The 54919-nt window shown below is 71.7% G+C and carries 56 protein-coding genes, 1 tRNA gene and 1 pseudogene (1 of these 58 only partly in view); 33 read left to right on the top strand and 25 right to left on the bottom strand.

Translation table 11 applies throughout. From position 1 onward, the window contains the following. Window positions 1–24 precede the first annotated feature (24 nt). Window positions 25–543, top strand: coding sequence for a MarR family winged helix-turn-helix transcriptional regulator (locus tag GSY65_RS14025; RefSeq protein ID WP_159767982.1), 519 nt, complete (start codon window positions 25–27; stop codon window positions 541–543). Window positions 544–618: 75 nt separating this feature from the next. Beyond that, complete coding sequence (locus tag GSY65_RS14020; RefSeq protein WP_159767979.1) at window positions 619–1419, top strand: S16 family serine protease; 801 nt, start codon at window positions 619–621, stop codon at window positions 1417–1419. Window positions 1420–1475: 56 nt separating this feature from the next. Here GSY65_RS14020 and GSY65_RS14015 read toward each other — a convergent pair whose 3' ends face one another. After that, the gene (locus tag GSY65_RS14015; RefSeq protein WP_159767976.1) at window positions 1476–1676 is read right to left on the bottom strand and encodes a hypothetical protein; all 201 of its coding nucleotides are present in this window, start codon (window positions 1674–1676) and stop codon (window positions 1476–1478) included. Between the two features lies 1 nt (window position 1677). On the opposite strand from GSY65_RS14015, the gene GSY65_RS14010 reads away from it, so the two are divergent. Then, the gene (locus GSY65_RS14010) at window positions 1678–1821 is read left to right on the top strand and encodes a hypothetical protein (RefSeq protein WP_159767973.1); all 144 of its coding nucleotides are present in this window, start codon (window positions 1678–1680) and stop codon (window positions 1819–1821) included. Here GSY65_RS14010 and GSY65_RS14005 read toward each other — a convergent pair. The 5 genes from GSY65_RS14005 to GSY65_RS13985 all read right to left on the bottom strand — a co-directional run bounded on the left by GSY65_RS14005 (window position 1751) and on the right by GSY65_RS13985 (window position 6071). Then, window positions 1751–2695 carry a glycine betaine ABC transporter substrate-binding protein gene (locus tag GSY65_RS14005; protein WP_159775930.1) on the bottom strand — a complete coding sequence of 315 codons (945 nt, stop codon included), beginning with the start codon at window positions 2693–2695 and terminating at the stop codon, window positions 1751–1753. The two genes, GSY65_RS14010 and GSY65_RS14005, sit on opposite strands and share 71 nt — an antisense overlap. Window positions 2696–2781: 86 nt before the next feature. Beyond that, window positions 2782–3678, bottom strand: coding sequence for an ABC transporter permease (locus GSY65_RS14000; protein WP_159767970.1), 897 nt, complete (start codon window positions 3676–3678; stop codon window positions 2782–2784). Next, window positions 3675–4928, bottom strand: coding sequence for an ABC transporter ATP-binding protein (locus tag GSY65_RS13995; protein ID WP_159767967.1), 1254 nt, complete (start codon window positions 4926–4928; stop codon window positions 3675–3677). Before GSY65_RS13995 ends, GSY65_RS14000 begins: the two co-directional genes overlap by 4 nt. After that, window positions 4921–5568, bottom strand: coding sequence for an ABC transporter permease (locus GSY65_RS13990; protein WP_159767964.1), 648 nt, complete (start codon window positions 5566–5568; stop codon window positions 4921–4923). Before GSY65_RS13990 ends, GSY65_RS13995 begins: the two co-directional genes overlap by 8 nt. Window positions 5569–5588: 20 nt before the next feature. Then, entirely contained in the window at window positions 5589–6071 is a 483-nt protein-coding gene (locus GSY65_RS13985) for an Lrp/AsnC family transcriptional regulator (RefSeq protein ID WP_201452534.1), read from the bottom strand. A 123-nt stretch (window positions 6072–6194) separates the two neighbouring features. Between GSY65_RS13985 and hppD the strand changes: the two genes are divergently transcribed. After that, window positions 6195–7349 carry a 4-hydroxyphenylpyruvate dioxygenase gene (gene hppD / locus GSY65_RS13980; protein WP_159767961.1) on the top strand — a complete coding sequence of 385 codons (1155 nt, stop codon included), beginning with the start codon at window positions 6195–6197 and terminating at the stop codon, window positions 7347–7349. Window positions 7350–7635: 286 nt separating this feature from the next. Here hppD and GSY65_RS13975 read toward each other — a convergent pair whose 3' ends face one another. Continuing rightward, the gene (locus GSY65_RS13975; RefSeq protein WP_159767958.1) at window positions 7636–9204 is read right to left on the bottom strand and encodes a tetratricopeptide repeat protein; all 1569 of its coding nucleotides are present in this window, start codon (window positions 9202–9204) and stop codon (window positions 7636–7638) included. Between the two features lie 91 nt (window positions 9205–9295). Here GSY65_RS13975 and GSY65_RS13970 point away from each other — a divergent pair, with 91 nt between their 5' ends. Then, window positions 9296–10702: an FAD-binding oxidoreductase gene (locus GSY65_RS13970; RefSeq protein WP_159767955.1), complete on the top strand. Its 1407-nt coding sequence runs from the start codon at window positions 9296–9298 to the stop codon at window positions 10700–10702. 10 nt (window positions 10703–10712) lie between these two features. On the opposite strand, the gene GSY65_RS13965 is transcribed toward GSY65_RS13970, so the two are convergent. Next, the gene (locus tag GSY65_RS13965; RefSeq protein ID WP_159767952.1) at window positions 10713–11126 is read right to left on the bottom strand and encodes an SsgA family sporulation/cell division regulator; all 414 of its coding nucleotides are present in this window, start codon (window positions 11124–11126) and stop codon (window positions 10713–10715) included. A 290-nt stretch (window positions 11127–11416) separates the two neighbouring features. Here GSY65_RS13965 and GSY65_RS13960 point away from each other — a divergent pair, with 290 nt between their 5' ends. Next, the gene (locus GSY65_RS13960; RefSeq protein ID WP_159767949.1) at window positions 11417–13090 is read left to right on the top strand and encodes an RDD family protein; all 1674 of its coding nucleotides are present in this window, start codon (window positions 11417–11419) and stop codon (window positions 13088–13090) included. Between the two features lie 61 nt (window positions 13091–13151). After that, window positions 13152–13835, top strand: coding sequence for an RDD family protein (locus tag GSY65_RS13955; protein ID WP_159767946.1), 684 nt, complete (start codon window positions 13152–13154; stop codon window positions 13833–13835). Between the two features lie 109 nt (window positions 13836–13944). Here the strand turns inward: GSY65_RS13955 and GSY65_RS13950 are convergent, their stop codons facing one another. Then, window positions 13945–14244 carry a hypothetical protein gene (locus GSY65_RS13950; RefSeq protein WP_159767943.1) on the bottom strand — a complete coding sequence of 100 codons (300 nt, stop codon included), beginning with the start codon at window positions 14242–14244 and terminating at the stop codon, window positions 13945–13947. A 454-nt stretch (window positions 14245–14698) separates the two neighbouring features. Here GSY65_RS13950 and GSY65_RS13945 point away from each other — a divergent pair, with 454 nt between their 5' ends. Together GSY65_RS13945 and GSY65_RS13940 are read left to right on the top strand one after the other, a co-directional pair. After that, entirely contained in the window at window positions 14699–17053 is a 2355-nt protein-coding gene (locus GSY65_RS13945; RefSeq protein WP_159767940.1) for an immune inhibitor A domain-containing protein, read from the top strand. A 123-nt stretch (window positions 17054–17176) separates the two neighbouring features. Then, entirely contained in the window at window positions 17177–17602 is a 426-nt protein-coding gene (locus tag GSY65_RS13940; RefSeq protein ID WP_159767937.1) for a hypothetical protein, read from the top strand. 105 nt (window positions 17603–17707) lie between these two features. Here the strand turns inward: GSY65_RS13940 and GSY65_RS13935 are convergent, their stop codons facing one another. Together GSY65_RS13935 and GSY65_RS13930 are read right to left on the bottom strand one after the other, a co-directional pair. Beyond that, window positions 17708–18295, bottom strand: coding sequence for an isochorismatase family protein (locus GSY65_RS13935; protein WP_159767934.1), 588 nt, complete (start codon window positions 18293–18295; stop codon window positions 17708–17710). A gap of 304 nt (window positions 18296–18599) precedes the next feature. Continuing rightward, window positions 18600–19928: a nicotinate phosphoribosyltransferase gene (locus tag GSY65_RS13930; RefSeq protein ID WP_159767931.1), complete on the bottom strand. Its 1329-nt coding sequence runs from the start codon at window positions 19926–19928 to the stop codon at window positions 18600–18602. Window positions 19929–20039: 111 nt separating this feature from the next. Here GSY65_RS13930 and clpS point away from each other — a divergent pair, with 111 nt between their 5' ends. The 8 genes from clpS to GSY65_RS13890 all read left to right on the top strand — a co-directional run bounded on the left by clpS (window position 20040) and on the right by GSY65_RS13890 (window position 26135). Continuing rightward, on the top strand, window positions 20040–20357 hold the full coding sequence (gene clpS, locus GSY65_RS13925) for an ATP-dependent Clp protease adapter ClpS (RefSeq protein ID WP_159767928.1): 318 nt from the start codon (window positions 20040–20042) through the stop codon (window positions 20355–20357). A 69-nt stretch (window positions 20358–20426) separates the two neighbouring features. Further along, window positions 20427–21029 (top strand): DUF2017 domain-containing protein, encoded by a 603-nt coding sequence (locus tag GSY65_RS13920; protein ID WP_159767925.1) that lies wholly within the window; start codon window positions 20427–20429, stop codon window positions 21027–21029. A 389-nt stretch (window positions 21030–21418) separates the two neighbouring features. Further along, on the top strand, window positions 21419–22864 hold the full coding sequence (locus GSY65_RS13915) for an amino acid permease (RefSeq protein WP_159767922.1): 1446 nt from the start codon (window positions 21419–21421) through the stop codon (window positions 22862–22864). Between the two features lie 98 nt (window positions 22865–22962). Continuing rightward, window positions 22963–23385 (top strand): Mov34/MPN/PAD-1 family protein, encoded by a 423-nt coding sequence (locus tag GSY65_RS13910; RefSeq protein WP_159767919.1) that lies wholly within the window; start codon window positions 22963–22965, stop codon window positions 23383–23385. A 77-nt stretch (window positions 23386–23462) separates the two neighbouring features. Then, window positions 23463–24533 (top strand): LacI family DNA-binding transcriptional regulator, encoded by a 1071-nt coding sequence (locus GSY65_RS13905; protein ID WP_201452792.1) that lies wholly within the window; start codon window positions 23463–23465, stop codon window positions 24531–24533. 144 nt (window positions 24534–24677) lie between these two features. Continuing rightward, window positions 24678–24773, top strand: coding sequence for a putative leader peptide (locus tag GSY65_RS34500; RefSeq protein ID WP_309474684.1), 96 nt, complete (start codon window positions 24678–24680; stop codon window positions 24771–24773). A gap of 116 nt (window positions 24774–24889) precedes the next feature. Then, window positions 24890–25168, top strand: coding sequence for a MoaD/ThiS family protein (locus tag GSY65_RS13895; protein ID WP_159767916.1), 279 nt, complete (start codon window positions 24890–24892; stop codon window positions 25166–25168). Window positions 25169–25184: 16 nt separating this feature from the next. Beyond that, window positions 25185–26135 carry a PLP-dependent cysteine synthase family protein gene (locus tag GSY65_RS13890; RefSeq protein WP_159767913.1) on the top strand — a complete coding sequence of 317 codons (951 nt, stop codon included), beginning with the start codon at window positions 25185–25187 and terminating at the stop codon, window positions 26133–26135. Window positions 26136–26296: 161 nt separating this feature from the next. Here the strand turns inward: GSY65_RS13890 and GSY65_RS13885 are convergent, their stop codons facing one another. After that, entirely contained in the window at window positions 26297–26782 is a 486-nt protein-coding gene (locus tag GSY65_RS13885) for a type II toxin-antitoxin system PemK/MazF family toxin (protein WP_159767910.1), read from the bottom strand. A 349-nt stretch (window positions 26783–27131) separates the two neighbouring features. Between GSY65_RS13885 and GSY65_RS13880 the strand changes: the two genes are divergently transcribed. Further along, a complete protein-coding gene (locus tag GSY65_RS13880; RefSeq protein ID WP_159767907.1) occupies window positions 27132–27884 on the top strand; it encodes an MBL fold metallo-hydrolase in 753 nt (250 codons plus the stop codon). Between the two features lie 138 nt (window positions 27885–28022). Here GSY65_RS13880 and GSY65_RS13875 read toward each other — a convergent pair whose 3' ends face one another. The 4 genes from GSY65_RS13875 to GSY65_RS13860 all read right to left on the bottom strand — a co-directional run bounded on the left by GSY65_RS13875 (window position 28023) and on the right by GSY65_RS13860 (window position 33644). Next, a complete protein-coding gene (locus tag GSY65_RS13875) occupies window positions 28023–29300 on the bottom strand; it encodes a PTS transporter subunit EIIC (RefSeq protein WP_159767904.1) in 1278 nt (425 codons plus the stop codon). Between the two features lie 140 nt (window positions 29301–29440). Next, window positions 29441–30943, bottom strand: a complete 1503-nt coding sequence (locus GSY65_RS13870) for a leucyl aminopeptidase family protein (protein WP_159767901.1) — start codon at window positions 30941–30943, stop codon at window positions 29441–29443. 3 nt (window positions 30944–30946) lie between these two features. Continuing rightward, complete coding sequence (locus GSY65_RS13865) at window positions 30947–31558, bottom strand: DUF2087 domain-containing protein (protein ID WP_159775924.1); 612 nt, start codon at window positions 31556–31558, stop codon at window positions 30947–30949. A gap of 127 nt (window positions 31559–31685) precedes the next feature. Then, entirely contained in the window at window positions 31686–33644 is a 1959-nt protein-coding gene (locus GSY65_RS13860; protein ID WP_159767898.1) for a RiPP maturation radical SAM C-methyltransferase, read from the bottom strand. A 378-nt stretch (window positions 33645–34022) separates the two neighbouring features. Here GSY65_RS13860 and GSY65_RS13855 point away from each other — a divergent pair, with 378 nt between their 5' ends. The 6 genes from GSY65_RS13855 to rdgB all read left to right on the top strand — a co-directional run bounded on the left by GSY65_RS13855 (window position 34023) and on the right by rdgB (window position 38837). Next, window positions 34023–34865, top strand: a complete 843-nt coding sequence (locus GSY65_RS13855) for a class I SAM-dependent methyltransferase (RefSeq protein ID WP_159767895.1) — start codon at window positions 34023–34025, stop codon at window positions 34863–34865. Window positions 34866–34946: 81 nt separating this feature from the next. Continuing rightward, window positions 34947–36263, top strand: coding sequence for an MFS transporter (locus tag GSY65_RS13850; RefSeq protein WP_159767892.1), 1317 nt, complete (start codon window positions 34947–34949; stop codon window positions 36261–36263). Then, window positions 36260–36697 carry a PTS glucose/sucrose transporter subunit IIB gene (locus tag GSY65_RS34315; protein WP_268978253.1) on the top strand — a complete coding sequence of 146 codons (438 nt, stop codon included), beginning with the start codon at window positions 36260–36262 and terminating at the stop codon, window positions 36695–36697. Before GSY65_RS13850 ends, GSY65_RS34315 begins: the two co-directional genes overlap by 4 nt. 111 nt (window positions 36698–36808) lie before the next feature. Beyond that, on the top strand, window positions 36809–37546 hold the full coding sequence (rph, locus tag GSY65_RS13840) for a ribonuclease PH (protein WP_159767889.1): 738 nt from the start codon (window positions 36809–36811) through the stop codon (window positions 37544–37546). 169 nt (window positions 37547–37715) lie between these two features. Continuing rightward, window positions 37716–38114: a hypothetical protein gene (locus GSY65_RS13835; RefSeq protein WP_159767886.1), complete on the top strand. Its 399-nt coding sequence runs from the start codon at window positions 37716–37718 to the stop codon at window positions 38112–38114. Window positions 38115–38234: 120 nt separating this feature from the next. Then, window positions 38235–38837 carry an RdgB/HAM1 family non-canonical purine NTP pyrophosphatase gene (rdgB, locus tag GSY65_RS13830; RefSeq protein ID WP_159767883.1) on the top strand — a complete coding sequence of 201 codons (603 nt, stop codon included), beginning with the start codon at window positions 38235–38237 and terminating at the stop codon, window positions 38835–38837. 56 nt (window positions 38838–38893) lie between these two features. On the opposite strand, the gene GSY65_RS13825 is transcribed toward rdgB, so the two are convergent. The 4 genes from GSY65_RS13825 to bcp form a co-directional block, all read right to left on the bottom strand. Then, window positions 38894–38968 (bottom strand) — tRNA-Leu (locus GSY65_RS13825). 17 nt (window positions 38969–38985) lie between these two features. After that, the gene (locus GSY65_RS13820) at window positions 38986–39645 is read right to left on the bottom strand and encodes an HNH endonuclease signature motif containing protein (RefSeq protein ID WP_159767880.1); all 660 of its coding nucleotides are present in this window, start codon (window positions 39643–39645) and stop codon (window positions 38986–38988) included. Continuing rightward, window positions 39642–40304 (bottom strand): HNH endonuclease signature motif containing protein, encoded by a 663-nt coding sequence (locus GSY65_RS13815; protein ID WP_159767877.1) that lies wholly within the window; start codon window positions 40302–40304, stop codon window positions 39642–39644. Before GSY65_RS13815 ends, GSY65_RS13820 begins: the two co-directional genes overlap by 4 nt. Before the next feature lie 136 nt (window positions 40305–40440). Next, entirely contained in the window at window positions 40441–40908 is a 468-nt protein-coding gene (bcp, locus tag GSY65_RS13810; protein WP_159767874.1) for a thioredoxin-dependent thiol peroxidase, read from the bottom strand. Window positions 40909–41268: 360 nt separating this feature from the next. Here bcp and GSY65_RS13805 point away from each other — a divergent pair, with 360 nt between their 5' ends. Both GSY65_RS13805 and GSY65_RS13800 read left to right on the top strand, forming a co-directional pair. Continuing rightward, window positions 41269–41598 carry a DUF3618 domain-containing protein gene (locus GSY65_RS13805; RefSeq protein WP_159767871.1) on the top strand — a complete coding sequence of 110 codons (330 nt, stop codon included), beginning with the start codon at window positions 41269–41271 and terminating at the stop codon, window positions 41596–41598. A 62-nt stretch (window positions 41599–41660) separates the two neighbouring features. Then, a complete protein-coding gene (locus GSY65_RS13800; protein WP_055513294.1) occupies window positions 41661–41963 on the top strand; it encodes a GroES family chaperonin in 303 nt (100 codons plus the stop codon). A gap of 94 nt (window positions 41964–42057) precedes the next feature. Here the strand turns inward: GSY65_RS13800 and GSY65_RS13795 are convergent, their stop codons facing one another. Beyond that, window positions 42058–44589: a transglycosylase domain-containing protein gene (locus GSY65_RS13795; RefSeq protein ID WP_443043291.1), complete on the bottom strand. Its 2532-nt coding sequence runs from the start codon at window positions 44587–44589 to the stop codon at window positions 42058–42060. A gap of 1129 nt (window positions 44590–45718) precedes the next feature. On the opposite strand from GSY65_RS13795, the gene GSY65_RS13790 reads away from it, so the two are divergent. The 4 genes from GSY65_RS13790 to GSY65_RS13775 are packed head-to-tail and all read left to right on the top strand — an operon-like array spanning window position 45719 to window position 49145. Then, window positions 45719–46519: an ABC transporter permease gene (locus GSY65_RS13790; RefSeq protein ID WP_159767867.1), complete on the top strand. Its 801-nt coding sequence runs from the start codon at window positions 45719–45721 to the stop codon at window positions 46517–46519. Further along, entirely contained in the window at window positions 46512–47393 is an 882-nt protein-coding gene (locus GSY65_RS13785) for an ABC transporter permease (protein WP_159767865.1), read from the top strand. The genes GSY65_RS13790 and GSY65_RS13785 overlap by 8 nt, the downstream gene beginning before the upstream one ends. Window positions 47394–47399: 6 nt before the next feature. Then, a complete protein-coding gene (locus GSY65_RS13780) occupies window positions 47400–48392 on the top strand; it encodes an ABC transporter ATP-binding protein (protein ID WP_159767863.1) in 993 nt (330 codons plus the stop codon). A 33-nt stretch (window positions 48393–48425) separates the two neighbouring features. Continuing rightward, complete coding sequence (locus GSY65_RS13775) at window positions 48426–49145, top strand: DUF1707 SHOCT-like domain-containing protein (RefSeq protein WP_159767861.1); 720 nt, start codon at window positions 48426–48428, stop codon at window positions 49143–49145. Between the two features lie 187 nt (window positions 49146–49332). Here GSY65_RS13775 and GSY65_RS13770 read toward each other — a convergent pair whose 3' ends face one another. After that, window positions 49333–50688, bottom strand: coding sequence for an SGNH/GDSL hydrolase family protein (locus GSY65_RS13770; protein WP_159767859.1), 1356 nt, complete (start codon window positions 50686–50688; stop codon window positions 49333–49335). A gap of 230 nt (window positions 50689–50918) precedes the next feature. On the opposite strand from GSY65_RS13770, the gene GSY65_RS13765 reads away from it, so the two are divergent. Both GSY65_RS13765 and GSY65_RS13760 read left to right on the top strand, forming a co-directional pair. Next, on the top strand, window positions 50919–52334 hold the full coding sequence (locus tag GSY65_RS13765; protein WP_443043219.1) for a DUF445 domain-containing protein: 1416 nt from the start codon (window positions 50919–50921) through the stop codon (window positions 52332–52334). 150 nt (window positions 52335–52484) lie between these two features. Beyond that, window positions 52485–52799 (top strand): annotated as a pseudogene (locus GSY65_RS13760) (MFS transporter); the annotation flags it as partial. A gap of 5 nt (window positions 52800–52804) precedes the next feature. Here GSY65_RS13760 and GSY65_RS13755 read toward each other — a convergent pair. Beyond that, complete coding sequence (locus GSY65_RS13755; RefSeq protein ID WP_159767855.1) at window positions 52805–53305, bottom strand: levansucrase; 501 nt, start codon at window positions 53303–53305, stop codon at window positions 52805–52807. Window positions 53306–53693: 388 nt separating this feature from the next. Next, window positions 53694–53996 (bottom strand): hypothetical protein, encoded by a 303-nt coding sequence (locus tag GSY65_RS13750; RefSeq protein WP_159767853.1) that lies wholly within the window; start codon window positions 53994–53996, stop codon window positions 53694–53696. Window positions 53997–54180: 184 nt separating this feature from the next. Here GSY65_RS13750 and GSY65_RS13745 point away from each other — a divergent pair, with 184 nt between their 5' ends. Continuing rightward, a complete protein-coding gene (locus GSY65_RS13745; RefSeq protein ID WP_159767851.1) occupies window positions 54181–54603 on the top strand; it encodes an Hsp20/alpha crystallin family protein in 423 nt (140 codons plus the stop codon). Between the two features lie 275 nt (window positions 54604–54878). Here the strand turns inward: GSY65_RS13745 and GSY65_RS13740 are convergent, their stop codons facing one another. Further along, window positions 54879–54919, bottom strand: partial view of a VOC family protein gene (locus GSY65_RS13740; RefSeq protein ID WP_159767849.1) — the final stretch only. 352 nt of this gene lie beyond the right edge of the window; only the last 41 of its 393 coding nucleotides appear in the window; its start codon lies beyond the right edge, outside the window; it ends in the stop codon at window positions 54879–54881.

Genomic DNA, 54919 nt, shown 5'->3' with positions numbered 1-54919 from the left:
CAACCCAGGTGTCATCCTGGGCGGGTGACACAGAACGAGAGCGACAACGAGACCGGTACGGCCGCCCGCACCACCGACCAGGACCGGCCGCTTCCGCCGGAGGTCCTCGCCGGGCGGCTGTACGAGGTGTTCGCCGTCCTCGGCCCCCTGTACCGCCGGGTCACCAAGGCCGTGGAGCTGAAGGCGCCGACCGTGGGGCTCTCCATCGGCGTACGGGCCGTACTGGAGCTGCTGCGGGCCAGGGGACCCCTGACCGTGCCGCAGATGGGGCGGACCCTGGCGGTGAGCCGGCAGTTCGTGCAGCGGATGGTCAACGAGGCGGCGGACGGCGACCTCGTCGAGGCCGTCCCCAACCCGGCCCACCAGCGGTCGTCCCTGATCCGGCTGACGGACGCCGGACGCACCGCCATCGACGACCTCATCGCCCGGGAGAGCCGACTGATGGCGCGGGTCGGGGGCGACATCACCGGCGCGGACATCGACACCTGTGTGCATGTGCTCACCCAGATGCTCGCGGTCTTCGAGGACGCCGAAGGGAAGTGAGTTCCGGCACCCCGGCCGGGCCCGCCCCCCCCACCACCCCCCGGCCGGAACCACGCGTCGCGTTAGATTGACCCCGTGCTCTCTCGCCTCTCCCGTCTTTCGCGTCCCGCCGCCGTGGCCGTCTGTGCCGTGCCCGTCGTGGGGCTGCTCGCGACGGTCGCGTTCGCGCCGTTGCCGTTCACCATCGCGCAGCCCGGCATGACGGCGAACGTCCTCGGCGAGAACAAGGGCGAGCCGGTGATCACCGTCTCCGGCGCCCCGACCCGGCGGACCACCGGCGAACTGCGCATGACGACCATCGTGGCCACCGGCCCCGACGCCGACGTCGGCCTCGGCGACGTGCTCGACAACTGGTTCCGCGCCGACCGGGCCGTCATGCCGCGCGACGCGGTCTACCCGAGCGGCGAGTCCGTGAAGGAGATCGAGGAGTACAACGCGGCCGAGATGAAGAAGTCCCAGGACACGGCCACCGAGGCGGCCCTCGCCTACCTCGGTGAGGACGCCGACGACGTCAAGGTCACCCTGCGGCTCGCCGACGTCGGCGGCCCCAGCGCCGGTCTGCTGTTCTCCCTCGGCATCGTCGACAAGCTCGACGGCGACGGCACCGGCGGCGACCTCACCGGCGGCCGGGTCATCGCCGGTACGGGGACCATCGACAGCTCCGGCAAGGTCGGCGCCGTCGGCGGCGTGCCCCTCAAGACCCAGGCCGCCCGCCGTGACGGCGCCACGGTCTTCCTGGTGCCCAGGGCCGAGTGCGCCGACGCGAAGGCCGAGCTGCCGAAGGGGCTCAGGCTCATCCCGGTGACCACGCTGAAGAACGCGGTCAGCTCCCTGGTGGCCCTGGAGACGGGCAAGGGGTCCGTCCCGAGCTGCTGACCCGGACCGGCCGCCGTTCAGGAGGCGGGGCCGCGCACCCGGAACTGCATGAGGCGTTAGGGCCAGCCCGCCTCGGTGTTCCACTGGCTCAACGACAGGTTGAGGTCGTCGAGCGTCGACCCGGGAATGACATGGCCGCCGTACAGCTGCGCCACATGGCTGTCGTCCTCGCTGCCCCAGGCGGTGCCCCGCAGCAGGGTGCGGGGGTGGGCGGTGACCAGGCCCTCGATGCGGCCGCCACCAGCAGCATTCCTCACGGTGACCGCCCACTACAGCGTGCAGATCTGGTACACCGACCTCGACCGGGCGCTCGCCGACGCCCACGGCACCATCAGCCGCACCCAGTGGGCCCGCCGCTTCCCCCGCCTCGACTACGAGCCGCCCTGCCCGCGCCGCACGTGACGAACCCCTCCGCCACCATCCACTCCAACGCCACCTCGTGCGGATCCTCCCCCTCCACGTCGACCCTGGCGTTCAGCTTCCGGGCCACGTCGTTGTCCAGCCTCGCCGTGACGGGCGCCAGGACGCCGGCGATCCCCGGCCACTTCCGCAGGGTCGCGGAGTTGATCTCGGGCGCCGCGTTGTAGTGCGGGAAGAACCGCCGGTCGTCCTCCATCACGGCGAGCCGCATCGACGCGATGCGCCCGTCGGTGGTGTACACCTCCCCGTACACGCAACTGCCCTTCGCCGCCTGCGTGTAGATGATGCCGGTGTCCATCTGGGCGATGTTCCCGGCGGGCAGGCTCATGCCGTACGCCTTCTGCAGGCCCGGCAGTCCGTCCGCGCGGTTGGCGAACTCGCCCTCCACGCACAGGGTGACGGCGCCCGGGTCCCGCGCCGCGAGGGCGGCCACCTCGGAGAGGTTCCTCGTGCCGTACCGGTCGGCGTTGGCGCGGTTCAGGGCGAGCGCGTACGTGTTGTCCAGGGCCGACGGCGGCAGCCAGGTCACCCCGTTCCGCAGGTCCGCCGCGCGCACCGCCTCCCACTGCCGGCGCGGATCGGCGATGGGGGCGCTGTTGCCCTGGTACGTGATCCAGGCGGTGCCCGTGTACTCGTACATGGCGTCCGCCTCCCCGCTGCGCACCGCCTCCCGGGCGCCGAAGGACCCCTGGATGCCGGTCCGGTCGACCACCTCCGCGCCGGCCGCCTGGAAGGCGATGCCCATGACCGCCCCGAGGATCAGGTTCTCCGTGAAGTCCTTCGACGTCACGGTCAGCTCGGCGCCCTCCAGAGGCCGGCCCCGTCCGACGGAGCCCGGCCGCACGTCGTCGGTCATGGGGGAGCCGCTGGTCAGCCCGCACCCGGTGACCGCCAGCAGCGCGCAGAGCAGGACGGCCGCACGCGGCGCCGACCCGCCCCGCCTCACGGGCCCTCCTGAAGGCCCCGCGGCCGCAGCAGCACCTCCGCGAGCGAGGCCAGCCAGTCCACCAGCAGGGCCAGCGCCACCGTGAGGACCGAGCCCAGGACGAGGACGGGCATGCGCTGGTTGGTGATGCCGGTGGTGATCAGTACGCCGAGGCCGCCGCCCCCGCCGAAGGCGGCGAGGGTGGCCGTGCCGACGTTCAGGACGAGGGCGGTGCGGACGCCCGCGAGGATCAGCGGCACGGCCAGCGGGAGTTCCACCCGGACGAGCACCTCCGCGGGTGACATGCCTATGCCGCGGGCGGCTTCGAGGAGCGTCGGGTCGTTCGCCCGGAGACCGGCCATCGTGTTCGACAGGACCGGCAGGACGGCGTAGGCGATCATGCCGATCAGGGCCGCCGTCCGCCCGATGCCGAGCCAGATCACCAGCAGTGCCAGCAGGCCGATCGCGGGCGTGGCCTGCCCCGCGTTGGCGACGGCCCGGACGAAGGGCGTCGCCGCGCGGAACCTCCGCCGGGTCAGCAGCACACCCAGCGGGACCGCGATGAGCAGCACGAAGAACGTGGAGAGGGCGGTGAGCGCGATGTGCTGCCGCAGGGCCAGCCACACCTGCCCGTTCGCCAGGGCGTTCGCGGAGATCGCGTCCAGCTCGGCCTGCCGGAACCAGAGCCAGGTGCCGAGGAGGACGACCACCAGGAGGCTCGGCAGCACGGTCAGCTTCCGCGTGCTGATCCGCGAAGGACGGGCCCCGTACGGGGGAGGGCCCTCGCCGGGGGCTCCGGCAGGGTGCCCGGAGCCCCCGGCCGCGGGCCCGGACGAGCGGGCCAACCCGGACGCGTCGGGGGCGCCGGCGGCGGTCGACGCGGCGTCCGCCGCCGCGTCCGGCGGCGCGCTCATCCCGCGCTCCCCACGGCGTCGCCCTCCGCACGCCCCGCCGTGGCACCCTCCGCTTCCGGCGGCGTGGGCTCGGGCCGGGTCGACTCCCGTTCCCGCCGGTGCTCGCGCGCGCGCCCGCGGTCGGCGGCCAGCAGTCCGCGGACGGTGCCGAGCAGGCCCTCCAGGCGGACGGCGCCCGCGTACACGCCGTTCGGGCCGGTGACCGCGACCCGGCCGGTGCTGTCCGTCAGCACCGCCTCCAGGGCCTCCCGGAGCGTGGCGTCCCTGGTGACCGTCCCGCCGACCGGGGTGCCGGCCTCCGTGAGCGGCCCCTCGGCGTGGGTCAGGTCGTCGCGCCGCAGCCATCTGACGGGCCGTCCGCGCCGGTCCAGCAGCAGCATCTCGTCGGTGGCGCTCGCCCGCAGCCGGGCCCGGACCTGGGGGAGCGGCTCCCCCTGGTGCGCCGTCGGGCAGCCGGGGACGCCCAGGTCCCTCAGCCGGGTCAGGTCGAGCCGCTTCAGGGCCGCGCCGGAGCCGACGAAACCGGAGACGAACGCGTCGGCGGGGTGGGCGAGGATCGCCTCCGGGGTGTCGAACTGGGCGATCCGCGACCGCTCCCCGAGGACCGCGATCCGGTCGCCGAGTTTGATCGCCTCGTCGACGTCATGGGTGACGAACACGATGGTCTTGCGCAGCTCGCGCTGGAGCCGGAGCAGCTCGTCCTGGAGATGGCCGCGGGTCACCGGGTCCACCGCGCCGAACGGCTCGTCCATCAGCAGCACCGGCGGATCGGCGGCCAGCGCCCGCGCCACGCCCACCCGCTGCTGCTGGCCCCCGGACAGCCGGCGCGGATACCGGTCGCGGAACTCGCCGGGGTCGAGCCCCACCAGCTCCAGCATCTCCGTGACCCGCGCCCTGACCCGCCGCCCGGACCAGCCGGCCATCCGCGGCACCAGGGCGATGTTCTGGGCGACCGTCAGGTGCGGGAAGAGACCGGACGACTGGATGGCGTAGCCGATCCCGCGGCGCAGCTCGACCGGATCAAGTCCGGTGACGTCCTCACCGTTGATCCGGACGGAGCCACTGGACGGCTCGATCAACCTGTTGATCATCTTGAGTGTGGTCGACTTGCCGCACCCCGAGGGCCCCACGAACACGACCGTCTCGCCGGCGTCGACGCGCAGGGTGACGCCGTCGACGGAGGGCTGACGGTCGCCCGGGTAGCGCTTGGTGAGGCCGACCAGCTCGATGGCGGCGCCGGTGTCAGCCACGGATCCCCCTCGGGATCGTCAGCCGCCCGAGCAGGACGTACGCGGCGTCGAACAGCAGGGCGAGGACGACGATGCCGAGCGTGCCCGCGAGCACCTGGTTGAGCGCGTTGGCGCTGCCCAGGGAGGCGATGCCGCGGAAGATCTCGTTGCCGAGGCCCGGCCCGGAGGCGTACGCGGCGATCGCGGCGATGCCCATCAGCAGCTGCGTGGCGACCCGGACGCCGGTGAGGATCGGCGGCCAGGCGAGCGGCAGCTCCACCCGCAGCAGCCGGCGCGCCCGGGACATCCCGATGCCCTTCGCCGCGTCCACCAGCGCCGGATCGACCCCGCGCAGCCCCACGATCGCGTTCCGCACGACCGGCAGCAGCCCGTACAGGGTCAGCGCGATCACCGTGGGGGCCACGCCCAGCCCCACCACCGGGATCAGCAGGCCGATCATCGCGAGGGAGGGGACGGTGAGCAGGGCCGAGGTCGTGGTGGTGGCCAGTCCTGCGGCCCACTCCCGCCGGTAGGTGACGACGCCGATCGCCACCCCGGCGACCGTCGCCACGACCACGCACTGCAGGACGGCACTGGCGTGCTGGTACGCGTCGAACAGCAGCTTCTCGCGGTAGCTGCCCACGTAGTCCCAGAAACCCACCGCACGCACCCCCAGTTCGGCTACGTCGTCGTCTCCCGGTCCTCCGCCGCCTGCTCCACCAGCGGGATGATCCGCAGTGGAACGGGGTTCTCCATGACGATCGCCGTGGCGGCCCGGACGATGCCATCAAAACCGACGACCCGGTCGATCACCCGCTGGAGATCGGCGTTCGAACGGGCCACCAGCCGGCACAGCATGTCGCCGCTGCCGGTCGTCGTGTGCAGCTCCAGCACCTCCGGCACGGTCGTCAAGTGCGCCCGCACGTCCGCGCCTTGGCCCTGCCGGATCTGCAGCGTCGCGAACGCCGTCACCGGGTAGCCGAGCGCCGCCGGGTCCACCTGGGGCCCGAACCCGCGGATGACTCCATTCGACTGAAGCCGGTCCAGCCGCGCCTGCACCGTGCCCCGCGCGACCCCCAGCCGCCGCGACATCTCCAGCACCCCGATGCGCGGCTCGCGCGCCAGCAGCACGATCAGCCGCCCGTCCAGATGATCGATCGCCATGAGCCCTCCCGGAGTGAGCATCCTGTACAGAACCAGCCCGAGTATGGGGTGATGACTGTGCAGATTGTCCAGCGATGACGCGAACTATTGCGCACCTTGCGGGAGCGGAGAGAGCCTGCGGCCATGGCAGCCACCTCTGCGCACCCGCACCCCGTCCCTGACACCGCTCGGCAGGCCGACCCCTTCCCGGTCAAGGGAATGGACGCTGTCGTCTTCGCCGTGGGCAACGCCAAACAGGCCGCCCACTACTACTCCACCGCCTTCGGCATGCGGCTCGTCGCCTACTCCGGCCCCGAGACCGGCAACCGCGAGACGGCCAGCTACGTCCTGGAGAACGGCTCGGCCCGGTTCGTCCTCACCTCGGTCGTCAAGGCGACCACCCCCTGGGGCACCTTCCTCGCCGAGCACGTCGCCGAACACGGCGACGGCGTCATCGACCTCGCCATCGAGGTCCCCGACGCCCGCAGCGCCTACGCCTACGCCATCGAGCACGGCGCCCGCTCCGTCGCCGAGCCCTACGAGGTGAAGGACGAGCACGGCACCGTCGTCCTCGCCGCGATCGCCACGTACGGCACGACCCGCCACACCCTCGTCGAGCGCACCGGCTACGACGGCCCGTACCTTCCCGGCTACGTCGCCGCCGACCCCATCGTCGAGCCGCCCGCCCAGCGCACGTTCCAGGCCATCGACCACTGCGTCGGCAACGTCGAACTCGGCCGCATGAACGAGTGGGTGGAGTTCTACAACCGGGTCATGGGCTTCACGAACATGAAGGAGTTCGTGGGCGACGACATCGCCACCGAGTACAGCGCGCTGATGTCGAAGGTGGTGGCGGACGGCACCCTCAAGGTCAAGTTCCCCATCAACGAACCCGCCATCGCGAAGAAGAAGTCCCAGATCGACGAGTACCTGGAGTTCTACGGCGGCGCGGGCGTCCAGCACATCGCCCTCAACACCAACGACATCGTGCGGACCGTACGGACGATGCGGGCGGCCGGGGTGGAGTTCCTCAACACGCCCGACTCGTACTACGACACGCTCGGCGAATGGGTCGGCGACACACGGGTCCCCATCGAGACCCTGCGCGAACTGAAGATCCTCGCGGACCGGGACGAGGACGGGTACCTGCTGCAGATCTTCACCAAGCCGGTGCAGGACCGGCCGACGGTCTTCTTCGAGATCATCGAGCGCCACGGGTCCATGGGCTTCGGCAAGGGCAACTTCAAGGCGCTGTTCGAGGCGATCGAGCGGGAGCAGGAGAAGCGCGGCAACCTGTAGGGCAGCCCAGGAGCCCAGGAGCCCAGGAGCCCAGGAGCCCGGGGGCGCGCGGTTCGTCGGCGGGTGCGGGTGGTGTGTGGTTTCCCGCGCCGTTCCCCGCGCCCCTGGAGGCACGGGCCTGCGGCCCGGCCGTCATCGGGTGGCGCCGTGGAGAAGCACGGGGCGCGGCCCCGGCCGCTCGAACGCGAGTTCAGGGGTGCGGGGCCGGGACACATGCGGCTCCGCCGCGCGCACAGCCCTCACCGACCCACCCGCACCCGCCGACGAACCGCCAACCCCCGAGCGCTCACGCGGACCCGTCCCCCACGACATACGGATTGATCCGCCGCGCCTCTTCCCCGTGCCGCCGCGCCGACGCCGTCAGCCCCAGCGCCCGCTCGATCTCCGCGCGATGGTGGACGTACGCCGCCGACCGCACCTCCCCGCCCCGCGCCGGATCCGTCGCCCGCCTCGCGTACTCCAGCGCCTCCTCGTGCGCCCCCGCCCGGTGCAGCGCCCACCCCAGTGCGTCGGCGACCCGCAGCCCCGGCTGCCGCCGCCACTCCGCGCGCAGCAGCCGCACCGCCCGCGCGGGATCGCCGTGGTCCGCCTCCAGCGCGCCGAGGGCGAGCGCCTCGTTCACCCCGGCGGCGGCGGACCGCCGGACCAGCTCCCGCACCGCCGCGTACTGCTCCTCCGCCGCCCCGGCCCGCCCCAGCGACTGGTACAGCTCGCCCAGCTCCAGGGCCACCCGCGCCGACGGCCGCCGCGCGAGCGCCGCGCGGTACGCCCGTACGCCCTCGGCCGCCCTGCCCGTCGCCGCCAGCACCCGCCCGCGTCCCGCAAGCGCGTCCGCCGCGCCCGGGTCGGCCCGGACCGCCGCCGTGAAGTAGCGGGACGCCTCGGCCGGCTCCCCCCGCTCCCAGGCCAGCTCCCCGGCCCGGACCCACAGCGCGGCCTCCTCGGCCGGCGTCGACGCGGCCGCCGCCGCGTCGGTGAGCGCCGCGGCCGCGTCCTCGCGCCGCCCCTGGTCCCAGTAGACGCGGGCGGCCCACGCCCGGGCCGCCGGGCCGGAGTCGGTCCTGAGGAGCCGCTCCAGGGTGCCGCGTACGGCCTTGTAGCGGCCGAGCCCGTCGTACGCGTCGAGGAGCAGCGCGTACGACGTCCAGCGGCCCGGTGACTCCGCCACCGCCTGTTCGCCCCACTCCCGCGCCGTGGGGAAGTCGCGCCGTGCGTTCGCGAGCGCGGTCATCCCGTCGAGCGCGTCGGCGTTGCCGCGCGGACGCAGCCGCAGCGAGGTGCGCAGCGCCTGCTCGGCCCTCGGGTAGTCGTGCACGCGGCCGGTCCGCCGCGCCCGCTCCACGTACGCCGCGCCCAGCACCGCCCACGCCGCACCGTCCCGGGGCCGCGCCCGCACCCGCTCCTCCCGGTCGGCGACGAGCACCGCCAGCTCGTCCGCCCCGACGGACATCCCGGCGGCCAGCACCCCGGCCCCCGCGCGGGCCCGCACCTCCGCCACCACCGGCCCGCGCGCCGGAGCCCCCGGCGCACCCACCCCCCGTCCCGCACCGGCGTCGTCCCGCCCGGCCGCCCCACCGCCCCCGCCCGGCGCGGCCACCATCACCCCGACCCCGAGTACGACACACCCCACGAGCGCCCCGGCCACCGCCCGCCCCCGCCACCGGGCAGCCGCGCCGCGCCCCCACGTCACCCGGCCGGCCCCGCCGTCCCGCCGGCGTGCCGCCCAGCGGGCGTCGCCGTCCCGCCACCGTGCGGCCCGGACCGCCCCCTCGTCCCGCCACCGCCCGGCACCGCCGTCCCCCCGGGCCCCGTCCGCCCCCGGCGCCGCCGGCTCCTCGTTCCTCACACCGCTCATGCCGATCACTGTGCGTCCCCACGCCGGGCACATCCCGTACCGGGCGGCTCGCGGCGACGGCCTTCACACCGATGGCCGTGAGTGCGAACCTGTGATCATGAGCCGTATCGAAGCCCCGCGCGACGAAGCGACCGGCAACCTCGTCGACCGACTGCTCGGCGGCCTCCCGCCGGAGGCCGTGCTCACCGACCCGGACGTCACCGCGTCGTACGCGAACGACATGGCGAGCTTCTGCGCGGCCGGCGTCCCGGCGGTCGTGGTCCTGCCGCGCACGGTCGAGCAGGTGCAGCACGTGATGCGCACCGCCACCGAGCTGCGCGTCCCGGTGGTCCCGCAGGGCGCCCGTACGGGACTGTCGGGCGGGGCCAACGCCTCCGAGGGCTGCATCGTGCTGTCCCTCACCAGGATGGACCGGATCCTGGAGGTCGACCCCGTCGACCGGATCGCGGTCGTCGAGCCGGGCGTCGTCAACGCCGCCCTCTCCCGCGCGGTCGGCGAACACGGCCTCGCCTACCCGCCGGACCCCTCCAGCTGGGAGACGTGCACCATCGGCGGCAACATCGGCACGGCCTCCGGCGGCCTGTGCTGCGTGAAGTACGGGGTGACCGCCGAGTACGTCCTCGGCCTGGACGTCGTGCTGGCCGACGGCCGGCTGATGTCGACGGGCCGGCGCACCGCCAAGGGCGTCGCCGGGTACGACCTCACACGGCTGTTCGTCGGCTCGGAGGGCTCGCTCGGCGTCGTCGTCCGCGCGGTCCTCGCCCTGAAGCCGCAGCCGCCCCGGCAACTGGTGCTCGCGGCGGAGTTCGCCTCCGCCGCGGCGGCGTGCGACGCCGTCTGCCGGATCATGGCCGGCGGCCACGTCCCCTCACTGCTCGAACTGATGGACCGTACGACGGTGAAGGCCGTCAACGACCTCGGCAACATGGGCCTGCCGGAGACCACCGAGGCACTGCTGCTCGCCGCCTTCGACACCCCCGACCCCACGGCCGACCTCGCGGCGGTGGCGCGGCTGTGCGAGGCCGCGGGCGCCACCCAGGTCGTCCCCGCGGACGACGAGGCCGAGTCCGAACTGCTGCTCCAGGCGCGGCGGATGTCGCTGACCGCGCTGGAGGCCGTCAAGGGCACGACGATGATCGACGACGTGTGCGTGCCCCGCTCCCGGCTCGGCGACATGCTCGACGGCGTGGAGCGCATCGCCGGGAAGTACGACCTGACCATCGGGGTCTGCGCGCACGCCGGCGACGGCAACACGCACCCCACCGTCTGCTTCGACGCGACAGACCCCGACGAGTCCCGGCGCGCCCGCGACTCCTTCGACGAGATCATGGCCCTCGGCCTGGAACTCGGCGGCACCATCACCGGCGAGCACGGAGTGGGCATCCTGAAGAAGGAGTGGCTGGCGCGGGAGATCGGCCCGGTGGGCATGGAGATGCAGCGGGCGGTGAAGGCCGTCTTCGACCCGCTGGGCATCCTCAACCCGGGCAAGCTGTTCTGAGGCCGCCGCCTCACTGGGCGAGCAGTTCGGCCAGCCCGTCGTCGATCCGCAGCATCTCGGACTCCGAGCCCGGCGGCACGATCCGCAGTGTGCGCTCCAGCCACGCCGACACGGCGGCGGTCGGCGCCTCCAGGAGCGCGTCCCCGTCCGGCGAGCTGAGCGCCATCAGCACGACGGCGCGGCCCGACACCTTCGTCGGCCACACCCTCACGTCACCGCCCCCGCACGGCCGGAACACCCCCTCCACCAGCAGCTCGCGCGCGAACGTCCAGTGCACGGGGCGGTCGGAGTTGATGTGGAAGGTGATGTGGACGGCGTACGGGTCGTCGCTGCGGTAGCCCAGCTTGGCCGGTACGGGGATGCTCTGCTCGGGCGACAGGACGAGCCGCAGCTCCAGCTCGCGTTCCACGACGGTGTGCCTCATGGTGGTCATTCCTCTCTCGGGCGGGGCCCGGATGCGGGCCCGTACGAGTGAGAGGGCGACGGGGCCCGGTTCATTACGCGGGTCCGCGGAACTTTTTTCCGGCGAACGTGCCGACGGGCGTGCGGACGGGCGTACGACGGGCGCGCGGACGCCCCGCACGCCGGTGCGGCCCGTAGCAGATCCCGTGCTCGAAAGGGGCGGGTCCGGCGGCAGCGGTCATGGGACTTGCCCCCGTCTGGTAGATGTGGACCCCCCCTCTTCCACCCCCGAGCAGATACGGGACGACGGACATGAGCGCCCCAACCCCGGCCCCCGGCGACGACAGGCCCCGCGAAGGGTTTTACCCGGACCCGTCCATTCCTGGATATGTCCGGTACTGGAACGGCGCCGCCTGGGTGCCGGGCACGAGCCGTCCGGCGCCCACCGACGGCGAACCGCTCGCCCCGCCCGGCGGTTCCCCGGCCGTGGAGGAGACGGGCCCGCACTTCTTCGACGAGGACCCCGACCCGGTCGCCGAGCCGGGCGGGGCGGCCACTCGGCCGTCCGCCGACGCCCTGCACGGCAACCGCCCCGAGCCCGCCTCCGCGTGGGGCGCCGACCGCTCCCGGCAGACCGGTTTCGGCGGTGACAAGGACCGCCGGGTCTCCTGGGGTTCACCCCGGCCGGCCGGCCAGGGCCCCGACCCGCGGGTCTCGCTCGCGGCGGACGCGGGCGACCCGGCCGCCGAGTCGGGCCGCACGGCGAGCACCGACGGCACGGCGACGATCCCGCCCGCGGACGACGACACCGGCGCGCCCGAGGGCACCGTGGTCTTCCGCCGCCCCGGCACCGGCACCGGCGCGGGCGGGGGCGGGGGCGCGGAGGCGTCACGGGCCGACGGCACCATGGCGTTCCGCTCGAAGCCCGCGGTCGCGGGACCGCAGGCTGCGGGGCCGCAGGGGGCGGGACCGGGACCCCAGGGCGCGGGACCACAGGGGGCGGGACCGGCCGCGGCCCCGGGTGTGTTCGGCGCGCCGCTGACCAGTGCGCAGGCCGCCGCCCAGCAGGCGTTGGGGCTCACCCCGCAGGCATCGTCGGCCGCGGCACCGGTCGCACCGCCGGCCCCCGATCCGGCGCTCCCGCCGGCCGCGCCCTTCGGACCGCAGCTGGGTCCGCAGGCCGCCCCCGGTCCGCAGGTGCCCGCCGCGCCCCCGGTGGTCGCCGCCCCGCTCACCCCGACCGCGCCGCCCCCGCGGCAGCCGGAACAGCCGGCGGTCGGCGGATCCTTCGCACAGACGCCGCCGGCCGCTGCCCTGCCCCAGCAGCCCACCGCGCCCCGGCAGTCGGCCGACACCCCCATGGCGGTCGGGGCCGGCGGAGGTCAGCCCTCCTGGGCCCAGCAGGTGCACCGGCTGGCCGGCGGGGACGGCGAGCAGCCTGTCGCGCCGTGGAAGCCGGTGGTGGAGGACCCGTTCCAGGCGGCCGCGCGACGGCAGGCGGAAGCCCGCCCCGCCGGGCTCGGCCGGCGTCTGGTGGCCCGCCTCGTGGACAGCGCGATCGTCGGTTCCGTCACGGCCGTGGCCGCCGTCCCGTTCGGCACCAGGGCGCTCGACCACATCGACGGGAAGATCGACGCGGCCAGGCTCTCCGGGGAGCGGGTCACGGTCTGGCTCATCGACGGCACGACCTCGGTGTACCTGGGCATCGTCCTGGGCGTCCTGTTCGTGGTGAGCGCCGTGTACGAGGTGCTGCCCACCGCCAAGTGGGGCGCCACCCTCGGCAAGCGGCTGCTCGGCCTGGAGGTCCGGGACATCGAGGGCCACGAACCCCCGACGTTCGGCGGGTCCCTGCGCCGCTGGCTCGCCCACACCGTCCCCGGTCTGCTCGGCATCGGTGTCGTCGGCGTCCTGTGGTGTGTGATCGACAAGCCGTGGCGCCAGTGCTGGCACGACAAGGCGGCCCACACCTTCGTCGCCGGCAGGTAGCCGTACTCCGGACGGCCCCGTGCCGGGTGCGGAGCCGGGGGGTTCGCGGTCGACTCGGGCCATGAGCAGTGAACCGCCGCCCTTCGGCTCCGGCCGGTCCCCGGACGACGACCCGTTCAGGAAGCAGCCCCCGCCGGACCAGGGCGGCGGCTCCCCGTACGGCACCCCGCCCGGAGAACCGCCGTACGGCAACGAGCCGCCCCCGTACGGCAACGAGCCGCCGCCCTACGGCGGTGGCGGGCCCTACGGGGGTGACCCCTACGGCGGCGGTGCCTTCCCCAACGACCCGCTCATGGGGATGCCGCCGCTCGCCGACAGCGGCAAGCGGGTGCTCGCCCGCATCATGGACATGATTCTCGTGGGCCTCGTGGTGGCCCTGCTGGCCTGGGCGTTCCGAGTCAGCCAGTACACCGTGGACACCAACGACATGGAGTTCAGCAAGTCGCTGGGGCAGGAGGCGCTCGCCGCCGTCCTCTACATCGCCTACGACACGATCTTCACGGTCCGGAACGGCCAGACCCTCGGCAAGCGGCTGATGAAGCTCCGGGTGGCGAACCTCAGCGACGGAGCCACGCCCTCGACGCAGACCTCGCTGCTGCGCGCGGCGGTCCTGTGGATCCCGTTCGCCTTCTGCTGCGCCTGCGTCTGGACGGCGATCGCGGGCGGCTGGAGCTTCTTCGACAAGCCGTACAAGCAGGGTCTGCACGACAAGGCGGCCAAGACGGTGGTGGTCAGTACGGAGTGAGACGGCCGTAGCGGCGGTCCCACGGGACTGGCGCAGAACGGCGGGTCCGTGGAGCACGGACCCGCCGTCATGTTTCTGCACGGCGTCCCCGCGGGTCGCCGAAAGAGTGTCAGGAGGCCGTCGGCTCGTGCACCGGTTCCCGCTCCCGGACCGGCTCGGGCGCCGCGCCCGCCGGGACGGCCGCCCGCGCCGCGCCCCGGTTCCCGGTGGTGACGGTGGAGGACCTCGCCGCGGCCCGCTTGGGTGGCGGCACGGTCAGGGAGACGAGCAGGCCCAGGGCGAGGGCGGAGAGGGCGATCACCGCGATGCCGATGCCGGAACTCGTCTGTGACAGCAGCAGCATGGCGAGGGTGGACAGGATCACGGTGCAGGAGCCGTAGGCGAGCTGTGCGGTCGTCGGACGAGGCATGGCAATCGTGTCCTCGGGTGGGGTTCTCCCCGTGCCTCTCGCGCTGAGGGGAGGTTGCGGATACGAATCAAAGGTGAAGCAATGCTGTCGGCTTGGCTTCCGCCGACGTCCGGCGCTCCGCCAATCGACTCTATTCGCCAGGGTGCCCGAGGGGAACGACGGGTAAGCGTGACCTGACCCACCGGGCCGGGGGCACGGGGGGCGCACCGAGTCATGGAGTCCGGGAAGTGGACGCATATGCGCGCCGGTTGGCGGCGGTACATAACGTCCGCATAACGAACAAGCGCTTCCTGTAGACGGCATTAGCGCCTTGACCTGTGCAAGTCAAGATCTGTTTTTTCTCTCGAAACTCCAGTCGAATGTCGTCACTTGACTACACGCGTATACCGCGCGCGGACTTCCTCCACGACCAGGACATCCCCTCCGCGCGGACGGGCGCGGGGGAGGACCTCAAGTGACCAGTAGACCCTGGACGTTCAGGGCGGCGGCGATCGGCGTCGCCATGGCGACGGCCGCGGCCACCTTCTCGACCTACGCGGTGGCGCAGGACGGGGACGGCAAGTCGGCAGCCGCCGCGAACCGCCACGACCCGGCGGACCACGCCGCGCACGGCGAGCACGACCTCGAAGGCCCCCTGAGCAAGACTCAGGAGGCCCAGCGCGAGGAAGCTCTGAAGCAGGTCATATCCGGCGACGCCACGGTCAAGAACCGTGGTGGCTCGAAGGTCGTGAAGCTCAAGAGCAAGAAGGGCCAGAGCAAGTACGTCGAACTCGGCCGCGAGAAGACCGACAAGATCTTCACGATCCTCGTCGAGTTCGGCGACCAGATCGACAGCCGCTACGGCGGCACGCCCGGCCCGCTGCACAACAAGATAGCCAAGCCGAACCGCAAGAAGGACAACTCCACGGCTTGGAAGGCGGACTACAACCGCAAGCACTTCCAGGACATGTACTTCGGCACGGGCAAGAAGACCGAGTCGATGAAGAAGTACTACGAGAAGCAGTCATCGGGCCGCTACTCGATCGAGGGCACGGTCTCGGACTGGGTCAAGGTGCCCTACAACGAGGCCCGCTACGGCAACAACAAGTGCGGCCAGACGAACTGCACCAGCGTGTGGAACGTCGTCAGCGACGGTCTGGACTCCTGGGTCGCCCAGCAGAAGGCGGCCGGGCGCACCGACGCGCAGATCAAGGCCGACGTCGCCAAGTACGACCAGTGGGACCGCTACGACTTCGACGCCGACGGCAACTTCAACGAGCCCGACGGCTACATCGACCACTTCCAGATCGTCCACGCCGGTGAGGACGAGTCCGCGGGCGGCGGTGCGCAGGGCACGGACGCCATCTGGGCCCACCGCTGGTACGCGTTCGGCACCGACGCCGGTGTGAGCGGTCCCGAGGGCAACAAGCTCGGTGGCGCGAAGATCGGTGACACGGGCATCTGGGTCGGCGACTACACCATCCAGCCGGAGAACGGCGGCCTCGGTGTCTTCGCCCACGAGTACGGCCACGACCTCGGTCTGCCGGACCACTACGACACCGCCGGTGGCGACAACTCCACGGGTTTCTGGACCCTGATGTCGTCCGGCTCCTGGCTCGGCACCGGCAAGAACGAGATCGGTGACCTGCCCGGCGACATGACCGCCTGGGACAAGCTGCAGCTGGGCTGGCTCAACTACGACACCGCCAAGGCCGGCAAGCAGTCCACGCACAAGCTGGGTCTCGCCGCGTACAACACCTGGGACAAGCAGGCCCTCGTGGTCGAGCTGCCCAAGAAGAAGGTCACCACCGAGATCGTCGAGCCCGCCGAGGGCGCCGGCCAGTGGTGGAGCGGCAGCGGTGACAACCTCTCCAACACCCTGACCCGTTCCGTTGACCTCACGGGCAAGTCGTCGGCCGCGCTCACCCTCGACGGCTGGTACGACATCGAGGCCGAGTACGACTACCTCTACACCGAGGTGTCGACGGACGGCGGCGCCAACTGGACCCCGATCGACGGCACGGTGGACGGCGAGGCGATCCCGAAGGACGCCAGCGGCAAGTCGGCGCTGACCGGTTCCTCCGGCACGTACAAGAAGCTCTCGTACTCGCTGGACGCCTACGCGGGCAAGAAGTTCGACCTGCGCTTCCGCTACCAGACGGACGGCGGTGTCGCCCCCAAGGGCTTCGCGGCCGACCGCATCTCCGTGGTCGCCGACGGCGGCGCCCTGTTCACCGACAACGCGGAGAGCACGGACGCGGCCTGGACGACGAAGGGCTTCTCCCGCATCGGCGCGTCCATCACGGACGACTACGACCAGTACTACATCGCGGAGAACCGCCAGTACGTCTCGTACGACAAGACCCTCAAGGTCGGCCCGTACAACTTCGGCTTCTCGACCACGCGTCCGGACTGGGTGGAGCACTTCCCGTACCAGAACGGTCTGCTGATCTGGAAGTGGGACACCTCGCAGGCGGACAACAACACCAGCACCCACCCGGGTGTCGGTCTGGTCCTCCCGGTCGACTCCCACCCGAAGGCGCTCAAGTGGTCCGACGGGACGCTGATGCGCAACCGCATCCAGTCCTACGACTCGCCGTTCAGCCTGTACCGCACCGACGGCCTGAAGCTGCACAAGGCCGACGTGCTGACCAAGATCCCGTCGTCGAAGGGTGTGTCGACGTTCAACGACCACACCAACACCTACTACGACGAGACGAACCCCACGGGCGGTGTCAAGATCACTGACACCAACACCAAGATCAAGATCGTCAAGGAGGCCAAGGACGGCTCCACGATCCTGCTCAAGGTCGGCCCCGCGGTGAAGTAACCAGCATTTCCGCAGGTCAGACCGTGTCCGGCCGCGACCCCCTTGGCGGGTCGCGGCCGGACGTGTTTAGGTGCGTGCTGTGGCCTTCTTATTGACACTGACACGCACGGGGGTGTGACCTGCATGGCCGCAGGAGGTTTCTGCAAGCTGCCGGACGGCAATGTCGTCGTCGCCCTGAACCTGCCGGCACCGGCGCCCCGGGACCCCGTCCCGGCCGGTCCGACCACCCGGCTGGAGGCGCCCGCACGGACCCTGCCGGTCCAGGCCGGTGTTCTTCCCGGGGTCACCCCGGCGGACGACGGCTCGGTCCGGGTGCTGGTGCTGGCCGCGAACCGGGCCCGCGCCCTCACCCGGCTGCGCAATCTGGGGCTGCGCGCGATCTACCTCCGCGGCAACGCGGCGCCCCCGACGCCGGACGAGATCACGGCGGTGCTGCACCACCCCGACGGGCTGATATGGCGTACGTCGGCGGTCTGCCCCACCTCCACGACCCCGGAGCTCTGGCACCCCATCCGAGCCCTCCTGCGCAGGCCCCGGGCCCATGCCTGAGACCGGCCGGGCGCCGGCCGAGCGGGTCGGTCGGCTGCGACCGCGACCCGCGGGTGCGCCGGTGGCGCCCGGCCGGGAGCGGAGGCGCGCCGGGGCGTGCCGGGCTCAGACCACCGGCTTGCCCGTGAGCTCCACGCCCGCCTCGCGCAGCTCCTCCAGGGCCCGCTGCGTCGTCTGCTCGGCGACGCCCGCGGTCAGGTCCAGCAGGACCTGGGTGCGGAAGCCCTCTCGCGCGGCGTCCAGGGCGGTGGCGCGCACGCAGTGGTCGGTGGCGATGCCGACGACGTCGACCTCGTCGACGTCGCGGGCGCGCAGCCAGTCCGCCAGGGAGACGCCGTTCTCGTCGGCGCCCTCGAAACCGCTGTACGCGGCGGCGTAGGCGCCCTTGTCGAAGACGGCGTCGACCGCGCCGGAGGCGATCGCGGGGGCGAAGTTCGGGTGGAAGCCGACGCCCTCGGTGCCGGCGACGCAGTGCGCCGGCCAGGAGTGGACGTAGTCCGGGTTGTCGGCGAAGTGGCCGCCGGGAGCGATGTGGTGGTCGCGGGTGGCCACCACGTGCTGATAGCCGGGGCCGGCCGCCTGGCCGATCAGCTCGGTGATGGCGGCGGCCACATCGGCGCCGCCGGCCACCGCTAGGCTGCCCCCCTCGCAGAAGTCGTTCTGCACGTCAACGACGATCAAGGCGCGGCGCATGGTGTCGGTGTCCTTCGACTCTGCGACTCTGGGTCGGTATGGGGTGGGTTTCCTGACGCGGGGAGCGTGGGATCCGGCCGATCTGCGGGACTGCGAACTTCCGAGCCTAGAGACTTCCGGAGGCGTTCGGGAGGGGCATGCGGCGCTCGCCCTGGGCGCGGGCCGGGGCACGGGCCGAGCACGCGGGCGCTGACCGGCTCACACCGGGGCACATCGGGCGCCCTCGCGCCCGTCCGCTCCCCGTGTGAGCCCACATCCTCCACGGTAAGTCCGTACCCTCCCGCTCCGCGTGCCCCTCTCCCGCTCAGACGTACTCCGTGGGGAGGACCGGCTCCCCGCGCGACAGCTGGGTCGCGGACAGCGGCAGCCTCGCGCGGGCGGCCACGTGGCGTTCCCGTACGACGTCGAGGGGCTCGCGGGCGAGGACCCGGCCGTCCCGGATGAGCGGGACCAGCAACTGGTGCTCCTCCAGCTCCGCCGGAACGGGCCCGGTGCCGACGACCTCGGCCTCGGCGACCCCGTGCTCGTCGACGCGCCGGGCCGCCCACTTGCGGCCCCCGACGGACGTCTTGCCGCCGCTGGACTTCTTCGCCACCGGCACCAGCGGGGCCGTGGGGTCGGCGGACTCCGCCCGCGCCACGAGCTTGTAGACCATGGAGGCGGTCGGGTGCCCGGAGCCGGTGACCAGCTGGGTGCCCACCCCGTACGCGTCCACGGGCGCCGCCGCCAGCGAGGCGATCGCGTACTCGTCGAGGTCGGAGGTCACGATGATGCGGGTGCCGGTCGCCCCCAGCTCGTCCAGCTGCTGCCGCACCCGGTGGGCCACCAGCAGCAGGTCGCCGGAGTCGATGCGGACCGCGCCCAGCTCGGGCCCGGCGATCTCCACGGCCGTCCGCACGGCCTCGGCGACGTCGTAGGTGTCGACGAGCAGGGTGGTGTCGCGGCCGAGGGCGTCCACCTGGGCCTGGAAGGCGTCCCGCTCCCGGTCGTGCAGCAGGGTGAAGGCGTGCGCGGAGGTGCCCACGGTCGGGATGCCGTAGCGGAAGCCCGCCGCCAGGTCGGAGGTGGAGGTGAAGCCGCCGACGTACGCGGCGCGCGAGGCGGCCACCGCGGCCAGCTCGTGCGTGCGCCGGGCGCCCATCTCGATCAGCGGGCGCTCCCCGGCGGCGCTGGACATCCGGGAGGCGGCGGCCGCGATCGCCGAGTCGTGGTTGAGGATGGAGAGGATCACGGTCTCCAGGAGCACGCACTCCGCGAAGGTGCCCTCGACTCGCATGATCGGCGAGCCGGGGAAGTACACCTCGCCCTCCTGGTAGCCCCAGACGTCGCCGCCGAAGCGGTAGCCCGCCAGCCAGTCGAGCGTCTCCGCGTCGACGACGGAGCGCTCGCGCAGGAAGCCGAGCACACCGGGGTCGAAGCGGAAGTTCTCCACCGCGTCCAGCACCCGGCCCGTTCCGGCCACCACGCCGTACCGCCGCCCCTCCGGCAGTCGCCGCGTGAAGACCTCGAACACCGACCGCCGCTCGGCCGTGCCCGCTTTCAGGGCGGCCTGGAGCATGGTGAGTTCGTAGTGGTCCGTGAAGAGCGCGGTCGAGGGGACATCCACCGGCAAACCAAGGTCCGCTGTGTTCATGGCAGGAATCGTACCCCCATCTCGTCACTCTGACGATTTCTGGGTCCGATATCTGGCGGACCCGCCCTCACGGGGGCCCCGTTTGTGCGGGGACCCCCCTGTGGTGGCAGCATGGGCCGTGTGACGGCAGCCGCACCCATGGAGATCGAGAAGACCGAGTCGGCGGAGGAGGTCTTCGCCGTACCCGAGCCCGATGTGCCGTGGGTGACGATCGTCCACAACGACCCGGTGAACCTCATGAGCTACGTGACCTATGTCTTCCAGTCCTATTTCGGGTACTCCAAGGACAAGGCCACCAAGCTCATGCTCGACGTCCACCACAAGGGCCGCGCGGTCGTCTCCAGCGGAACACGCGAGGAGATGGAGCGCGACGTCCAGGCCATGCACGGCTACGGTCTGTGGGCCACGCTCCAGCAGGACCGGAAGTAGCCGCGGGCGGCGGCCGCGGGCCGGACGGCCCGGCCTGACACGACACGACCGGAGTGAACGACCTTCCCGATGCCAGGAACCTTCGAACCGCTTCCCGGCGGCGGCGCGGCCGTCGCCCTCGACGAGGTCGAGATCTCCATCATCCGTTCGCTCGCGGTCCAGCTGCTGGAGCTGATCGGTCCGGGCCCCGCCGAGGACGCCCCCGACGACCCGCTCGCCGAGCTGTTCGCCGAAGGCCCGAGCGAGCCCCCCAAGGACCCCGTGCTCAGGCGCCTCTTCCCCGACGCCTACAGCGACCCCGAGGGCACCCCGACGGCCGACCGGGCCGAGGAGCAGCGGGCGTACTCCTCCGAGTTCCGGCGCTTCACCGAGAACGACCTGCGGGCCGGCAAGCGCGACAACGCCCTCGCGGTGATCCACTCCCTGGACAGGCTGTCGGCGGCCGGTGAGGGCGGGGCCGTGCTCGAACTGTCCCCGGACGAGTCCCGGCAGTGGCTCGGCTGCCTCAACGACCTGCGCCTGGCCATCGGGTCCCGGCTCGACGTCGTCGACGAGGAGGACACCGACCTCCTCTACCGGCTGCCCGACGAGGACCCGCGCAAGCCGATGGTGATGGCCTACCTGTGGCTGGGCGGGCTCCAGGAGACGCTGATCACCACGCTGACGCCGTGAGCGCCCCGCCGCCGGGGGTGCCGGCGGCGGAACTCCGGGTTCCCTCCGAAGCCCTTCCGGGTTGGCTTCGTGTTCGCTCAGAGGACACTCAAATCCGGATAACGATCGCGTCACCACCGCGGTGAGGGATGCCCTCAGGGGGGTTCTTTGTCCGCTTCTTCCTGTGTTGTGCGCCACAGAGCGCCCCGTCGATCAAGATTGCGGCCGTGATAAATCTTCACGACCGCCCGGGGACACCACCCTTGTCCACCGGGTGCGCCACCAGCCGACGACCGTCGGTCAGGCACGAGCTAACCAGCTCAGCTCCATCACATCCGGGGGGATCGGAACCCGATCCGGAGCCGACGACCGGCTCGGATCGGCCCAGCGTGGAGAAAGGCGCACAACACATGACCTCCGCTCAGGTCGACAACAACGGCAATGACGCCGTGCGCGGCGAGGCATCCGAAGAGGGGTACGAGCGCGGGCTCGGCAGCCGCCAGGTCCAGATGATCGCGATCGGCGGCGCCATCGGCGTCGGGCTCTTCCTCAACGCCGGTGCGAACATCGCCAAGGCCGGACCGAGCCTCATCCTCATGTACGCCGTCGCCGGCGTCATCATCTTCTTCATCATGCGGGCGCTCGGCGAGCTGCTCCTGTACCGCCCGGTCTCGGGCTCCTTCGCGGAGTACTCCCGTGAGTTCCTCGGCCCGTTCTTCGGCTACTTCACCGGCTGGACGTACTGGCTGCTGTGGGTCGTCACCGGCATGGCGGAGCTGACCGCCGCCGCGATCTACATCAACTACTGGTTCCCCGAGATCCCGCAGTGGGTCTCCGCGCTGGTCTTCCTGGTCGTCCTGTTCGTGGCCAACCTGATCTCGGTGAAACTGTTCGGCGAGATCGAGTTCTGGTTCTCGATGATCAAGGTCACCGCCATCATCGGCATGATCGTCATCGGCCTCGGCGTCCTCACCTTCGGCTTCAGCGCCGCCGGCGACACCGCCGCCGTCTCCAACCTGTGGGCCTTCGACGGCTTCTTCCCCAAGGGCATCGGCTCGTCCCTGATGACCCTCCAGGGCGTGATGTTCGCCTACCTCGCCGTCGAGCTGGTCGGCGTCACCGCCGGTGAGTCGGAGAACCCGGAGAAGACCCTCCCCAAGGCGATCAACACCCTGCCCTGGCGTATCGCCCTGTTCTACGTCGGCGCCCTCACCGTCATCCTGTGCGTGGTGAAGTGGACCGAGTTCGCGCCGGGCGTGAGCCCGTTCGTGAAGGCCTTCGCGGTGATCGGCATCCCCGCCGGCGCGGGCATCGTCAACTTCGTCGTACTGACGGCGGCCCTGTCCTCCTGCAACTCCGGCATGTACTCCACCGGCCGCATGCTGCGCACCCTGGCCGACAGCGGCGAGGCCCCCAAGGCCTTCAACAAGCTGTCCGTCACCAAGACGCCCGCACTCGCCATCGGCGTCTCCGTGCTCTTCATGGGCATCGGCGTGGTCCTCAACTACGTCGTCCCCGACAAGGCCTTCGAGTACGTCGTCTCCGTCGCCACCGGCGCCGGCATCTGGACCTGGCTGATGATCCTGATCAGCCATGTCCGCTACCGCCGCGCGGTCGACGCGGGCCGCCTGCCCGCCTCCTCCTTCCCCGCCCCCGGCGGTGCCACGGGCAGCTGGATCGCCATCGTCTTCCTCCTCTTCGTCACCGGCCTCATCGCCTACGACCACGAGGCCCGCGTCAGCCTCTACGTCATGGCCGGCTGGGCGGCCGCCCTCGGTGTCGGCTGGCTGGTGCTCAAGTCGCGCAGCCCCGAGGTCACGGCCCGCCGCGACCCGGACCTGGAGAAGGTCGGCTGACCGCTCCGCCCCGGGGGCCAACCGGCCTCCTGCCCGGCATGTGGGCCGCCCCGTACCACCCTTCGGTACGTGGCGGCCCTCTGCTTATCCTGACCAGCATGCTGACCATCACCCAGGCCCTCGTCGACCAGATCGTCGCCCACGCGCGCAAGGACCACCCGGACGAGGCGTGCGGCGTCGTCGCGGGCCCGGCGGGTTCGGACCGCCCCGAGCGCTTCATCCCGATGCTGAACGCGGCCATGTCGCCCACGTTCTACGAGTTCGACTCGGGCGACCTGCTCAGGCTCTACCGCGAGATGGACGACCGCGACGAGGAGCCCGTGGTCATCTACCACTCGCACACCGCCACCGAGGCCTACCCCTCCCGCACCGACATCTCCTACGCGAACGAGCCGGGCGCCCACTACGTCCTCGTCTCCACCGCGGACACCGACGGCCTCGGCGACTTCCAGTTCCGCTCGTACCGCATCGTCGAGGGCGAGGTGACGGAAGAGGAAGTCCAAATCGTGGAGGCGTACTGAAAGCCTTCGACGTTACCGTGGCCGGGCAGGCACACTCGCCCCAACTGCCCCCTACGGAGACGGTGTTGACGCAGCCGATGGCACGGACACGACGACTGAACGGACAGCGCCCCACCCTGGAGGACGTCGCACGCGGCTCGGGGGTCTCCAAGTCCACCGTGTCCCGGGTGATCAACGGCGAGGGCAAGGTGCGCGCGGAGGTCGTCGAACGCGTCCGCGAGGTCGTCGCCGAACTGGGCTACGTACCGAACTCCGCCGCCCGGCAACTGGTCACCCGCCGCAACAACGCCATCGCGGTCGTCGCCAGCCAGCCGCAGAACCGCCTCTTCATCGACCCCTTCTTCGACCTCCACTTACGCGGCATCCGCAAGGAACTCGTCGCCCACGGCGCCCAGCCGGTCCTGCTGTTCCTGGAGGAAGAGGAGGAGTACCCGCGCGTCGGCGACTTCCTCGGCGGCGGCCACGTCGACGGCGCCCTGCTCTTCTCGCTGCGCGCCGGCGACCCGCTGCCCGGCATGGTCGAGCGGCTCGGCCTGCCCGCCGTCTTCGGCGGCCGCCCGCTGGTCCGCGGCGGCGAGACCGTACGGGACTGCGTGTACGTCGACGCCGACAACCGGGGCGGCGCCCGCGAGGCCGTCCGCCATCTGGTCTCCCTCGGCCGCGAGCGCGTCGCCACCGTCACAGGCCCCTACGACCAGGAGGCGTCGGCCGTGGACCGCCTGGACGGGTACCGCGACGTCCTGCTCGACGACGCCGCGCCCGAGCTGATCGAACGGGCCGACTACACCCGGCGGGGCGGCGCCGAGGCCATGGCCGCGCTCCTCGACCGGCGTCCCGACCTCGACGCCGTCTTCGTCGCCTCGGATCTCATGGCCGCCGGAGCCCTCCAGGCCCTGCGCGAGCGCGGAAGGCGGGTCCCGGACGACGTCGCCGTGGTCGGCTTCGACGACCTCGCCCCGATCGCCGAGCACACCGACCCGCCGCTGACCACCGTGCACCAGGACATCGAGGGCATGGGCCGGCTCATGGCCCGCCTGCTGTTCAGCCGCACGGACGACCCGGCCCTGCCCCAGCCGACCGCAGCGGAGCCGGGCGCTCTGTCGTCGGTGGTCACCCCGACCCAGCTGGTGATCCGCGACACGGCCTGAACCCACCCGCACGGTCCCGCACAGCCCTCGCACCGCGCCGGCACGGGTCCGGCTGACCTGTGCGGTCTCACTCCCCGGTCCGAAACCGTCCGCCATATGGGATCACACTCCGGGACCCGGACCGGGAATCGATACGATGACCCCATGGTTCTTGACGACGTGAGCGAGAAGACGCCGGGCGCACTGCTCGTGGCGCGGCTGCACGTCGACCTGTGCAGGCTTGCCAGCGCCATCTGTTGACGCCGGACCCTGCCGCCGTACGGCCGTGAGCCGCGGCGCCCACACCCGTGTGACCCCGCACCTCCGCGCTGCCGCGCGCCCACCTACCTGACCACTCCCGACAGGAGCCGCACACCATGGCCATCGAGGTCCGCATCCCCACCATCCTCCGCCAGTACACCGACGGTCAGAAGGCGGTGGAAGGAGCCGGTGCCACCCTCTCCGACCTGTTCGCCGACCTCGAGACCCGGCACACGGGCATCCAGGCCCGCATCGTGGACGGCGGCGAGCTGCGCCGCTTCGTCAACGTCTACCTCAACGACGAGGACGTGCGCTTCCTGGAGGGCATCAACACCAAGCTGTCCGACGGCGACAACGTGACGATCCTGCCGGCCGTGGCCGGCGGCATGGCCTGAGGCCCGCTGACCACCCATGCGCTACGACTCCCCGCTGGCCGCGGTGGGCAACACCCCTCTGGTGCGCCTGCCGCGGCTCTCGCCGTCCGAGGACGTCCGGATCTGGGCCAAGCTGGAGGACCGCAACCCCACCGGCTCGGTCAAGGACCGCCCCGCCCTGCACATGATCGAACAGGCGGAGAAGGACGGCCGCCTGACCCCGGGCTGCACGATCCTGGAGCCCACCTCCGGCAACACCGGCATCTCCCTGGCCATGGCGGCCAGGCTCAAGGGCTACCGCATCGTGTGCGTCATGCCCGAGAACACCTCCCAGGAACGCCGTGACCTGCTCGCCATGTGGGGCGCGGAGATCATCTCCTCCCCGGCGGCGGGCGGCTCGAACACGGCCGTGCGCGTCGCCAAGGAACTGTCCGCCGAGCACCCCGACTGGGTGATGCTCTACCAGTACGGCAACCCCGACAACGCGGGCGCGCACTACGCCACGACCGGGCCGGAGATCCTCGCCGACCTGCCCTCCGTCACCCACTTCGTCGCGGGCCTCGGCACCACGGGCACCCTGATGGGCGTGGGCCGCTACCTGCGCGAACACAAGCCGGACGTCAAGATCGTCGCCGCCGAGCCGCGCTACGACGACCTCGTCTACGGCCTGCGCAACCTCGACGAGGGGTTCGTGCCGGAGCTGTACGACGCGACCGTCCTCACCACCCGTTTCTCGGTCGGCTCCGCCGACGCGGTGACCCGCACGCGGGAACTGCTCCAGCAGGAGGGCATCTTCGCCGGAGTCTCCACGGGAGCGGCGCTGCACGCGGCGATCGGGGTCGGCCGGAAGGCGGTGAAGGCGGGGGAGCCCGCGGACATCGTGTTCGTGGTGGCCGACGGCGGCTGGAAGTACCTGTCGACGGGCGTCTACACGGCAGCCACGACGGAGGAGGCCATCGAGACGCTGCAGGGTCAGCTCTGGGCCTGACCTGACGCCGGGCGGCGCCCGACGGCTCGGGGGCGCGTGTGGGTCCGGCGGTGTGCGGTTCCGGCCGGTGCGGGTCCGCTCTGGTTGCCGCCGCGGTTCCCCTGCGCCGCTGACGGGTGGCCGGGGCCGCGCCCCGCGCTCTTCCCGTCCGCGCGCCCTGGTCAGCCGGACAGGTGCCGTACCTGGTCCCACAGCACCGGGTCCACCACCCCCGCCTTCCGGCGGAAGTCCCGTACCGGCACGTCGCGGAGTTCCTCCGTCTCCAGGAAGCTGGGCCGGCCCCGCGCGTCGCCGACGGCCCCCGGGGGCAGCGGGATCACCCCGACCCGGGCGTCCCGGTACCTGCTGGTGATCTTGACGACCCGCGCCCGGTCCCCCCGCACCGCCAGCACCAGACAGGGCCGGTCCTTGCCCCCGGGCCCGTCCTCGAAGGGCACGCTCGCCCACCAGATCTCCGACGGCCTCGGCCGCGGCAGCCGCCCCCGCGAACCGGCCCGGTCACCCGCCCGTCCGGGCGGACGCGTACGCCCCCTCGGACCACTCGTCCGCCGACCCGGCCGACGGGACCGGCCCCACCCGTCGACCACCGTCGCGACGAGCGCGAGCGCCACCATCGCCGCGAGCGCCGACCACCAGGACATGTCCATGGGCACGACCGTACCGGCGCGCCCCCGCCGACGCCCGCCCTGTCACACGCCCCCACGCCCCTCTCCACCACCTCACCCCGGCGCGCGCGGCCCAACGGCCCTGCCACCAGCCGAACCGGTGACACCACAGGTGAGTTCGCCCACAACGGCCCCTGGCGGAGGAGCGACCCGTCCTTTTGCGCCTTACGCTCGACGGACCGCACCACCCTGTTGCACCCCCGACCGTTCTTCGCAAGCCCGCTGACCGCACAACGTGGTCGGCGCGACTTGTTCGTACGTCACGACCGACTGACACGACCGACCAACACGACTGTCACGACTTCACGCCAGCGCGGAGGTTCCAGCTCTCATGAAGCTCACCGTCGTCGGCTGCTCGGGGTCGTTCCCCTCCGCGGAATCGGCCTGTTCGAGCTATCTCGTAGAGGCCGACGGCTTCCGGCTGCTTCTCGACATGGGCAACGGTGCCCTCGGCGAGCTGCAGCGCCACTGCGGTCTCTACGACCTCGACGCGATCTTTCTCAGCCATCTGCACGCCGACCACTGCATCGACATGTGCGCGTACTTCGTCGCACGCTACTACCGGCACGACGGCGGCCGCTGCGACCCCATCCCGGTCTACGGCCCCGAGGGCACCGAGCAGCGCCTGACCACGGCGTACGCCGACACCCCGTCCGCCTCGTCCATGAGCGAGGTCTTCGACTTCCACACGGTCAAGCCGAGCACCTTCGACATCGGCCCCTTCACCGTCCACACCGAACGGGTCGCCCACCCCGTGGAGGCGTACGGCATCCGCATCGAACACGGCGGACGGGTCCTGACGTACTCCGGCGACACCGGTGTGACCGACACCCTGGACGAACTGGCCCGCGACGCCGATCTCTTCCTGTGCGAGGCCGCGTTCACCCACGGCAAGGAGAACATCCCGGACCTGCACCTCAACGGCCGCGAGGCCGGTGAGACCGCGGCCCGCGCCGGCGCCCGCCGCCTCGTGCTCACCCACATCCCGCCGTGGACGGACCCCCGGGTCAACCTCGACGACGCCCGCGCCGTGTACGACGGCCCCGTGGAACTGGCCGTGCCCCGGACGTCGTACGAGATCTGACTCCGCACGCACGCATGCACGTATGTACGGAAAGGCCCCCGGAGGATCACGATGATCCCCGGGGGTCTTCCCGTGCGCCGGACGGAGCCGAGGCGAGCCGGTCCTCGGCCGCCCGGCCGCGCGGACGGGCCTCGGCTGCTACCTGGCCTCCGCCTTCCGCAGCTCGGCCAGTTCCTCGTCGGACTCGCGGCCGGGCGTCGGCAGGTTGAAGCGGATGATCGCGAACCGGAAGACGACGTAGTAGACGACGCCGAAGCACAGGCCCACCAGGAGCAGCGTCCACGGCTTGGTGGCGATACCGAGGTTGAGCGCGAAGTCGATCGCGCCGGCCGAGAAGCCGAAGCCGTCCTTCATCCCGAACGCCCAGGTCAGAGCGAGGGAGAGACCGGTGAGGACGGCGTGCAGCGCGTACAGCACCGGGGCGATGAACATGAACGTGAACTCGATCGGCTCGGTCACACCCGTGACGAACGAGGTCAGCGCCAGGGACAGCATCATGCCGCCGACGACCTTGCGGCGTTCGGGACGGGCGGTGTGGTAGATCGCCAGACAGACCGCCGGCAGACCGAACATCATGATCGGGAAGAAGCCGGTCATGAACTGCCCCGCGGTCGGGTCCCCGGCCACGAACCGCGCGATGTCGCCGCTCTTGCCCTCGTACGAGCCGGCCTGGAACCAGGGGAACGCGTTGAGCAGGTGGTGCATGCCGACCGGGATCAGCGCGCGGTTGGCGACACCGAAGATGCCAGCGCCGACCGCGCCCGAACCGACCAGCCACTCACCGAAGTGGTGCAGCCCCGCGCCGAGCACCGGCCAGATGTAACCGAACACGATGCCGATGAACAGGCCCGCGAACGCGGCCAGGATGGGCACCAGTCGGCGGCCGCCGAAGAAGCCCGCCCAGTCGGGCAGCTTGGTGCGGTGGAAGCGCTGGTAGAGCAGGGCCACGACCAGGCCCATCACCACACCGCCGAGGACACCGGCGTCGACCGGCTTGTCCACCATCACGACCTTCTGGTCGACGACGGTGGCCACCTGCGGGAGGCTCGGGTCGGTGAAGGTGCCGAGGACCTTCTGGAAGACGAGGTAGCCGACGACCGCGGCGAGCGCGGTCGAGCCGTCCGACTTCTTGGCGAAGCCGATCGCGATGCCGACGGCGAACAGCAGCGCCATGTTGTCGAGGATGGCGCTGCCGCCCGCCGACATGAAGCTCGCGAACTTCGTGAGGAACCCGGGGAACGACTCCCGCCCGAGCATGTCCGTGTTGCCGAGCCGCACGAGCAGGGCGGCGGCCGGCAGGACGGCGACCGGCAGCATCAGGCTGCGCCCGATGCGCTGCAGCACAGCCATGGTGCGTGAGCCCCAGGTCGGGCCCTTGTTGTCTGCGGCCGCGGGAGCGGCGCTGGCCGTGGTCACAACTTCCTCCAGTAGGCAGGGCGCCGCCCAGGGACGGGGGGTGTGGGGGAGGGCAGCACAGGAGAGGTCTACACCAGTCAGTGGTGTAGACCTGTTGTAGCACGATGAGGAAGGGATGAGAAACCCTCGATCTCCGCGGCTCACGAGCCGGCGGCGAGGGACCTCAGCGTCTCGATCAGGGTCCGGGTGGCGAAACCCGTGCCGCCGAGAGGGACTTCCCCGTAGGCCCCCTCGTCGTTGAAGGCGGGCGCCGCGATGTCGAGATGGGCCCAGGGAACGCCGGCAGCGACGAAGTCCTGCAGGAAGAGCGCAGCCTGGACGGTGTCGCCGTAGCGGTGGGAGCAGTTGACCCGGTCCGCCACGGCCGAGCGCAGGTGCCGCCGCTCGTGGGGGAGCAGTGGCAGCCGGCAGAAGGACTCGCCGGCCCGCTCGGCGGCCACCAGCACGGTCCGGGCGAGCCCCTCGTCCGGGGTGAACAGCGCGCCGGTGCGAGTGCCGAGGGCGTGGACGGCGGCCGACGTCAGGGTGGCCACGTCGAGCACCAGATCGCAGCGGGACGGCCCGGGGCGCGTCGCGCGGACCAGGACGTCCGCCAGCATCACCCGGCCCTCGTTGTCCGTATGGGTGATCTCCGTCGTCGTACCGTCCAGATGCCGCACGACGTCACCGACGCGCAGGGCGCCGCCGTCCGGCATGTTCTCCGCGAGGGGGAGGAAGGCGCGCACCCTCAGCGGCAGGCCCAGGCGGGGCAGTGCCGTCAGCGCCCCGACGACGGCCGCGGCCCCGCCCATGTCGGCCTTCATGGGATGCCTCTCGTCGGACGGCTTGAGCGACAGCCCGCCCGAGTCGTAGGTGACCCCCTTGCCGATCAGACCGACCGTGAGGACCCGGTCGCGGGGGTGAGCGGACTCCTCGGGCTCATAGGTCAGCTCCACATGGCGGGGCGCTTCCGCCGAGGCCCGGCCCACCGCGGTCAGGCCGGTGAGGCCCAAAGCGGCGAGGGCCGCGCCCTCGTGGACCACGCAGTGCAGGCCGGCGGTGCGGGCGAGGACCCGGAGCAGGTCGGCGAAGGCCGGGGGAGTGAGGCTGCCGGCGGGCCGGTTGACCAGGTCGCGGGCCAGGCAGGTGGCCTCCGCGGCGGCCAGGCCCTCGGCGACGGCCTGCCGTTCGGAGGTCGCCACGACCACCTCGGCCAACGGGCTCGCCACCCGGACCGAGCGGAACTCGTCATAGCGGTACAGCCCCAGGACGGCCCCCTCCGCCACTGCCCGCGCCCGCTCCTCCGCCGGGACGGCACTGCCCTCGGCCGACGCGAGCTCCAGACGTAGGGTGCGCGCGGGGCCGACGGCGCGCACCGCCGCCGCGGCCGCGGCGCGGAAGGACGCGGCGGTGGCCGATGCCGCCGGCCCCAGCCCGACGTTGAGCACCACCGAACGCCCGTCCGCGGACGGCTCGGCCACCACCTGCCCCGCCCGGCCCACGAAACCCCGCCGCCGGCTGAACACCCCGACTCCGGCACCGCTGTGCCGCCCGACGGCGACGACATCGGCACCTTCGCCGGCACCGACCGCTCCCGCGGCGACACGGACCGCCCTCTCCGGGTCGCCGCTCGGTGCTCCGTTGCCGGCCCGCGGGTGCGGCATGGGTCAGGCTGTGCGTTCGTACTGGGTGCCGGACTCGTCGCGGTGGAGCAGGCCCTCGTCGACGAGGGCGCGGCGCAGGCTCACCCAGTCGTCGTACCACTGGCCGCAGATGGCGTTGACCTTGGCCTCGGAGTAGGTGACGCCGGGTTCGAAGGAGTCGGCGACGACAGCGAGGACGCGGCTGCGGATCTCCGCCCTGCCGGGGATGGAGGTGATGCGGCCCTTGCGGAAGTAGGCCCCGGCGCCGTCACCGCGGCCCCTGCCGGAGATCCTCACCTCGGCCTGGACGGCCAGGCGGAAGGTGTCGTCGATCAGCCCGTAGGTGCGGCTGTCCGAGTCGTACGCGGCGATCCGCCCGTCGACGAGCTTCTGCAGGGCGGCGGCGGCCGCCGCCGGCCGCAGCCGTGCCCGCTCCGCCACCGTCGCCGCGGTGGTGGCCCCGAGCGCGAGCGCCGCGAAGGCGTCGCGCCGGTCGGTCTGCGCGAGGACACCGATCAGATCCCGGCAGGACGGCGGCAACTCGGCGCCGCGCGGCTGCTCCTCGTCGCTCTGCTCCCCGCCCGGCTGCCGGCCGGCGGGCTGGTGTTCCTGTTCCTCGGTGGAGGCCCTGCTCATGGTGATCAACTTCCGGTTCGTCGTGCGGTACGGGTACGCGGTCGTGTGGCGTTGCACGGCGCGGTCTCTACGACTACCGCGCCACCGGGAGGTCGGGGCAAGCGGAAACCGCCGGGCCTGGCGGATTTCAGCCAGATCGAGAGGCCGCGGGCGCGCTGGTGAGCGTGAGCGGTACGGCGGTGCGGGACCGGCGTGGAGTTCCCTTGGCGGGTGGCCTGCGATAGGCGGAAGGTCCTTCGCGTACCGCGAGTGCGATGACCTTCGTGCCCTCGATGTAGACCCACCTTTTCTCCTGCCAGCCCAGAAGTCGATCCCGGGTCCGCTCCCAGGTTTCCCCTTCCTGCTCTCCGTCCTGGAGATCACGGAAACGGGTGCCGCCGACGACCGAACGGAACAGGCGGGCGTCGGCGCCGCGCAGCACCGTGTCCTGAGCGGGCAGTCCCGGCCGCCGGTCGGTGAGGGCGACGGCGTCGAACCCCAGCCGGTAAGTGAAACGTGCCTGGTCGTGCCGGGTGCGCCAGTCGCGGACGGCGGCGGCCAGGCGCCTTCGGACGGCGGTGTTCTCCGGGGTGTCGGTGAAGTCGCCCTCGAAGTGGTAGGCGAGGTCCCACAGGTCCCCTGGGGAGAGATCGGGGTAGGCGTACCGGTAACCCGGCAGCGGCCCGGTCAGGGTGAGCCCGTAGTCCCGCGGGTGTTCCACGTAGGGACTGAAACGGTCGAAGTGCACGGCCAGGATGTCGTTGTCCGGTGGTTCCAGATGCGTCAGCGAGGGCAGCAGTTCTATCTGGGTGAGCAGGGATTCCGGTGTCTCGTACGGAAAACCGGTGAGGATGTTCCACACCGGCAGGACTCCGAATTCCGCGCAGCCGAGCAGGAACCGGATGTTCTGGAAGGCGGTGGCGCCTTTCTTGAGCAGCCGCAGTCCTTCGGTGCTGAGGCTTTCGATGCCGGGTTGTACGGAGCGGACGCCGGCGCGCCGGGCGGCCTGGATGTCGGCCCATTCCATGTTGGCTTTGACTTCGAAGAAGAGTGAGTGGTCGGTGTTGAGTTTCTCGACGAGGGGGAGTGCGGTGTCGAGGTACTTGAGGTCGAGGATGTTGTCGACGGCGAAGAAGTCGAGGACGCCGTAGCGGTCCATGAGGTGGCGGAGTTCGTCGGCGACGGTGTCGGGGTGTTTGCTGCGGTAGGTCATGCTTGCGCCGTTGAGGCCGCAGAAGGTGCAGTGGGTCTTGGCGCCCCACCAGCAGCCGCGTGAGAACTCGACGGGCAGGGTGATCTCGGGTTCGAGGGCGTGCAGTCCGGCGGCCCGCAGTTGGTCGAAGAAGCCGTCGTAGTTCGGCGTCGGCACCTCCAGGGGCCGTTCGGCGGTGATCGTGGCGGGCGTGGTGGTGCCGGTGCCGGGAAGGCGGGTGATCAGGCGCCCGCGGGTGTGTGGCGGTTCGCCTGTCTCGATCTGGCGGAGCAGGGCTGCGAAGGCGTCCTCGCCGGGACCGTCGACGACGGCGTCCACGGCGGGGTAGTTGGCGAGGAGGGCGCGGCCCATGGAGCCTTCGCAGTTGCTGCCGCCGAGCACGATGGTCCCGGAGTAGCCGAGTTCACGCAGCCGCCCCGCCACCGCCAGGGACGGACCGTTCTGGCTGAACATCGAGGTGAAGCCGACCACGGCCGGCGCGGACTCCAGGAGCGCGGCGGCCGTCAGCTCCACATGCCGGTCCGCCACCTCGCGCAACGCGTCGACGAGCCCGATCGCCGTGTCGTCGACCCGCCGGGCGCGCAGCTGCTCGTAGTACGCCGCACGCCTGCCGGGGTCGCCCCGGCGACAGGAGAAGATCCAGTCGCCCACCGAGAGGTGGTAGAGCTTCTCGGAGACCAGCTCGTACGCCTCCGCCCACTTCGCGTCGGAGAATCCGAGCATTCTCTGGGCCAGGCCATAGAAATCCAGATAGGAATACCTGGCATCCACCTGCCAGCCCGCACTCTCGGCGAGCGAGCGGAGAATTCCGACCTGAATGGAAGGGCGAGTGGCGCTGTTCCACGGCATGGAAACGAGAGCGACTTTTTTCGCGGCGGGATGGGCGGCAGGCATGAAAAACCCCCGGAGCCGATTGCGGCAGCTCGGCTCACCGTAGAAGCCATGAGTTACGCGAGTCAACAGCACGCAAACCACCGGTATAGGTTGGCCGGAAAAATTCGTCCAGCAACTACCTGTGAAGAATGGGGGTACATAAGCCGAGGTCGTCCCGGTGCCGCGCAGATGGTACGCATGTGTGCAGGTGGAGGCCTGGTGGACAGGTGTGAGGGCCGCCTTGTACGGTGTATGGTGCTCCTGCCGCGTCCTGTGACAGGAGCCGGTGCGAGCTGTCCTCGACGATCAGGAAATCCTCACCGAGGGCTTTACCAGGGCTCGCGGAACGCCCATTTGCCGCCGTTCCCGATTGTCGTGCCCAGAGAGGCGAGAAGTCGCGTGAAGATTTCCCTGACCGGCGCGGCAGAGACACTGCTCGCACCCCTCTGCGCCCGCGCACTCGACGCCAACTCGGCCCACCCGCTCCTCGGCGACCGAATCGCCGCCGAACTCGTGGACCGCATCGACTACGACTTCGACCGCCTCGGCATCGGAGAGGCCACCGCCGTAGGCGTCGCCCTACGAGCCCGCTATTTCGACCGCCGGGTCCGCGCGTTCCTCGACACCCACCCCGAGTGCACCGTCGTCCACCTCGGCTGCGGCCTCGACAGCCGCCACGAGCGCCTCGCCCCCGGCCCCGGCGTCCGCTGGTACGACCTCGACCAGCCCGACGTCATCGACGTGCGCAAACAGCTCTACCCCACCCGCCCCGGCCACGAGACCCTCGCCGCCTCCGTCACCGAACCGGACTGGCCGGCCCTGATCCCCACGGACCACCACCCCGTCCTCGTGGTCGCCGAGGGCCTGACCATGTACCTCTCCGCCGACGAGGGCCCCCGCATGCTGAACACCCTGGTCGCGCACTTCCCGCACGGCGAGATGCTCTTCGACACCTACTCCCGCTTCGCCGTGCGCTCCACCCGCTCCATGACCCTCTTCCGCAAGACCGGAGCCCGGCTCGCATGGGGCGTCGACGATCCGCGCGAACTGGAGCGCCGCATACCCGGGATGCGCCTCCTCGAAGCGGACAGCGCCTACGCCACCGCGGACGGCGCCGACCTGCGACACCTGCCCCGCGGGATGCGACTGCGCATGCGCTTCGACACCGAAGTCCTCTCCCGGCTGCCGGTCCTCGGTCGCGTCGGCCACATCTCCCGCTACGCCTTCGGCGCCCGGGGTTGAGCCGACCCGCCCCCCTGACCTGCCACGACCCGACCCAAGGCCCATCCGACGGGCCACCACCCCCCCGACCGGAATGACCCGATGCTGCCGCTCTACCTCCTCTCCCACGGCCTCTCCCTCCTGGGCAACACCGTGGCCTCCATCGCCCTCCCCTGGCTGGTGCTTCTGCGCACCGGCGACGCCGCCGCGGTCGGTCTGGTCGCCGCCGCGAGCGCCCTGCCGATGCTCCTGTCGGCGGTCCTCGGGGGCGTGCTCATCGACCGCGTCGGCCGCCGCCGTCTCTCCATCGGAGCCGACCTCGCCTCCGCGGCCTGCGTCGCCGCGCTCCCCGTCGTCGACGGAGTCCTCGGCCTCACCGTCGTCTGGTTCGTGGTCCTCGGAGTCGCCGGCGCCGTCTTCGACGTACCCGGCATGACGGCCCGCGAGGCCCTCGCCCCCGACATCGCCGAAGCCACCGGCATCAGCATGGAACGCCTCGCCGGCCTCCGCGAGAGCATCGCCGGCGGTGTCGTGATCCTCGCCCCGGCGGCCGCCGGCGGACTCATCATGCTCGTCGACCCGGCGACCGTCCTCTGGGTCACCGCCGGTTGCTCAGCCCTCGCCGCCCTCGTCACCCTCGCCCTGCCGAAGACCATCGGCGCCCAGCCCCCCGCCGGCGGCGAAGCCGCGGGCCTCGGCGGCGACGTCAAGCGTGGCTTCGGCGTCCTGCGCGGCGACCGCGTCCTCACCGCCGTCACCCTGGTCTCGGCCGGCAGCGTCGCCGTCCTCGCACCGCTGCAGAACCTCGTCCTCCCCGTCCACCTGGTCGCCGAGGACTCACCCGGTGGCTTCGGCGTGGTCGTCTCCCTCCTCGCCGTCGGCGGCATCGCCGGCGCCGCGGTGTACGCCGCCGTCGGCACCCGCTTCTCCCGCCGGACCGTCTTCGTCGCCGCCCAGGTCACCTCCACCGTCGGCGTCGCCGGACTCGCCCTGCTGCCCCCCGTCCCCGTGATGTGGGCCGCCGCCGTCCTGGCCGGCGCCGGAGCCGGGCCCCTGCCCGCCCTCTTCCTGGTGCTCGTCACCGAACGCATTCCGGAAGAGGTCCGCGGCCGGGTCCTCGGCCTCCAGAACGCCGTCTCCATGACCGCCGTCCCCCTCGGCACCCTGGCCGCCGGCCTCGTCGTGGAGCGGGTCGGCCTGCGCCCGACCGGGATGTTCCTCGCCGTCGCCTGGGGCGCGGTCACCCTCGCCATCCTTGCTCTGCCCGCCCTTCGCGGCCTCGACGCCGCCACCGAAACCGCCATCGAGAACCAGGAGGCAGCCCCCGGGGACGACCGGCGTCCCGGCGAACCCCGAACCCCCGAACGAGGGCCGACCGTCCCCGGGCAGGGCTCCGAGACCGCCGACACCACGACCTGACCGCCCGGCCCCCCGCCCGTCCATTTGGCGACCACCCCGCGACTGGTGTAGACCAGTCGTGGGCGGTTCCGCTACCGTCCCGCTGTCACGGACGCCACCTCACCACGGGACGACGAGGCCGCCCACGCCACCGTCCCCCTCGCGGCCGGCCGCGCCACCACGCTCCTGACCAGGAGCACGGGACCACAGGGAGAATCGCCATGGCCACCAAGGCTGAGAAGATCGTCGCCGGGCTCGGCGGCCTCGACAACATCGACGAGATCGAGGGCTGCATCACCCGCCTGCGCACCGAGGTCAACGACCCCTCCCTCGTCGACGAGGCCGCCCTCAAGGCCGCCGGCGCCCACGGCGTCGTCAAGATGGGCACCGCCGTGCAGGTCGTCATCGGCACCGACGCCGACCCGATCGCCGCCGAGATCGAGGACATGATGTGATCCACCGCTGATCCGGGACCCACCGCCCTCGGCGGTCCCCATCGGCACGCGCACAGGGGCCCTCCCGACGCGGGAGCGGCCCCTTCCGCCACTGCGGCTAGGCTCGTCGCCATGTCTCGAATCGACGGCCGCACGCCCGAACAGCTCCGCCCTGTCACCATCGAACGCGGCTGGAGCAAGCACGCCGAGGGCTCCGTCCTCATCTCCTTCGGCGACACCAAGGTCTTCTGCACCGCCTCCGTCACCGAGGGCGTCCCGCGCTGGCGCAAGGGCAGCGGCGAGGGCTGGGTCACCGCCGAGTACTCCATGCTGCCCCGCTCCACCAACACCCGCGGCGACCGCGAGTCCGTACGCGGCAAGATCGGCGGCCGTACCCACGAGATCTCCCGCCTCATCGGCCGCTCCCTGCGCGCCGTCATCGACTACAAGGCGCTCGGCGAGAACACCATCGTCCTCGACTGCGACGTGCTGCAGGCCGACGGCGGCACGCGTACGGCCGCGATCACCGGCGCGTATGTGGCGCTGGCCGACGCCGTCGCCTGGGCCCAGCGCAAGAAGCTCGTCAAGGCCGGCCGCCAGCCGCTGACCGGCACCGTGAGCGCCGTCTCCGTGGGCATCGTCGGCGGTGTCCCGCTGCTCGACCTCTGCTACGAGGAAGACGTCAGGGCCGACACCGACATGAACGTCGTCTGCACCGGCGACGGCCGTTTCGTCGAGGTCCAGGGCACCGCCGAGGCCGAACCCTTCGCCCGCGAGGAGCTCAACGCCCTGCTGGACCTGGCCGTCGCCGGCTGCACGGACCTGGCCGCGCTGCAGGGCAAGGCGCTCGACTCGGTCCTCGAAAGGTAAAGGGAACCCCAAGAAAACCGGGCGCCGGTCGCAACCACCGCGCACCCGGCGGCGTCCCTAGGAGTACGGGCGCACGGCACACCACCGTGCGCCCGGCCACACCGGCGCAGGCCGGACCCGCACCACCACCGGAGGCCGTCAGGCCTGCAACCAGTAGGAGGACCGTTCCATGGCCGCGAGCCGCCGACGTCGTACGACCGCCATCGCCGGAGCCGTTGCAGCCGTCGCGCTGACCGCCGGCCTCACCACCGGCTGCGACGCCGTGAACAAGGCCCTGGACTGCGTCCAGACCGCAGAGGCCATCACCGACAGCGTGTCCGACCTCCAGCAGGCCGTCGAGAACGCCTCCAACGACCCCGCGCAGCTGGAGGAGTCGCTCAACTCCATCGACGAGAACCTCAAGGAGATCGGCGACAAGACCGACAACGCCGACGTCAACAAGGCCGTCGACGACCTCCAGAAGGCCGTGGAGAACGTCGAGACGTCCGTCAACAACGGCGACGCGACCCCCGACATCAGCGGCATCACGGACGCGGCGAAGGAGCTGACGAAGGTCTGCACGTCCTGAGGACGCGGACCGGGACCGGGACCGGCGGCGAGACCGCGCGACCGCGAGATCCGGCGACCGAGGACGGACGACGCGCCGGCCAGGGGCGGACGACCCGCCGGGCGCCGGGATACTGAGGGCATGACCCGCCTGATCCTCGCCACCCGCAACGCCGGAAAGATCACCGAGCTGAAGGCGATCCTCGCCGACGCAGGTCTGCCCCACGACCTCGTCGGCGCGGACGCCTACCCGGACATCCCCGACGTCAAGGAGACCGGCGTCACCTTCGCCGAGAACGCCCTGCTGAAGGCACACGCCCTCGCGCAGGCCACCGGTCTCCCGGCCGTCGCCGACGACTCCGGACTCTGCGTGGACGTCCTGCACGGCGCCCCCGGCATCTTCTCCGCCCGCTGGGCCGGCCGTCACGGCGACGACCGCGCCAACCTCGAACTCCTCCTCGCCCAGCTCTCGGACATCGCCGAGGAGCACCGCGGCGCGCACTTCGCCTGCGCCGCCGCCCTCGCCCTGCCGGACGGCACGGAACGCGTCGTCGAAGGCCGGCTGAGGGGCGTACTCCGGCACACCCCCACCGGCACGAACGGCTTCGGCTACGACCCGATCCTCCAGCCGGAGGGCGACACCCGCACCTGCGCCGAACTGACCCCCGAGGAGAAGAACGCGATCAGCCACCGAGGCAAGGCGTTCCGGGCGCTGGTACCGGCGGTGCGGGAACTGCTGGGCTGACAGGACGGCAGAGATCCCGCACCTTTGAATCGAAGGTGCGGGATCTCTCTCTTCGGTGGGCCCGGTGGGACTTGAACCCACGACGCACCGCTTCTAAGGCGGCGTCCTCTAGCCTGCTGGGATACGGGCCCGCAACGCTTTGCCTACTCTACTGGGCGTCGCGACCGCGCTGGCTGCCTCCCCTGCACCACGTGCTCGTGATCGCATGGCAGTTCGGGCACAGCAGCCGAAGGTTCTCCCGCCGATCGTCGCTCCAGTCCCCGTTGATGTGATCGACCTCCAGGGTCATGGGTTTGCCGAGCCACTCAGGTCCGATGCCGCAGCGGGCGCATTTCTCAGGTACGCCGACTTCCGAAAGGGCACGACGTATGCGGTTGGTCCGCGTCCGGCGGGCTCCGCTGTGCTGCACCAGTACTTCCTCGGGGCGCCTGGCGTTGGCGGCGGGTTTGCCCCGTCGATGGGCTTGCCCCAGGAAGTGTGACGTGGGGATTCCGTATTCGGCGATCCACCGGCGGAGTTGAGTGCGTTGAGAGCCGTTGCCCGGTCGGTCCAAACGGCGCAGCACCTCGGCGAGAGAGGTCGACTCCGCGACTGCCGTACGCAGCTCGCTTTCGGTGGGGCGGGAGTGTCTGCCGCAAGGGCGGAAGTGCGAGATGTCGATGCCGAAATGGGAGAACCGGCCCTCAAGATACTTGGGAAGTCGCTCGTACGGCCGAGTGCCGAGAAAAGCGATGACCTCGTCAATGTCGCCGCAGACTCGGGCTGCTTCCGTTAGCCGCTCCCTGGTGTACTGCGTGCCCCTGGTCATGAGGTCGACCTCTTGCTGTGCCGTTTACCGCGCCCTCGGTAACTGTCGGTCGTCGAGTGGCAGTTGGGGCACAGCAGCCGCAGGTTTTCGATCCGGTTGTTCCGCCAGTTGCCGTCGACGTGGTCGACCTCCAGGGGGAGCGGTTCTCCGAGCCACACCGGCTCGATTCCGCACAAGGCACAGCGTTCCTCGACGTCCATGTCACGCATCGCCCGCTTGAGACGGCTGCTGGGTATGCGCGAGGCGCGCGCGGAGGTGTCCTCCACGAGGATCTCTTCGGCCGTCCGGCGACGCTGGTTGTAGCGCTGCCTCTCCGTGCGGACCGCCGACGTGAAGTGTGAGGTGTCCAGGCCGTACGCCTTGATGCGCCGGGAGATGTTCGTGTGGTGTCCACCCACCGGGTCGAGCCCCACCTGTCGCAGCACCTCGTTGACGCTCGTTGAGCGGGCGACCACCGGCTCAAGGACCTGCCGCGTCCACTTGGCCCCCTCGCGCTCGAAGTGCGAGACATCCACCCCGAGCTTCTTCATCCGGTCGTGGACGTATCGCCGCGTCCAGCCCTTCGGATCCACCCCCAACCTCTCCAACGCCTCCGACAATGTCCGCGCTCCCCGTGCCGCCTCCTCCAGCCGCTCCTTCGGGTAGGCACTGGCTCGCATGGGCCCCCTCCGTTCCGGTCACCTGTTCGTGGCCTCGTACGGAGTAACGAATCGCTGGGCGCGTAGTCACGATCGACATGCGGAACGGCTCGTACCGGAGTGCTGCGGTACGAGCCGTTCTCGGGGGCGGGTGGGGTCAGATGCCCAGGTCCTTGATGATCTTCGCCACGTGGCCGGTCGCCTTCACGTTGTAGAGGGCGCGTTCCACCTTGCCCTCCTCGTCGACGATGATCGTCGAGCGGATGACGCCGGTGACGACCTTGCCGTACAGCTTCTTCTCGCCGAACGCGCCGTACGCCTCCAGGACCGTCTTGTCGGGGTCGCCGACGAGGGTGACCTTCAGGGACTCCTTCTCGCGGAACTTGGCCAGCTTCTCCGGCTTGTCGGGGGAGACGCCGATGACGTCGTACCCGGCGCCGGCCAGCAGGTCCAGGTTGTCGGTGAAGTCGCAGGCCTGCTTCGTGCAGCCGGGGGTCAGGGCGGCCGGGTAGAAGTAGACGATGACCTTGCGGCCCTTGTGGTCGGACAGGGACACCTCGTTGCCGTCGGCGTCCGGGAGGGTGAAGGCGGGGGCCACGTCGCCTGGCTGGAGTCGCTCGCTCATCGGACCAGCGTAGGGCCTGTCCGGCGGATCCCGCCGACTTCGGGTCGCGGCTCCTGACGGCTTCCGGTGCGCGGGGTCCGGTGCGGGCGGCTGCGAGGCGGAGGAGAGATCCGACGCGGAGCGGCGGCGACCGACGACAACGCGGCAGGTGCGTGTGCCGGACCCCGCGCCCACTCGTGATCCGTCGGGCGGGTCCTTCCCGCGGACCCTTCCCGCGGACCCTTCCCGCGGACCCTTCCCGCGGACCCTTCCCGCGGACCCTTCCCGCGGGCCCTTCCCGCGGGCCCTGACGTCACGGTCGCCGGCGGAGCTGACAGACTGTCCGCAAACAGTCAATGACGGACAGCGGGAGGCAGCGCGGTGGCGGACACCTCGGACACCAGAACCCCGGCCGAGATCGAGGCGGACATCAAGCGCCGCCGCGACACCCTCGCGGAGACGCTCGACGAGATCGGCGTCCGGGTGCACCCGAAGACCATCGTCGGTGACGCCCGGGCGAAGGTCGTCTCCAACATCGACCACACCCTCGGCAGGGCCTACGTCTCGGTCAACCGGGTGGTCAGCGACGCGAAGGGCCGGTTCGTCGACGAGAACGGGGCGCCCCGGCTGGAGCGCATCGTCCCGGTGGCGCTCGTGCTCGTCGGGGTCGTGGGGCTGCTCGCCCTCGGCACTCGACGCCGCAAGGGCTGAGGAAGACAGGTAGGTTCGGGGGCGTGAGCGAGAAGAGCCAACACGACAAGTTGCCCATCAGGATGCTGCACGACCGGGTGCTCGTGCGGCAGGACACCGCTGAGGGGGAGCGGCGTTCGGGCGGCGGCATCCTGATTCCCGCGACGGCGGCGGTCGGCCGGCGGCTCGCCTGGGCGGAGGTCGTCGCGGTCGGGCAGAACGTCCGGACGGTCGAGCCGGGCGACCGCGTCCTGTTCGACCCGGAGGACCGGGCCGAGGTCGAGGTCAGGGGCGTCGCGTACGTCCTGATGCGCGAGCGCGACCTGCACGCCGTGGCCGCGGACCGGTTCGAGGGCTCGGAGGACTCCACCGGTCTGTACCTGTAGCGCGCCCCGGCGGACGCCCGCCGCACACGGGAGGGGGCTGGTGACCACGGTCACCAGCCCCCTCCCGTTCGTCATCCGCCCCGGCGGCCCGCCGTCACGGGAAGAACGTCCCCTCCGCCGTGCCGCCTCCGGTGGCCGCTCCGCCGCCGTCCGTCGTCCCGCCGCCGTCGGTGGTGCCGCCCCCGGTGGTGGCCCCGCCGTCCGCGGTGCCTCCGCCTCCGGTGGCCGCGCCGCCGTCGGTGGTCCCGCCCCCGGTCGTCGTACCGCCTCCGGTGGTGGGTGCGCCGCCGGTCGTCGTCGTGTCGCCGCCGCCCGTGGTGGCGCCCCCGTCGGTCGGGGCGCCGGTGGTGCCGCCGTCCGTCTGGCCCGCGGTCTCCTCGCCGCCCGTGGTGCCGCCGTCCTCCTCGTCACCGGTGGCGCCCGGCTCGTCCGCCGGGGTGCTCGGGGGCACCACGACCACGTCCGCGCCCTCCTGGAGCTCCAGGTCGAAGTCCTTGACCTTCTTGCCCTTCAGGGCCGCCTTGGTGAACTGCGCCCAGATCTCCGTGGGCGCCCCGCCACCGTTGATGCGCTGCAGGCCCATCGCTCCGTACAGCGGCTTGTGGACGCCCGTCTTGGGGTCCTGGCCCATCACGGAGACGACGGTGGCGAGGTCGGGGGTGTAGCCGGCGAACCAGGCCGCCTTGTCCTCCTCGGCCGTACCGGTCTTGCCGGCGGCCGGGTGGCCGGACGCCTGCGCCGCGGTGGCCGTGCCGCCCTGGACCACGCTCCGCAGGACGGAGGTGGTGGTGTCGGCGGCCTGACGGCTGACGGCCTGCTGCGGGTCGGTCGAGGGGAGCTTGATCTCCTCGCCGTCCTTGGTGATCCGCTCGATCATCGTGTACGTGCCGTGCCGGCCGTGGTTGGCGAGGGTGGCGTACGCCTCCGCCATGTCGAGCACGCTCGCGGTCGCCGTGCCCAGCGCGATCGACGGGTACGGGTTCATGTCCGGGGTGTTCTTCGGCACGCCCAGGTCGATCGCGGTCTGCTCGACCTTCGCGGGGCCGACGTCGACGGCCATCTGCGCGTACACCGAGTTCACGGACTTGTCGGTGGCCTGGCGGACGGTGATGTTGCCGTAGTCGACGTAGTCCTCGTTCTCGGGGGCGTACCGCTCGCCGGGCCAGCCGACGACGGGGCGCTCGCTGGAGCCGTCGTAGACGGTGTTCGGGGTGATCGCCTGGCCGGACTGGGTGTTGGAGTTGTTCTCCACGGCGGCGGTGAACACGAACGGCTTGAACGTCGAACCGACCTGGTAGTCGCGCCGGGTGGCGTTGTTGACGTACTGCTTGAGGTAGTCGATGCCGCCGTACATCGCGATGACCTTGCCGGTCTTCGGGTCGATGGAGGCACCGCCGGCGCGGACGTAGTTGTCGACCTTGCGGTTCTTCTTGTCGAGCTTGTCCATCAGGTTGTCGTCGACGGCCTTGATGAACGCGTCCTGCATCTTGGGCTGGATGGTGGTGGTGATGCGGTAGCCACCGCCGTTCTCCAGCGCCTCCTCGTCGATGATCTTGTGCTCGATGAGGTACGACTTGATGGCCTCGACCAGGTAGCCGCGCTGCCCGGAGAAGGCGGTGGACGTGGTGGTCTGCTTCGGCATGTCGAACTTCATGCCGGCGCGCTCGGACTGCTTGAGCCAGCCCTCCTTGACCATGCCGTCGAGGACGTAGTTCCAGCGGGCGACGGCCGCGCCCTTGTTCTCCGGGTGGGCGACGACGTCGTACATGCTCGGCGCGTTGACGAGCGCGGCGAGGTAGGCGCCCTGCTCGGCGGAGAGTTCGTCGGCGTCGACGCCGTAGTAGGCCTGGGCCGCGGCCTGGATGCCGTAGGCGTTGCGGCCGAAGAAGCTGGTGTTGAGGTAGCCCTCCAGGATCTCGTCCTTGGTGACCTCGCGGTCCAGCTTGATCGCGATGAAGAACTCCTTCACCTTGCGGGTGACGGTCTGGTCCTGGGCCAGGTAGTAGTTCTTCACGTACTGCTGGGTGATCGTCGAGCCGGACTGCTTGCCCTTGCCGCTCGCGGTGTTCCAGGCGGCGCGGATCATCGCCTTGGGGTCGATGGCCGGCTCGGAGTAGAAGTCGCGGTCCTCGGCGGCCAGTACGGCGTGCTGGGCGGCCTTGGAGACCTTCGACAGGGGCACGTTCTCGCGGTTGACCTCGCCGTCGCGGGCGATCTGGGTGCCGTCCGCGTACAGGTAGACGTTGCTCTGCTTGGTGGCGAGTTCCTGCGGCTTGGGGATGTGGACCAGGTTGTAGCCCAGCACGAAGGCGCCGATGATCAGCATGGTCACGATCACGAAGCTGCTGAGCACCATGCGCCAGGTCGGGAACAGCCGCCGCCACCCGGTCCGTTTGGGCCGCTTCGGCTTCTTGCCCTTGCCGCCGCCGGCCGGGGTGACGTCGGGCACGTCGGCGGCCGCGACCGCGGGAACGACGGCGGTCGCCGCGCCCCCGCCGGCCGCCGAAGCCGATCCGGCGGCTGCCGCCGCGCCGGCCGCCCCCGCCGCTCCGGCCGTCGTCGTGCCGCCGGGCCGCTTGCCGCCGGGCTTCGCGCCCGCGCGCGTGACACCCAGGGTCATGGTCATCTCGGCGTCACCCGCCGCCGGGCCACCCGTCGCCGGGCCACCCGTCGAGCGGGCGGCCGCCGCGGCGCCGGACGCGCCTGCTCCGGCCGCGCCGGGCTTGCCGCCCGGCGTCCCCGGACCGGACTTCCTGGGGCGGGTGACGCTCAACGGCATGGTCAGCTCGGCAGCGCTCTCCGGGGTACCCGTCCCGCCGGAGGTCCGCGCCGCCGCGCCGGCGGACGTCGTCGCGCCGCTCGGCGAGAGCGACTTGCCCCCGCCGGGCGTGCCGCTCCGCTGCCCGGTCTCACGCCCCTGGGCCCCCGAGGCGGAGCCGCCGTCGGAGGACCGCCCCGAGGGACCGCCCTTCGCGGGGTCGCCCTTCGCGGGGCCGGCCGGTCCACCGGCCTGCTGACCGCCCTTGCCGGTGCCGGGCCTGCCACCGGCCGGTGCCCCCGAGCCCGAGCCGGCTGCCCTGCCGCCGCCCGCCACGGCCCCGTCGCCGGTAGCCGTACCCGGCCGCCCGCCCGAATCCGAAGCCGAGCCCGGCCGTCCACCCGAATCCGAAGCCGAGCCCGGCCCCGGCCGTCCACCCGAGGCAGAAGCCGACCCTGTGCCCGTGCCTGTGCCCGTGCCCGTGCCCGATCCCGAGTCCGAGCCCGCCCGTCCGCCGGACGTCCGGTCGGACGCCTCGCCGGTCGGCCCGTCCGCCGTTCCGTCGGCCTGGCGGCCCGGCCGTCCCTCGGAAGGGCGGCCGGGCGCGGTGCCGGTCGTCGGGGGCTCCGGGGGCGTGCCCGGGGTCCGGCGCTCCGGTTGTCCCGGTGTTCGGCCCGGACCGTTCCGCTTCGGCTGCGGCTCGTCGCTCATCGTGCTGCCGTGCTCCTGTTTCCGCGTCGTACGTTCATTTCCGTACGGACTCGTACGCTTTGCGCCCGCTCCGGGCACGTTCTGCGCCCCGGAGTGAAGACACGCGTACCGGCTGATCCGTTCCCGGATACTGGCACGCGCCTCGTACGCCCCGGGAGCACCACCGTCCGGCCCGAAAACGCCTGGCACACCGATCCGGCCGCGGACTAGGCTTTCGCGCTTCGGCCCGGATCGGCCTCGGCCTCGGTCTTTCGCCTGACTCTTCGCAGCGGATGGGGGTTTCCTCGTGGGCACTGGGCGGTTGTACGCCGCCGTCGCCACCGGTGGCTTCAGGCGGTACGCGACGTATCGGGTGGCCACCGCGGCGGGGGTGTTCACCAACACCGTCTTCGGCTTCATCCTCGCATACACCTACATCGCCCTCTGGCAGGAGAAGCCCCACCTCGGCGGCTACGACCAGGCGCAGGCGCTCACCTATGTGTGGGTGGGGCAGGCGATGTTCGCGGTCATGGTGCTGGGAAGCGCCGGGTTCGAGGAGGACCTCATCGAGCGGATCCGTACGGGGGACATCGCGGTCGACCTGTACCGGCCGGCCGACCTCCAGCTGTGGTGGCTCGCCGCCGACCTGGGCCGGGCCCTGTTCCAGCTGCTCGGACGCGGTGTCGCGCCCATGCTGTGCGGTGCCCTCTTCTTCGATCTCGCGCTGCCGTCCGGTGCCCTGCCGTGGCTGGCCTGCCTCGTCGCGGTCGCCCTCGGGGTCCTGGTCAGCTTCGCGATCCGATACATCGTCGCCCTGTGGGCGTTCTGGCTCCTCGACGGCGCCGGAGCGATGCAGATCACCTGGCTCACGGGTGTCTTCTTCTCCGGCATGCTGCTGCCGCTGAACGTCTTCCCCGGCGCCCTCGGGGACCTGGCCCGTCTGCTGCCGTGGTCCGCGCTGCTCCAGGCGCCCGCCGACGTGCTGCTGGGCGAGGCCGACGTGTGGGGCACGTTCGCGTTCCAGGCGGGCTGGGCGGTCGTGCTGCTGGCGGCGGGGCGGCTCCTCCAGTCGGCGGCGACACGGAAGGTGGTGGTCCAGGGTGGCTGACGTCGACGAGCGCCCGGCGACGACGGGCACGGAGGACGACCCGTTCGGCGCGTACGGTCCGTACCGCAGGCTCCGGGACGGGCTGCGCGCCTACCGCATGATCGCCGCCATGTGGATCCGCTCCACGATGGCGTACCGCGCCTCCTTCGTGATGACGGCCTTCGGCAACTTCGCCGCCACCGCCCTCGACTTCGTCGCGATCCTGCTGATGTTCTCCCAGGTCGACGAGTTGGGCGGCTTCACCCTGCCCGAGATCGCCCTGCTGTACGGTACGTCCGCGATGGCGTTCGGTCTCGCCGACCTGATGATCGGCTCCATGGACCGGCTCGGGCGCCGGGTCCGCGACGGCACGCTGGACACCCTGCTCGTCCGGCCCGCTCCGGTCCTCGCGCAGGTCGCCGCCGACAAGTTCGCGCTGCGGCGTCTCGGCCGGGTCACCCAGGGCGCCCTGGTCCTCGGCTACGCGCTGGCCACGCTGGACATCGACTGGACGCCGCTGAAGGTGCTGACGCTGCCGATGATGGTGGTCAGCGGCGGTGTCATCTTCGCGGCGGTGTTCGTCGGGGGCGCGGCCTTCCAGTTCGTCGCGCAGGACGCCTCCGAGGTGCAGAACGCCTTCACGTACGGCGGTGCCACGCTGCTGCAGTACCCGCCGGCCCTCTTCGCCAAGGACCTGCTGCGCGGGGTGACGTTCGTGCTGCCGCTGGCCTTCGTCAACTGGCTGCCCGGACTGTACGTCCTGGGCCGCCCCTATCCGCTCGACGTGCCCCACTGGCTGGCGTTCGCGCCGCCGCTGGTGGCGGCGGCCTGCTGTCTGCTCGCGGGCGCGGCATGGCGGGCGGGACTGCGTTCGTACCGGAGCACGGGGAGTTAGGGACACATGAACGAGCGGTTCATCGAACTCGACCGCGTCGAGAAGGTCTTCGACGTCCGGAAGAAGACCGGTTTCCTGCGGCGGGAGCGGCGTGAGGTGCGGGCCGTGGACGCGATCTCCTTCACCGTGTCGCGGGGTGAGATGGTCGGCTACATCGGCCCGAACGGCGCGGGCAAGTCCACCACCATCAAGATGCTGACGGGCATCCTGACCCCGAGCGGCGGCCGGGTGCGGGTCGCGGGCATCGACCCGTCCCGTGAGCGGACGCGGCTGGCCCGCCGGATCGGGGTGGTCTTCGGGCAGCGCACGACCCTGTGGTGGGACCTTCCGCTCGTCGACTCCTACCGGCTGATGCACCGCATGTACCGCATCCCCGACGCCCGTTACCGCGAGAACCTGGACCGCTGCGTCGAACTCCTCGAACTCGGCGACCTGCTGGACGTGCCCGTGCGGCAGCTGTCCCTCGGTCAGCGCATGCGCGGCGACATCGCGGCCGCGCTGCTGCACGATCCCGAGGTGCTGTACCTGGACGAGCCGACGATCGGGCTCGACGTGATCAGCAAGGCGAAGGTCCGCGCGTTCCTGAAGGACCTCAACACCGAGCGCGGCACGACCGTGCTGCTCACCACGCACGACCTGCAGGACATCGAGCAGTTGTGCCGCCGGGTGATGGTCATCGACCACGGCCGGCTGATGTACGACGGTCCGCTGACGGGGCTGCACGAGGTGGGGGAGGGCGAGCGGACCCTCGTCGTCGACCTGGATCGGGAGCTGCCGCCGATCGAGGCGGCGCCCGCCCGTGTCGTCCGGGTGGAGGGCCCCCGGCAGTGGCTGGCGTTCCCGGCGTCGGAGTCGGCGGCCCCGCTGGTGGCGCGGATCGCGGCGGAGTACCCGCTGGTGGACCTGTCGGTGCGGGAGCCGGACATCGAGGCGGTGATCGCCCAGATGTACGCGCAGCAGGCGGAGCGGGTGGGGGAGGCGGGGCAGTCGGTCTCGTAGCCGGGGGCCGGGGTTCCTCGTAGGCTGGGCCGTATGACGGACGATCTCCCGGACCTGCCGGCCGCCGCGCACCTCCGTGCCTCCGACGCCGACCGTGAACGGGTCGCCGAGCAGTTGCGGGACGCCCTCGCGGAGGGGCGGCTCGACATGGAGGAGTTCGGGGAGCGGCTGGACGCCGCCTACCAGGCGCGCACCTATGGTGAGCTGGCGCCGATCACCCGTGATCTGCCGGGCGCCGGGGCGGTGGTGCCGCCGTCGGTGTCCTTGGTGAAGGGTTCCGCGGAGAGCGGGAGTTGGGCCGAGCGGATCGTCGGCGGGCAGGGCTCGTCGACGTGGGGTGTGGCGGTGCTGTCCGGCTTCGAGCGCAAGGGCCGCTGGACGGTGCCCGAGCGGTTCGACTGCGTCGCGTTCTGGGGCGGCGGTGAACTGGACCTGAGGGACGCGTACTTCGCGCAGCGCGAGGTCACCATCAACTGCGTGGCCGTCATGGGCGGGATCAACGTGATCGTGCCGCCCGGCGTCGAGGTCGTCGTCCGCGGTATCGGCGTCATGGGTGGCTTCGACCACCGCGAGGAGGGCGAACCGGGCGAGCCGGGCGCCCCTCGCGTGGTCGTCACCGGGTTCGCCTTCTGGGGCGGCGTCGGTGTCGAGCGCAAGCTGCCCAAGGCCGAGCGGCAACGTCTGAAGGAGGCCCGCCGCCAGGAGCGTCTGGAGCGCCGGCAGGCCCGCCGCGAACTCGGCAAGGGCCACTGAGGCGGCCCGGGCGGCCCCGTCCTGCCCGCGGCACGGGGATGGTCCGGTCGCTCCACGGGCCCGCGCCCCGCGCTTCCGTCCGGTTCCTGCCCCAAGGGTCTGCCGGTCCCGTGCCCCACAGGTCCCTCAGCCCCGTGCCCCACAGGTCCGTCAGCCCCGTGCCCTACAGGTCCGCCGGTCCCGTGCCCTACAGGTCCGCCGGGACCGCGCCCTTGAGGGACTTCAGGTCGAAGACCTGGGCCATCCGTTCGTAGCCCTTGTCGCTCGGGTGGAGGTGGTCGCCCGAGTCGTAGTCGGGGCGCAGCCGGCTGGGGGCGTACGGGTCGCGGAGCGCCTTGTCGAAGTCGACGACCGCGTCGAAGACCTTGCCGGAGCGGATGCGGGCGTTGACGGCCTGGCGTACGGACTCGCGCTGGTCGGTGTAGCCGCGGTGGCCGCTGAACGGCATCAGCGTGGCGCCGACGACGCGCAGCCCGCGCGCGTGCGCCAGGTCGACGAGTCCGCGCAGACCGGCGACGATCGTCTCGGGGTCGGCCTGGCCGGGGTTCTTCAGGATGTCGTTGACGCCCAGGTCGACGACGACGGCCTTGACGCCGGTGCGGCCCAGCACGTCGCGCGGGAAGCGGGACAGGCCGCTGGGGTTGTCGGCGGGGCGTCCCCGCCCGTTGGCGAGGACCTGGTTGCCGCTGATGCCCTGGTTGACGACGGTGTAGCGGGGCACGTCGGGGGAGCCGGCGGCGTCCCGCAGCCGGTCCGAGAGGACGTCCGTCCAGCGGCGGTTCTCCCCGACGGTCGAGGTGATGCCGTCGGTGAGGGAGTCGCCGAGAACCACGACGGTGCCCTCGGACTCCCGGCTCAGCACGTCCAGCGCGGTGACGTACCGCCAGTGCATGCTCTGCGTGGTGTACGGCGCCCCGCTGACGTCGGCGGCCTGGTCGCCCTCGGCGGTGTACGAGATCTGCCGGGCGTGCGCGTGATAGGTCGTGGGCCCGGACGGGGTGGGCGAGTAGGTGGTGATCAGCACGTCGCTGTCGTGCGGGATCGCGATCCGTACGGCATCGCTGACCACCTGCTGACCTGCGGCGATGACCACGGTCGTGCGTCCGCCGAAGGTGAGCCGGCGCATGGTGTCGGGCGCTGCCGCCGGGCTGTTCACCGCGGCGGCGACCGCGAGCGAGGCGTGGGTGACGGTCAGCGGCTGCTGGCCGTAGAGATTGGACAGCGTGACGCGGGCACTCGTCCCCGCGGCGGCGGTGTGCACGACGTTGCGCACCGAGCGGCCCGCGAGGCCGTTGGTCTCGGTGCCCGGTTCGGATCCGCTCGGCGACGCCGACCAGGCGCCCACCCAGACCCCGGTGGAGGCGGGGGCGGCGGAATTGCGCGGTGCGCCGGCGAAGGTCTTCTGGCGGCGGCTGCCGTCGTCGATGCCGACGCCGACGTAGATGGCCGCCGAGACGGTGACGATCAGGGCCGTGACGAGCGCCAGCAGTGCGCCGTGCCTCGTGGGGGGATCCCCCACCCCCCCGGCGTGACGCTTGGTCATGCGGTGTGTGGCTCCTCGGACAGTGGAGCCCCGAGGCTCCGTGGTGATCACTCCATGATGCGGCATGGGGCGGGGGCGGCCGGTGACAACCCCCGTCGGTTCCCCCGCCCGGACAGACGCGGGGAACTCCTGTCGCGTTCCAGGAGTACGTCATGCAGTAGGTCACCAAGGGACCGAGAAAGGGACGAGAAAGGGACAATGGGTACGGGGGACAGGAACGGGTGGAGTGAATGGACCGTACGAAACCGGAAGAGAACGGCACCCCGGGACAGCGTTCCCTGCCCGAGGGCCCGGGGAACCAGGTGACGGACACCACGCCGGGCGCGCGGGCGGCGGCGGACGCGCGCGGCGGATCGGGCGCGCCCCCTGTGTCGCATCGCACGATGACCACGTTCAGCGCGGTCGACGAGGAGAAGCAGCGGGGCGTGCGGCGGATGAAGCTGACCGCCGCCGGGCTCCTGCTGTTCGTGGCCGTGGTGTACGTCCTGGCGAAGTGGGCCTCCCACGAGGGCGCCGGGGCCTGGGCGGGCTATGTCGCGGCGGCCGCGGAGGCGGGCATGGTGGGTGCGTTGGCGGACTGGTTCGCCGTGACCGCCCTGTTCCGGCACCCCCTCGGCATCCCCATCCCGCACACCGCGATCATCCCCCGCAAGAAGGACCAACTGGGCGTCTCGCTGGGTGAGTTCGTCGGGGAGAACTTCCTATCCGAGGATGTCGTACGGCAGCGGCTGCGCGCCGTCGGCATCGGCACCCGGCTCGGCGCGTGGCTCGCCGAGCCGCAGAACGCCGACCGGGTGACCGAGGAACTGGCGACCGCGATGCGCGGCGCCCTCACGGTGCTGCGCGACGCCGACGTGCAGGCCGTCGTCGGGGAGGCCATCACCCGGCGGGCCAACAGCCAGGAGATCGGGCCCGGCATGGGGAAGATGCTGGAGCGGATCGTCACCGACGGCGGCCACCGGCGGGCCGTGGACCTGATCTGCGCCCGCGCCCAGAACTGGCTGATCCTCCACGACGACCAGGTCATGGACGCGATCGAGGGCGGTGCCCCCGGCTGGACCCCGCGCTTCGTCGACAAGCGGATCGGCGAGCGCGTCTACAAGGAACTGCTCCGTTTCGTCACCGAGATGAGGGACTCGCCCACGCACCCGGCGCGTGGCGCCCTGGACCGCTTCCTCACGGACTTCGCCAGGGACCTGCAGTCCGACACCGACACCCGGGCGCGGGTGGAACGCCTGAAGGGCGAGGTGCTCGACCGGGGCGAGGTCCAGGATCTCATCGCCTCCGCCTGGACCGCCGTCCGCGCCATGGTCGTGTCCGCGGCCGAGGACGAGCGCAGCGAACTGCGGCTGCGGGTACGGGCGTCACTGCTGTCGCTGGGCCGGCGGATGGCCACCGAACCGTCGGCGCAGGCCAAGGTCGACCGGTGGGTCGAGGGCGCGGCCGTCCACGTCGTCACCACCTATCGCAAGGAGATCACCTCCCTCATCACCGACACGGTCGCGGCCTGGGACCCCGAGCACACGACGCGGAAGATCGAGGCCAACATCGGCCGTGACCTGCAGTTCATCCGCATCAACGGCACGGTGGTGGGCTCACTGGCGGGGCTGCTGATCTACACGGTGTCGCGGGCGCTGGGGGCGTGACCCCGGCCGGGCGGCGCGCGGGGGACCGGTCCGGCGCGCCGGGCGCCGGGCCGGGGCGGGTTCCTGTGTGTGACGTCCCCCTTCGGGGCGTAGTCCTCGCCCGGCCGGGCACTCGACCGCGGTTCGCTCACGGAGGAGGGAGCCGCACACGTGGCCGTCACCGGACGGAAGTCTCCGCAGGGGGGCGGTACGGTCACCACCGCCGTACCCGCGCGCCTGGACCTTCTGCCCTGGTCTCGCCGGCACTGGATGGTGGTCGTCGGACTCGGCACGGTGTGGATCCTCGACGGCCTGGAGGTCACCGTCGTCGGCAACATCGCGGGGCGGCTCTCCGAGCGGGGAAGCGGTCTGCCGATCAGCTCCGCGCAGGTCACGGGCGCCGCGGCGGCCCTGTCCGTGGCGGGCGCCTGCGCGGGCGCCCTCTTCTTCGGCCGTCTCACCGACCGCTTCGGGCGCAACGCCCTCGCCGCTCACCCGTAGAAGTACTGCGCCGCCTTGCGCTCGAAGTACGACGAGTACACCAGCCCGATCGCCGGTGTCCCCCGGTACGTGCCGACGTACTGCTGCGCGCTGTCCACCACGACCGGCCGGGCCATGCACGCCCACTTGTTGCGCTGCTCGGCCTCCGCCCACCGTACGGCCGCCGGATCGACCCGGTCGCTGACCAGCACCGGGAAGGCCGCGACCCCGTTCTGCAGACCGGCCGGCAGCCCGCCCTTGGTCTTCTTCGCGTACGCCAGCACCTGATCCGTGAACGTCGCGATCGTCGGGATGGTGATCTCCGGAACGGCCGCCGCCACGGTGAACAGGTGGAGCTTCGTCCCCATCCAGCGCCACTTGAAGTCGGCCCGCCGCCCGACGAGTACCGGCACTCCGGCCCAGTCCTCCCACCAGGTACGGCATTCGTCGGCGGCGAGACGGGACCCCAGGGAGGCGACGTAGGACTGCGAGGCGGACTGCTGTGGATACATGGCCGGATCATGCCCCGCCGTGGCCGGATCGCGGAAGGCGGGGTGAGGCCAAGGTTGTGCCAGGGCCTGTCGTTCGGATCACGCCGGCTTCGGGCTACGGCACCTTGATGGCCGCCGGTGAGCGGCGCATGGCGCGTGCAGCTGCAAGGCGGAGGAGGGATTCAACGCGGAGCGTTGGGGACCGACGACAACGCGGCAGATGTGCGCGCCAAGCCCCGCGGCCCAGCCGTGATCCAAACGACAGGCCCTGACTAGGCCCCGGTCGTGGACCCGGGCCGCACCATCATCAGCACCGTCACCCACAACTTGGGGGAGGCTCAAGGGCTCAGGGGCTCAGGGGCTCAAGGGCTCAGGGGCCCACGGGCCCAGCGGTTCAGAGCGCTCGGTGTCATGCCCGGCGGTCGGCCACCACCCAGGACGCCAGGGCCACCGTGCCCGCCACCCCGAACACCGCCGGCCAGGCGCCCACCTTCTTCGCCAGCGGATGCGACCCGGCGAACGCGGCGACGTACCCGGCGGTCAGCGCGGCTGCCGCCCTGCCCCCGGCCGCCCGCTGCCACTGCTGGGCCGCGGCGGCGCCGGCGACGGCCAGCACAGCCCCGCCCAGCTGCCGCTTCTTCGTCCAGCGGGCCACCCCGTACCCGCCGATGAGCCCGCTCGCGGCCACCGCCGCCGCAGGAACCTTCGCCATCGTCCGCCTCCTGGTCGTCGCAGCGCCGACTGTCGCGCGCTGTCGTCCCGAGGCTAACTCTTCTAGTACCCCACTCGCTGAAGCTGAGTCTGTGCTTGTCAACTTTCCTCCCGAGGGCTATATAAGAAGGCGTAGGAAATCACCGGGCATCGCATCCAGTGCCTGATGAGAGGAGTGACCCGTGATGCTCATGCGTACCGACCCGTTCCGTGAGTTCGACCGGCTCGCGCAGCAGGTGTTCGGCACCGAGAGTCGGCCGGCCGTCATGCCGATGGACGCCTACCGGGCCGGCGACGACTTCATCGTCCACTTCGACCTCCCGGGCGTGGACCCGGAGACGATCGACCTCGACATCGAGCGCAACGTCCTGAACGTCCGCGCGGAGCGCCGCTCCCCGGCCCCCGACGGAGCCGAACTGGTCGCCGCCGAGCGCCCGACGGGTACGTTCACCCGCCAGCTCTTCCTCGGCGACACCCTCGACGCCGAACGCGTCGACGCCTCCTACGAGGCGGGCGTCCTCACGCTGCGCATCCCGATCGCGGAGAAGGCCAAGCCGCGCAAGATCCAGATCAGCGGCGGCAGCGACCGACGCCAGCTCGACCGCTGACCGGCCCGGCACGACCAGGGGCTCTTCGGGCCCCTGACCCGGCCCTGCTACGAGGGGGCACCGGTCCGCGCCACCGGACGGCGCGGCCGTCCGGTGCCCCCGGCCTGCACTGCGGTGAGCGGACGTCGCCTGCCTGGGGGCGGCGGCCCCCCGCCCCCGCCCCCGCCGACCACCCGATGGATCAGCCGTGTCGGGCGGTCGGGCGGGTCAGGCCAGTCGACCGGTCCAGCTCGGCCGGTCCAGCTCGGCCGGTGCAGTTCGGACGGTGCAGTCGATCAGTAGTCGCCCCTGCTCATCGTGGTGCGCTCGGACTCGC

The organism is Streptomyces sp. HM190, assembly GCF_009857135.1.
GTDB classification, from domain to species: domain Bacteria; phylum Actinomycetota; class Actinomycetes; order Streptomycetales; family Streptomycetaceae; genus Streptomyces; species Streptomyces heilongjiangensis.
Note: the sequence above shows the minus strand (reverse complement) of the source record. Positions and strands in the feature narration are given on the sequence as shown.

Excerpts from the sequence above, each read along its gene's own strand:
- hppD (WP_159767961.1), top strand. The coding sequence starts at position 6,195 with ATGGCAGCCACCTCTGCGCACCCGCACCCCGTCCCTGACACCGCTCGG.
- GSY65_RS13780 (WP_159767863.1), top strand. The coding sequence starts at position 47,400 with ATGAACGAGCGGTTCATCGAACTCGACCGCGTCGAGAAGGTCTTCGAC.
- GSY65_RS13820 (WP_159767880.1), bottom strand. The coding sequence starts at position 39,645 with ATGACCAGGGGCACGCAGTACACCAGGGAGCGGCTAACGGAAGCAGCC.
- GSY65_RS13870 (WP_159767901.1), bottom strand. The coding sequence starts at position 30,943 with ATGCCGCACCCGCGGGCCGGCAACGGAGCACCGAGCGGCGACCCGGAG.
- GSY65_RS14000 (WP_159767970.1), bottom strand. The coding sequence starts at position 3,678 with ATGAGCGCGCCGCCGGACGCGGCGGCGGACGCCGCGTCGACCGCCGCC.
- GSY65_RS13920 (WP_159767925.1), top strand. The coding sequence starts at position 20,427 with ATGCCAGGAACCTTCGAACCGCTTCCCGGCGGCGGCGCGGCCGTCGCC.
- GSY65_RS13890 (WP_159767913.1), top strand. The coding sequence starts at position 25,185 with ATGCGCTACGACTCCCCGCTGGCCGCGGTGGGCAACACCCCTCTGGTG.
- GSY65_RS13895 (WP_159767916.1), top strand. The coding sequence starts at position 24,890 with ATGGCCATCGAGGTCCGCATCCCCACCATCCTCCGCCAGTACACCGAC.
- GSY65_RS13860 (WP_159767898.1), bottom strand. The coding sequence starts at position 33,644 with ATGCCTGCCGCCCATCCCGCCGCGAAAAAAGTCGCTCTCGTTTCCATG.
- GSY65_RS13800 (WP_055513294.1), top strand. The coding sequence starts at position 41,661 with ATGCTGCACGACCGGGTGCTCGTGCGGCAGGACACCGCTGAGGGGGAG.
- GSY65_RS13885 (WP_159767910.1), bottom strand. The coding sequence starts at position 26,782 with ATGGACATGTCCTGGTGGTCGGCGCTCGCGGCGATGGTGGCGCTCGCG.
- GSY65_RS13960 (WP_159767949.1), top strand. The coding sequence starts at position 11,417 with ATGAGCGCCCCAACCCCGGCCCCCGGCGACGACAGGCCCCGCGAAGGG.
- GSY65_RS13915 (WP_159767922.1), top strand. The coding sequence starts at position 21,419 with ATGACCTCCGCTCAGGTCGACAACAACGGCAATGACGCCGTGCGCGGC.
- GSY65_RS13745 (WP_159767851.1), top strand. The coding sequence starts at position 54,181 with ATGCTCATGCGTACCGACCCGTTCCGTGAGTTCGACCGGCTCGCGCAG.
- GSY65_RS13950 (WP_159767943.1), bottom strand. The coding sequence starts at position 14,244 with ATGCCTCGTCCGACGACCGCACAGCTCGCCTACGGCTCCTGCACCGTG.
- GSY65_RS34500 (WP_309474684.1), top strand. The coding sequence starts at position 24,678 with ATGGTTCTTGACGACGTGAGCGAGAAGACGCCGGGCGCACTGCTCGTG.
- clpS (WP_159767928.1), top strand. The coding sequence starts at position 20,040 with ATGGGCCGTGTGACGGCAGCCGCACCCATGGAGATCGAGAAGACCGAG.
- GSY65_RS13880 (WP_159767907.1), top strand. The coding sequence starts at position 27,132 with ATGAAGCTCACCGTCGTCGGCTGCTCGGGGTCGTTCCCCTCCGCGGAA.
- GSY65_RS13910 (WP_159767919.1), top strand. The coding sequence starts at position 22,963 with ATGCTGACCATCACCCAGGCCCTCGTCGACCAGATCGTCGCCCACGCG.
- GSY65_RS14005 (WP_159775930.1), bottom strand. The coding sequence starts at position 2,695 with ATGACCGACGACGTGCGGCCGGGCTCCGTCGGACGGGGCCGGCCTCTG.
- GSY65_RS13930 (WP_159767931.1), bottom strand. The coding sequence starts at position 19,928 with ATGAACACAGCGGACCTTGGTTTGCCGGTGGATGTCCCCTCGACCGCG.
- GSY65_RS13935 (WP_159767934.1), bottom strand. The coding sequence starts at position 18,295 with ATGCGCCGCGCCTTGATCGTCGTTGACGTGCAGAACGACTTCTGCGAG.
- GSY65_RS13985 (WP_201452534.1), bottom strand. The coding sequence starts at position 6,071 with ATGGCGATCGATCATCTGGACGGGCGGCTGATCGTGCTGCTGGCGCGC.
- GSY65_RS13955 (WP_159767946.1), top strand. The coding sequence starts at position 13,152 with ATGAGCAGTGAACCGCCGCCCTTCGGCTCCGGCCGGTCCCCGGACGAC.
- GSY65_RS13940 (WP_159767937.1), top strand. The coding sequence starts at position 17,177 with ATGGCCGCAGGAGGTTTCTGCAAGCTGCCGGACGGCAATGTCGTCGTC.
- GSY65_RS13815 (WP_159767877.1), bottom strand. The coding sequence starts at position 40,304 with ATGCGAGCCAGTGCCTACCCGAAGGAGCGGCTGGAGGAGGCGGCACGG.
- GSY65_RS13755 (WP_159767855.1), bottom strand. The coding sequence starts at position 53,305 with ATGTATCCACAGCAGTCCGCCTCGCAGTCCTACGTCGCCTCCCTGGGG.
- GSY65_RS13865 (WP_159775924.1), bottom strand. The coding sequence starts at position 31,558 with ATGAGCAGGGCCTCCACCGAGGAACAGGAACACCAGCCCGCCGGCCGG.
- GSY65_RS13850 (WP_159767892.1), top strand. The coding sequence starts at position 34,947 with ATGCTGCCGCTCTACCTCCTCTCCCACGGCCTCTCCCTCCTGGGCAAC.
- GSY65_RS13770 (WP_159767859.1), bottom strand. The coding sequence starts at position 50,688 with ATGACCAAGCGTCACGCCGGGGGGGTGGGGGATCCCCCCACGAGGCAC.
- rph (WP_159767889.1), top strand. The coding sequence starts at position 36,809 with ATGTCTCGAATCGACGGCCGCACGCCCGAACAGCTCCGCCCTGTCACC.
- GSY65_RS13775 (WP_159767861.1), top strand. The coding sequence starts at position 48,426 with ATGACGGACGATCTCCCGGACCTGCCGGCCGCCGCGCACCTCCGTGCC.
- GSY65_RS13795 (WP_443043291.1), bottom strand. The coding sequence starts at position 44,589 with ATGACCATGACCCTGGGTGTCACGCGCGCGGGCGCGAAGCCCGGCGGC.
- bcp (WP_159767874.1), bottom strand. The coding sequence starts at position 40,908 with ATGAGCGAGCGACTCCAGCCAGGCGACGTGGCCCCCGCCTTCACCCTC.
- GSY65_RS13965 (WP_159767952.1), bottom strand. The coding sequence starts at position 11,126 with ATGAGGCACACCGTCGTGGAACGCGAGCTGGAGCTGCGGCTCGTCCTG.
- GSY65_RS13905 (WP_201452792.1), top strand. The coding sequence starts at position 23,463 with ATGGCACGGACACGACGACTGAACGGACAGCGCCCCACCCTGGAGGAC.
- GSY65_RS13765 (WP_443043219.1), top strand. The coding sequence starts at position 50,919 with ATGGACCGTACGAAACCGGAAGAGAACGGCACCCCGGGACAGCGTTCC.
- GSY65_RS13750 (WP_159767853.1), bottom strand. The coding sequence starts at position 53,996 with ATGGCGAAGGTTCCTGCGGCGGCGGTGGCCGCGAGCGGGCTCATCGGC.
- GSY65_RS13975 (WP_159767958.1), bottom strand. The coding sequence starts at position 9,204 with ATGAGCGGTGTGAGGAACGAGGAGCCGGCGGCGCCGGGGGCGGACGGG.
- rdgB (WP_159767883.1), top strand. The coding sequence starts at position 38,235 with ATGACCCGCCTGATCCTCGCCACCCGCAACGCCGGAAAGATCACCGAG.
- GSY65_RS13835 (WP_159767886.1), top strand. The coding sequence starts at position 37,716 with ATGGCCGCGAGCCGCCGACGTCGTACGACCGCCATCGCCGGAGCCGTT.